General features: G+C 67.7%; 51 protein-coding genes, 1 tRNA gene and 1 pseudogene (1 of these 53 running past the window's edge). 30 read left to right on the forward strand and 23 right to left on the reverse strand.

Annotated elements, in window-relative coordinates; translation table 11 throughout:
- Positions 1–186: 186 nt before the first annotated feature.
- The 4 genes from ASD42_RS28965 to ASD42_RS28980 all read right to left on the reverse strand — a co-directional run bounded on the left by ASD42_RS28965 (position 187) and on the right by ASD42_RS28980 (position 3,392).
- Positions 187–1,107 (reverse strand): DUF5926 family protein, encoded by a 921-nt coding sequence (locus ASD42_RS28965; protein ID WP_056822462.1) that lies wholly within the window; start codon positions 1,105–1,107, stop codon positions 187–189.
- 76 nt (positions 1,108–1,183) lie between these two features.
- Positions 1,184–1,951 (reverse strand): glycerophosphodiester phosphodiesterase, encoded by a 768-nt coding sequence (locus tag ASD42_RS28970; protein ID WP_056822465.1) that lies wholly within the window; start codon positions 1,949–1,951, stop codon positions 1,184–1,186.
- The gene (locus tag ASD42_RS28975) at positions 1,948–3,000 is read right to left on the reverse strand and encodes a DUF4328 domain-containing protein (RefSeq protein ID WP_200950531.1); all 1,053 of its coding nucleotides are present in this window, start codon (positions 2,998–3,000) and stop codon (positions 1,948–1,950) included. Before ASD42_RS28975 ends, ASD42_RS28970 begins: the two co-directional genes overlap by 4 nt.
- Before the next feature lie 32 nt (positions 3,001–3,032).
- Positions 3,033–3,392, reverse strand: a complete 360-nt coding sequence (locus ASD42_RS28980; RefSeq protein ID WP_082843813.1) for a rhodanese-like domain-containing protein — start codon at positions 3,390–3,392, stop codon at positions 3,033–3,035.
- 336 nt (positions 3,393–3,728) lie between these two features.
- Here ASD42_RS28980 and ASD42_RS28985 point away from each other — a divergent pair, with 336 nt between their 5' ends.
- The 4 genes from ASD42_RS28985 to ASD42_RS29000 all read left to right on the forward strand — a co-directional run bounded on the left by ASD42_RS28985 (position 3,729) and on the right by ASD42_RS29000 (position 7,060).
- Entirely contained in the window at positions 3,729–4,340 is a 612-nt protein-coding gene (locus ASD42_RS28985) for a hypothetical protein (RefSeq protein WP_056822471.1), read from the forward strand.
- A gap of 234 nt (positions 4,341–4,574) precedes the next feature.
- A complete protein-coding gene (locus ASD42_RS28990; RefSeq protein ID WP_056822473.1) occupies positions 4,575–5,198 on the forward strand; it encodes a superoxide dismutase in 624 nt (207 codons plus the stop codon).
- Between the two features lie 273 nt (positions 5,199–5,471).
- Positions 5,472–5,999: a hypothetical protein gene (locus tag ASD42_RS28995; protein ID WP_056822475.1), complete on the forward strand. Its 528-nt coding sequence runs from the start codon at positions 5,472–5,474 to the stop codon at positions 5,997–5,999.
- Between the two features lie 359 nt (positions 6,000–6,358).
- Positions 6,359–7,060 (forward strand): TMEM165/GDT1 family protein, encoded by a 702-nt coding sequence (locus ASD42_RS29000; RefSeq protein ID WP_056822477.1) that lies wholly within the window; start codon positions 6,359–6,361, stop codon positions 7,058–7,060.
- A gap of 1 nt (position 7,061) precedes the next feature.
- Here ASD42_RS29000 and ASD42_RS29005 read toward each other — a convergent pair whose 3' ends face one another.
- Together ASD42_RS29005 and ASD42_RS29010 are read right to left on the reverse strand one after the other, a co-directional pair.
- Positions 7,062–7,703, reverse strand: a complete 642-nt coding sequence (locus ASD42_RS29005) for a TetR/AcrR family transcriptional regulator (protein ID WP_056822480.1) — start codon at positions 7,701–7,703, stop codon at positions 7,062–7,064.
- Positions 7,700–8,578, reverse strand: a complete 879-nt coding sequence (locus tag ASD42_RS29010; protein ID WP_056822483.1) for an SDR family NAD(P)-dependent oxidoreductase — start codon at positions 8,576–8,578, stop codon at positions 7,700–7,702. Before ASD42_RS29010 ends, ASD42_RS29005 begins: the two co-directional genes overlap by 4 nt.
- 252 nt (positions 8,579–8,830) lie before the next feature.
- On the opposite strand from ASD42_RS29010, the gene ASD42_RS29015 reads away from it, so the two are divergent.
- The gene (locus ASD42_RS29015; RefSeq protein WP_056822485.1) at positions 8,831–9,598 is read left to right on the forward strand and encodes an SDR family NAD(P)-dependent oxidoreductase; all 768 of its coding nucleotides are present in this window, start codon (positions 8,831–8,833) and stop codon (positions 9,596–9,598) included.
- Positions 9,599–9,670: 72 nt separating this feature from the next.
- Here the strand turns inward: ASD42_RS29015 and ASD42_RS29020 are convergent, their stop codons facing one another.
- The 4 genes from ASD42_RS29020 to ASD42_RS29035 all read right to left on the reverse strand — a co-directional run bounded on the left by ASD42_RS29020 (position 9,671) and on the right by ASD42_RS29035 (position 14,659).
- Entirely contained in the window at positions 9,671–10,024 is a 354-nt protein-coding gene (locus tag ASD42_RS29020) for a MerR family transcriptional regulator (RefSeq protein WP_235569872.1), read from the reverse strand.
- A gap of 408 nt (positions 10,025–10,432) precedes the next feature.
- Complete coding sequence (locus ASD42_RS29025; RefSeq protein WP_056822489.1) at positions 10,433–10,882, reverse strand: GNAT family N-acetyltransferase; 450 nt, start codon at positions 10,880–10,882, stop codon at positions 10,433–10,435.
- Between the two features lie 102 nt (positions 10,883–10,984).
- Positions 10,985–12,946 (reverse strand): molecular chaperone HtpG, encoded by a 1,962-nt coding sequence (htpG, locus tag ASD42_RS29030; RefSeq protein WP_255284791.1) that lies wholly within the window; start codon positions 12,944–12,946, stop codon positions 10,985–10,987.
- A 63-nt stretch (positions 12,947–13,009) separates the two neighbouring features.
- On the reverse strand, positions 13,010–14,659 hold the full coding sequence (locus ASD42_RS29035) for a TM0106 family RecB-like putative nuclease (protein ID WP_056822809.1): 1,650 nt from the start codon (positions 14,657–14,659) through the stop codon (positions 13,010–13,012).
- A 170-nt stretch (positions 14,660–14,829) separates the two neighbouring features.
- Between ASD42_RS29035 and ASD42_RS29040 the strand changes: the two genes are divergently transcribed.
- From ASD42_RS29040 to rraA, 7 genes are all read left to right on the forward strand, one after another.
- Positions 14,830–15,504: a DUF6474 family protein gene (locus ASD42_RS29040; protein WP_056822491.1), complete on the forward strand. Its 675-nt coding sequence runs from the start codon at positions 14,830–14,832 to the stop codon at positions 15,502–15,504.
- Between the two features lie 7 nt (positions 15,505–15,511).
- Positions 15,512–16,054 carry a hypothetical protein gene (locus ASD42_RS29045; protein ID WP_056822494.1) on the forward strand — a complete coding sequence of 181 codons (543 nt, stop codon included), beginning with the start codon at positions 15,512–15,514 and terminating at the stop codon, positions 16,052–16,054.
- A gap of 41 nt (positions 16,055–16,095) precedes the next feature.
- Positions 16,096–16,749, forward strand: a complete 654-nt coding sequence (locus ASD42_RS29050; protein ID WP_056822496.1) for a YcnI family copper-binding membrane protein — start codon at positions 16,096–16,098, stop codon at positions 16,747–16,749.
- The gene (locus tag ASD42_RS29055; protein ID WP_056822497.1) at positions 16,749–17,273 is read left to right on the forward strand and encodes a copper resistance CopC family protein; all 525 of its coding nucleotides are present in this window, start codon (positions 16,749–16,751) and stop codon (positions 17,271–17,273) included. Before ASD42_RS29050 ends, ASD42_RS29055 begins: the two co-directional genes overlap by 1 nt.
- Positions 17,274–17,279: 6 nt before the next feature.
- Positions 17,280–18,224, forward strand: coding sequence for a copper resistance D family protein (locus ASD42_RS29060; protein ID WP_056822499.1), 945 nt, complete (start codon positions 17,280–17,282; stop codon positions 18,222–18,224).
- A gap of 65 nt (positions 18,225–18,289) precedes the next feature.
- Entirely contained in the window at positions 18,290–18,745 is a 456-nt protein-coding gene (locus ASD42_RS29065; protein ID WP_056822502.1) for an SRPBCC family protein, read from the forward strand.
- A gap of 46 nt (positions 18,746–18,791) precedes the next feature.
- Entirely contained in the window at positions 18,792–19,280 is a 489-nt protein-coding gene (gene rraA, locus ASD42_RS29070; protein WP_056822505.1) for a ribonuclease E activity regulator RraA, read from the forward strand.
- A 22-nt stretch (positions 19,281–19,302) separates the two neighbouring features.
- Here rraA and ASD42_RS29075 read toward each other — a convergent pair whose 3' ends face one another.
- Positions 19,303–19,524: an RNA-binding S4 domain-containing protein gene (locus tag ASD42_RS29075; protein ID WP_056822507.1), complete on the reverse strand. Its 222-nt coding sequence runs from the start codon at positions 19,522–19,524 to the stop codon at positions 19,303–19,305.
- A gap of 151 nt (positions 19,525–19,675) precedes the next feature.
- On the opposite strand from ASD42_RS29075, the gene lysX reads away from it, so the two are divergent.
- The 3 genes and pseudogenes from lysX to ASD42_RS29090 all read left to right on the forward strand — a co-directional run bounded on the left by lysX (position 19,676) and on the right by ASD42_RS29090 (position 24,179).
- Positions 19,676–22,954 carry a bifunctional lysylphosphatidylglycerol synthetase/lysine--tRNA ligase LysX gene (gene lysX, locus ASD42_RS29080; protein ID WP_056822812.1) on the forward strand — a complete coding sequence of 1,093 codons (3,279 nt, stop codon included), beginning with the start codon at positions 19,676–19,678 and terminating at the stop codon, positions 22,952–22,954.
- 162 nt (positions 22,955–23,116) lie between these two features.
- Positions 23,117–23,434, forward strand: a complete 318-nt coding sequence (locus tag ASD42_RS29085; RefSeq protein WP_056822509.1) for a hypothetical protein — start codon at positions 23,117–23,119, stop codon at positions 23,432–23,434.
- 125 nt (positions 23,435–23,559) lie between these two features.
- A pseudogene (locus ASD42_RS29090) lies at positions 23,560–24,179 on the forward strand (histidine phosphatase family protein).
- Between the two features lie 379 nt (positions 24,180–24,558).
- Here the strand turns inward: ASD42_RS29090 and ASD42_RS29095 are convergent.
- The 8 genes from ASD42_RS29095 to gltB form a co-directional block, all read right to left on the reverse strand.
- Positions 24,559–25,458: a cutinase family protein gene (locus ASD42_RS29095; RefSeq protein WP_084466002.1), complete on the reverse strand. Its 900-nt coding sequence runs from the start codon at positions 25,456–25,458 to the stop codon at positions 24,559–24,561.
- A 221-nt stretch (positions 25,459–25,679) separates the two neighbouring features.
- A complete protein-coding gene (locus ASD42_RS29100) occupies positions 25,680–26,051 on the reverse strand; it encodes a hypothetical protein (protein WP_056822511.1) in 372 nt (123 codons plus the stop codon).
- A 10-nt stretch (positions 26,052–26,061) separates the two neighbouring features.
- Positions 26,062–26,565, reverse strand: a complete 504-nt coding sequence (locus tag ASD42_RS29105; protein WP_235569873.1) for a roadblock/LC7 domain-containing protein — start codon at positions 26,563–26,565, stop codon at positions 26,062–26,064.
- Entirely contained in the window at positions 26,562–27,491 is a 930-nt protein-coding gene (locus ASD42_RS29110; RefSeq protein ID WP_056822512.1) for a hypothetical protein, read from the reverse strand. Before ASD42_RS29110 ends, ASD42_RS29105 begins: the two co-directional genes overlap by 4 nt.
- The gene (locus tag ASD42_RS29115) at positions 27,488–27,835 is read right to left on the reverse strand and encodes a hypothetical protein (protein ID WP_056822820.1); all 348 of its coding nucleotides are present in this window, start codon (positions 27,833–27,835) and stop codon (positions 27,488–27,490) included. Before ASD42_RS29115 ends, ASD42_RS29110 begins: the two co-directional genes overlap by 4 nt.
- Before the next feature lie 341 nt (positions 27,836–28,176).
- Positions 28,177–28,803 (reverse strand): tetratricopeptide repeat protein, encoded by a 627-nt coding sequence (locus ASD42_RS29120; protein ID WP_056822515.1) that lies wholly within the window; start codon positions 28,801–28,803, stop codon positions 28,177–28,179.
- 191 nt (positions 28,804–28,994) lie between these two features.
- Positions 28,995–30,467 (reverse strand): glutamate synthase subunit beta, encoded by a 1,473-nt coding sequence (locus ASD42_RS29125; RefSeq protein ID WP_056822517.1) that lies wholly within the window; start codon positions 30,465–30,467, stop codon positions 28,995–28,997.
- A complete protein-coding gene (gltB, locus tag ASD42_RS29130) occupies positions 30,460–35,127 on the reverse strand; it encodes a glutamate synthase large subunit (protein ID WP_056822521.1) in 4,668 nt (1,555 codons plus the stop codon). The genes ASD42_RS29125 and gltB overlap by 8 nt, the downstream gene beginning before the upstream one ends.
- A gap of 929 nt (positions 35,128–36,056) precedes the next feature.
- Between gltB and ASD42_RS29135 the strand changes: the two genes are divergently transcribed.
- Positions 36,057–37,880 carry a DUF4407 domain-containing protein gene (locus ASD42_RS29135; protein WP_056822523.1) on the forward strand — a complete coding sequence of 608 codons (1,824 nt, stop codon included), beginning with the start codon at positions 36,057–36,059 and terminating at the stop codon, positions 37,878–37,880.
- 48 nt (positions 37,881–37,928) lie between these two features.
- On the opposite strand, the gene ASD42_RS29140 is transcribed toward ASD42_RS29135, so the two are convergent.
- Positions 37,929–39,440: an MFS transporter gene (locus tag ASD42_RS29140; RefSeq protein ID WP_056822526.1), complete on the reverse strand. Its 1,512-nt coding sequence runs from the start codon at positions 39,438–39,440 to the stop codon at positions 37,929–37,931.
- Between the two features lie 80 nt (positions 39,441–39,520).
- Here ASD42_RS29140 and ASD42_RS29145 point away from each other — a divergent pair, with 80 nt between their 5' ends.
- The 6 genes from ASD42_RS29145 to ASD42_RS29170 all read left to right on the forward strand — a co-directional run bounded on the left by ASD42_RS29145 (position 39,521) and on the right by ASD42_RS29170 (position 46,109).
- Positions 39,521–40,066: a TetR/AcrR family transcriptional regulator gene (locus ASD42_RS29145; RefSeq protein ID WP_056822528.1), complete on the forward strand. Its 546-nt coding sequence runs from the start codon at positions 39,521–39,523 to the stop codon at positions 40,064–40,066.
- Between the two features lie 186 nt (positions 40,067–40,252).
- Positions 40,253–41,866, forward strand: a complete 1,614-nt coding sequence (locus tag ASD42_RS29150) for an adenylate/guanylate cyclase domain-containing protein (protein WP_082843827.1) — start codon at positions 40,253–40,255, stop codon at positions 41,864–41,866.
- 53 nt (positions 41,867–41,919) lie between these two features.
- Complete coding sequence (locus ASD42_RS29155) at positions 41,920–42,804, forward strand: hypothetical protein (RefSeq protein ID WP_056822529.1); 885 nt, start codon at positions 41,920–41,922, stop codon at positions 42,802–42,804.
- A complete protein-coding gene (locus ASD42_RS29160; RefSeq protein WP_056822531.1) occupies positions 42,801–43,826 on the forward strand; it encodes a DUF4129 domain-containing protein in 1,026 nt (341 codons plus the stop codon). Before ASD42_RS29155 ends, ASD42_RS29160 begins: the two co-directional genes overlap by 4 nt.
- Complete coding sequence (locus ASD42_RS29165; RefSeq protein WP_056822533.1) at positions 43,823–44,818, forward strand: AAA family ATPase; 996 nt, start codon at positions 43,823–43,825, stop codon at positions 44,816–44,818. The genes ASD42_RS29160 and ASD42_RS29165 overlap by 4 nt, the downstream gene beginning before the upstream one ends.
- A 4-nt stretch (positions 44,819–44,822) precedes the next feature.
- Positions 44,823–46,109 (forward strand): DUF58 domain-containing protein, encoded by a 1,287-nt coding sequence (locus ASD42_RS29170; RefSeq protein WP_056822536.1) that lies wholly within the window; start codon positions 44,823–44,825, stop codon positions 46,107–46,109.
- Positions 46,110–46,257: 148 nt separating this feature from the next.
- Here ASD42_RS29170 and ASD42_RS29175 read toward each other — a convergent pair whose 3' ends face one another.
- The gene (locus ASD42_RS29175) at positions 46,258–47,004 is read right to left on the reverse strand and encodes an RDD family protein (protein ID WP_056822538.1); all 747 of its coding nucleotides are present in this window, start codon (positions 47,002–47,004) and stop codon (positions 46,258–46,260) included.
- 18 nt (positions 47,005–47,022) lie between these two features.
- On the opposite strand from ASD42_RS29175, the gene ASD42_RS29180 reads away from it, so the two are divergent.
- Positions 47,023–48,057, forward strand: a complete 1,035-nt coding sequence (locus ASD42_RS29180; RefSeq protein ID WP_056822540.1) for a stage II sporulation protein M — start codon at positions 47,023–47,025, stop codon at positions 48,055–48,057.
- A gap of 812 nt (positions 48,058–48,869) precedes the next feature.
- On the opposite strand, the gene ASD42_RS29185 is transcribed toward ASD42_RS29180, so the two are convergent.
- The gene (locus tag ASD42_RS29185; RefSeq protein WP_056822542.1) at positions 48,870–50,303 is read right to left on the reverse strand and encodes a hypothetical protein; all 1,434 of its coding nucleotides are present in this window, start codon (positions 50,301–50,303) and stop codon (positions 48,870–48,872) included.
- Positions 50,304–50,386: 83 nt separating this feature from the next.
- Here ASD42_RS29185 and ASD42_RS29190 point away from each other — a divergent pair, with 83 nt between their 5' ends.
- The 3 genes from ASD42_RS29190 to ASD42_RS29200 are packed head-to-tail and all read left to right on the forward strand — an operon-like array spanning position 50,387 to position 52,441.
- Positions 50,387–51,025, forward strand: a complete 639-nt coding sequence (locus ASD42_RS29190) for a class I SAM-dependent methyltransferase (protein WP_056822543.1) — start codon at positions 50,387–50,389, stop codon at positions 51,023–51,025.
- A gap of 43 nt (positions 51,026–51,068) precedes the next feature.
- On the forward strand, positions 51,069–51,908 hold the full coding sequence (locus ASD42_RS29195; protein WP_056822545.1) for an alpha/beta fold hydrolase: 840 nt from the start codon (positions 51,069–51,071) through the stop codon (positions 51,906–51,908).
- Entirely contained in the window at positions 51,905–52,441 is a 537-nt protein-coding gene (locus ASD42_RS29200; protein WP_056822547.1) for a TetR/AcrR family transcriptional regulator, read from the forward strand. Before ASD42_RS29195 ends, ASD42_RS29200 begins: the two co-directional genes overlap by 4 nt.
- 51 nt (positions 52,442–52,492) lie before the next feature.
- On the opposite strand, the gene ASD42_RS29205 is transcribed toward ASD42_RS29200, so the two are convergent.
- Positions 52,493–52,575 (reverse strand) — tRNA-Leu (locus tag ASD42_RS29205).
- Positions 52,576–52,794: 219 nt separating this feature from the next.
- Between ASD42_RS29205 and ASD42_RS29210 the strand changes: the two genes are divergently transcribed.
- The 4 genes from ASD42_RS29210 to ASD42_RS29225 form a co-directional block, all read left to right on the forward strand.
- The gene (locus ASD42_RS29210) at positions 52,795–54,222 is read left to right on the forward strand and encodes a DUF3662 and FHA domain-containing protein (protein WP_056822550.1); all 1,428 of its coding nucleotides are present in this window, start codon (positions 52,795–52,797) and stop codon (positions 54,220–54,222) included.
- 168 nt (positions 54,223–54,390) lie between these two features.
- Positions 54,391–54,867, forward strand: coding sequence for an FHA domain-containing protein FhaB/FipA (locus tag ASD42_RS29215; protein ID WP_056822553.1), 477 nt, complete (start codon positions 54,391–54,393; stop codon positions 54,865–54,867).
- Complete coding sequence (locus tag ASD42_RS29220; RefSeq protein ID WP_056822554.1) at positions 54,864–56,312, forward strand: PP2C family protein-serine/threonine phosphatase; 1,449 nt, start codon at positions 54,864–54,866, stop codon at positions 56,310–56,312. Before ASD42_RS29215 ends, ASD42_RS29220 begins: the two co-directional genes overlap by 4 nt.
- Positions 56,312–57,671, forward strand: the 5' portion of a protein-coding gene (locus ASD42_RS29225) for an FtsW/RodA/SpoVE family cell cycle protein (RefSeq protein WP_056822556.1). The gene runs 113 nt beyond the window's last position; 1,360 of the gene's 1,473 nt are visible here — the first part of the coding sequence; its start codon is at positions 56,312–56,314; its stop codon lies beyond the right edge, outside the window. The genes ASD42_RS29220 and ASD42_RS29225 overlap by 1 nt, the downstream gene beginning before the upstream one ends.

The raw sequence follows: 57,671 nt of genomic DNA on the forward strand, positions 1-57,671 counted from the left end.
TTTACCAGCCGGAGCCGGAGCCACCCGAGCCGGTGTTGGCCAGCACGGTGCCGATCAAGATCTGCGCGAGTCCAGCGATAGATCCGAGAAATTCCACGATGCCTCTTACTTTCCTCATCACCGATTGTCCGGTTCAGTCGTGAACCTAGCGGACCGAATCTGTGAAAGAGACATGTTTCATTAAGTTCAGCGCAGGGTGACCTGACGCGAACGCAGACCATCGCGCGAACGACGTTCTTCGCTGGTCATGGGCGCGTCGGACGCCAGCGCTTCGGCCAGGCGAGCACCGAATTCCCGCGCCGGAGTTTCCCATTCGGCCGGGTGCCGCTCGGGATCGAGGTCGAACACCGGCACCAGCAGGCCGTGCGTGCGGAACGAACCGGCGAAGCGCGAACCCTCACCGAGGTGCAAGCCACCGGTGGCGTGCACGCGAGCCAGGGCCAGCATCAGCGCGTCTTCGTCCTCGGGACGCACCCAGCGCACATGCGCCTTGTCGCCCGCGTCGACCCACCAGGCCGCGCCGACGGAATCCGGGCCGAGGTCGAGGCGCGCCGACGGCATGATGGCCTGCTTGGCCTGCTCGATCGTCGCCGCCACCTGTGGATCCGGGGTGACGCCCTCGGGCACCCACCAGTCGAAGTCCTGGTGCACGGTGAGCTCGAGGTCGGCGCCGGGATCGATGACATCGGCAAGGCGCGGACCACCGTCGACGGCGTCGGCGGAGTTCAGCGACTCACCGGGCTCGGCCGACTGGGTCCACAGGATCGCCGCCGCGATATCGGCCGACGGGTCTTCGCCGCGGAACTGCATCTGCGTGCCGACGAAGCCGACGGGCTCGTCACCGGCGCGCACCAGCGCGGCCACCGCGCCGGGCAGCACCGTCGCCAGGGTGACCTCACGCTGCGCGGCCACACCGGGCGCGAGCTTCAAGGTCGCGGTCGCCGACGGCACGAACTCCCGCAGCGCCACCAGATCACATTCGGCAGCAAGACCCTCGAACGGCCGTGTCACGGCCGCGGATGCCTGCTCCTGCGCCGCACGCCGCTGCGCGAGACGCTGAGCCCGATTACTGTCGGGCTTCGGACTGTTCCGCTTGCTTTTACCCACGCGTGGAGTTTATGGCCGAGCGGCGAGTTCGCTTACCGCGCCCCCTGCCCACGCCCGCCGGGTCCGGTGTGGGCGATCAGACTCCGGCCAGTAGCGCCTTCGTGCGGCCCGGGTGGTTGGTCGCGACCCAGCTGACGCCGAGGTCGGCGCACAACGTCACGTCTTCGGGCTCGTCCACGGTCCAGCAGTAGGTGGCCCGGCCCGCCGCGGCGGCCTTGTCGACGAGTTCGGGATGCTCGCGCAGCGTCTTCACCGAAGGGCCGACCGCGGTCGCGCCGACTGTGGTGGCCGCGCCCCCGCCGAGAAACCGCGACGATTCGCCGAGCAGCACCGTCGGCAACAGCGGTGCGGCACGGCGGATCCGCCAGACCGCGGTCGCCGCGAACGACATCACCACCGCGCGGGAGTGATCGGCCGACGCCGGCGTGGCGATGCCGAAACGCTGAAGTTCGGCGAGCACCTTGTTCTCCACCAGGGCGCCGTAGCGCACCGGGTGCTTGGTCTCGATGAACAGTTTTGTCGGACGGGTGCGCCAGTCGAGGACGAGGCCGATCAGATCGCTCAGCGCGAGCACGCCCTGCGGCTCTTCGCCGGTGCCGAAGTTCATGTCGCGCAACTCGTCCAGCGTCAGTTCACTGACCAGGCCGGTGGCATCGGCGGTGCGGTCGACGGTGCGGTCGTGCACGCAGACCAGGTGGCCGTCGCGGGTGAGCCGGACGTCGCATTCGACACCGTCGGCGCCCTCCTGCAGCGCTAGTTCGTACGCGGCGAGGGTGTGCTCGGGTCGTGCCGCCGACGCACCACGATGCGCCACCACGAAGGGTGGGCGATTGCTCTGGCTCACTTGGCCACGACCTCCTCCTGCGTATTCTCGCCTGTCCGGACGGAATCCGCGCGTTCGGCCTCATCGTGCCCGACGTCATCGCGCGCCGCGACGTCGCGCGCCGCGACAGCGCCCGGCTCGACCGGCGCGATGACGACCTCGGCGGGATCGGCCGCCATCACCCAGCGGTGCGCCGACCTGACCTCCCCACGCAGGTCACGGCCCTCCAGTGTGCGCACCATCCACAACGTCAGGACCGCGAACCCGGCCGCGCACAGGTCGGTGAAACCGGTGAAGGAGACACCGTCGGCCTCGGCCTGCAGGGTCGACGCGTCGCGCCACAGCGTCGCCGCGATCAACAGCAGCCCGCTGAATGCCCAAGCGGCCCACCAGATCCGCACCGCCCGCCACGAACGCGGATCGGGGTCGGCGCCGAGCAGTTCGGTGAGAAACACGCCGGGCCAGATCAGATTGACGCCCGGCACCAGACATCCCGCGATCAGCGACCATCGTTTGCGCGGGTCACGCTTGCCGTAGGCGGTGAACACGATCGTGCGTGCTTCGATCAGCCAGGCGACCAGCGACACGGCCGTCACCAACGCGCAGAGGGGCGCGATGACGCCGAACACCAGCACCGTCGCGTCGGAGATCGACAACAGCCAGCCGGGGATGAGCCGGGCACGGTTCTGCAACAGGATCAGGTAGCGGCCGTATTCGGCGAGGCCGGCGAGCAGGAACGCGAGCGCGGTCGTGACCAGCAGCCGATCGCGGTGGACGGCGAGGCCGCGCAGGGGGCGCTCGGACGGGCGGGCCGCGGACGGCGGCGGATCGAGCAGGCCCCAGCGCGGGGTCTCGGTGTAGCGCGGGGTCGGCCCGAGCGGGGCCGAGGTGGTCGCGCCCGCCTTGCGGGTGCGGTGATCGGGTCGGCGCGCGACCCAGCGGTAGTTGCGCTGAGTGGCCGGTGCGTCGACCCTGCCGGGCGAGAGCAGCACCCCTCGGCAGCGCGGGCACCAGTGCATCGGCGCGCCCTGCACGGCCCACCGCGCACCACAGCGTGCACATGGTTGCACCACCGAACTCACCCGCGCACCCCGCTTCCGGACTAGTAGATCTTGGCTTCGTGGTCGCCGTCGGCGACCACCGGGCGGCTGGTCTGCTGCCAGGCCACCATGCCCCCCGCGACATTGACCGCTTCGTACCCGATGTGGGCGAGATATCGGACGACCTCGATGGACCGGCCACCCTGTCTGCACACGACGTAGAGCTCGGCGTCGATATCGAGCTCGTCGAGGCGGGCAGGCACGTCGGCCATCGGGATGTGGACCGCGCCCGGCGCGTGGCCGAGGTTCCATTCGTCGGGTTCGCGCACGTCGAGCAGCTGCGCGCCCGGCGCCGGGTCCGCGTCATCGAACGCGGCGGGTACCGCACCCACCGGCACCGTGGGGACATCGGAGCTCGTCACGCCTCGATCCTGCCATGCCGCACGGATCGCCGGGCGAGGCTGTGCGAGGACGGTGCGATCCGCGAGCCCCAGCTATCGATCAGCACACATCCAACGGGAACCGGCTGCCGACGACGCCGACAGCCGGGTGAAACCAGCCGGGAACAACCGATCCGGGACTCCCCTCCATGTCATCCCGGAGCGGTCGTTCGCCGCTGACGTCGGGATTCGTGGACTGTGTCTTGTCCCGACATCTACTTGGACGCAAGCGGGACCGATTCGGTTCCATAAAAACGAGAACACTAGAGAAAATCTTAAATCCTGGGATCTGGGCGGCCGGATCGGTAGCCTGGGCGCATGAACGTGAGCAGGGGGCTACTCGACAGTTTCGACATCAACGGCTTGAATACCGCTTTGTCCGAATCCACGTGTCTAGGGGTAGAAGTGGATGCCGCGGCGGGCAGGCTGCAACTCGCTCTGGAGGTGCTGACGCTACCCACGGATGGACCCGCGCCGATCGACACGAAAGTCCTGCTCACCTTCACCGGAGTCACCCGCGTCGCGGCCTCCCTGCGCATCCAGCGCTGGGACGATGTCGACGCCCGTGTGCTTCCCCTGACCCTCGATCAGCTCGACGAGGCCATCGAGAGCTTCGGCGGCGGCGGGCTGCACGGGTGGGAGTTCATCGATCTCGACGACAGCGGGTGGACGCTGTGGAGCGAGTTGCTCAGCTTCGACACGGTGCTCGATCAGCGCATCGCCGCGCATGTCATCGAGTTCTCCCAGGAGGAGGGCATCGACCCGCGCGAACTCGACGTCCGCGTGTGGTTCGACAAGATCTCGGTCACCGACACCGCGGGCCGCGAGATTCCGATGAACGAGTTCATCGACGGCGGCCGGCGCTGGTGGGACGCGCACGCCACCGGCGATGCCAGGACGACGAAGGCCGACATCGCGCCGCCGCTGTAGTTTTGGAGCGCTGGCGCGCTCGGGCGGGGCCCTTCGGGCCCCTGATATTCCCTCCCTCCGGGCACTCCTTCGTCGCACCCTCCACTCAGTCCAGATCAGGGCGGGCCCCGCTGGTAGAGACATACGGGGAATCGGGGGCACGGTTCGCGGGTTGCACGGGGCGGGTGTACGAATGATGGTTGGTGTTGTCGTCCGAACTGGGCGCACACAGCCCGACACACGGAAAGGGACATCGTGGCCGTCTACACGCTGCCGGAACTGGATTACGACTTCGGCGCACTGGAGCCTCACATCTCCGGTGAGATCAACGAGATCCACTACACCAAGCACCACGCTGCCTACGTCGCAGGCGCCAACAAGGCGCTCGAGCAGCTCGAGGAAGCTCGCGAATCCGGCGACCTGGCTGCCATCCTGCTGCTGGAGAAGAACCTGGCCTTCCACCTGGGTGGCCACTACAACCACTCCGTTTGGTGGAAGAACCTTTCCCCCAACGGCGGCGACCAGCCGGAAGGCGACCTGGCCGCGGCCATCGCCGACCAGTTCGGTTCGTTCGACAAGTTCCGCGCGCAGTTCACCGCTGCCGCCAACGGCCTGCAGGGCTCCGGCTGGGCCGTCCTGGGTTACGACACCCTCGGCCAGAAGCTGCTGACCTTCCAGCTGTACGACCAGCAGGCCAACGTGCCCACCGGCATCATCCCGCTGCTGCAGGTCGACATGTGGGAGCACGCCTTCTACCTGCAGTACAAGAACGTCAAGGCCGACTACGTGACTGCGTTCTGGAACGTCGTCAACTGGGCTGACGTGCAGGACCGCTTCGCCCGGGCCGTCGGCCAGGGCAAGGGCCTCATCTTCGGCTGATCCGCCTCTCCGCGTATTTTGCCGGTCGTAGGTAACTCCACGGGTTCTTGACCGGACTCGCGGTCGTGTGCCCCAGGCTTCTGGGCGTGCCCGGCGAGTTACCCATGTTCTTGCGAAATCAGGCGTTGCGCGAAAGACCTCCCAGTTATTCACTGGGGGGTCTTTTGCGTAGATTGCCCGTTCTGGCACTCACTGGTACTTGTGTGCCAGATGGGTTAGGGGCTATTCCTGTCATATACGGGCACAGTCGCCCCCGTTAGTCGGGAGGCCATCATGAACACACAGGGTCCGATCGGGATCACGCCGTTTCAGGCGCGCGGTCGACTACGGGGATTCGTGGTTTCGGGGCGGTGGCCGGATACCACCAAGGAATGGGCGCAGGTACTGGTGCTGGCCGTGCGGGTCGCATCGATGCCGGGCCTGCTGGTGACCACCACGGTGTTCGGGGTCCGCGAGGAGCTGCCCGACGATCCAGAACCCGGCACGGTGGGACTGGTGATGGCGGAAGGGCCGGTGCTCGGCGACGAGGCGATCGAACCCGGCCGGTTCGCCGCGCACGTGCCGCCCGCGCTGCTGATGCTGCATCCGCCCTCGGAGACCCGTCCGTCGCTGCCCGAATGCGCGGGCGCGGCCTCGGGCTGCGTGCTGCTGCCCGGCGTGCCGCATCTCGGTTTGGAGCATCGCGCGGCGTGGGCGGAGGCCGAACTCGACGGCACGATCACCTCACTGGTGAGCCGGGTCGGCATGGATCTGATCAGCGATCCCGACACCGCCGTGCTCGCAATGCTGCTGGCGTCCTGAGTCTTTCGGCCGTGACGGTCGGGCGAATGCCTGGCAACGGGTCTGCGTTGTACTGAAATCAGGGAAACCGAACTATCGCCGCCGTACACCCAAACTTATTGTGCCCATTGAGATTTGGATTACCAGCGCTTGGCATACCGGGAGCAATCGGGCTAGAGTGATGAACAGCGAAGGGGAGTAGCCCGCAATCGCCCAGTCGACATACTGATCGCCGCCGAATTCGGCGCGGTCCGGCTGCGCGAACCGGTGACCACCGGTGGGCGAGACCTTCGGCCACGAACCGATCCGTCGACCGGTGTGGCTGAAGGCGCACCCGTCTTTCAGCCACAGGCCGGAGTATTTTCCTGGGAGCTGACTTCATGATCGCCACGATCCTGCTGAGCTTCGGCGTGCTCTTCCTCGCCGAACTCGGCGACAAATCGCAACTCATGGCGCTCACCTTCTCGCTGCGCTACCGCTGGTGGGTGGTGCTGGCGGGCATCAGCGTCGCCAGCGTGGCAGTGAACCTCATCGCCGCGGGCGTCGGCCATTTCCTCGGCACCGCGCTCCCCGCGGATGCCATCGCCGTCATCACCGCGCTCACCTTGCTCGCGGTCGGCCTCTGGACGCTGCGCGATGCGCTCACCGGCGACGACGACTCCGAAGAAGCCCCCGCGCCATCGAGCACCCGCAATGCCTTTCTCGTGGTGATCTCCGCCTTCACCCTCGCCGAACTCGGCGACCGCACCATGTTCGCCGCCGCCGCACTCGCCTCCAACAACAACTGGCTGGCCGTCTGGATCGGCTCGGTCGCAGGCATGGTCGCCGCGGGCGCGCTGGCGATCCTGGTCGGCAAGATCGCGGGCAAGCACCTGCCCGAGCGCGGCATCGCCATCGCATCGGGCCTGCTGTTCCTGTTCTTCGCCGCGAAGACCGTGCTCGACGCGTTCGTGCCCGGTCTCGGCGGTTGGGCGTCGGCCGGGCTGGCACTGCTCGCCCCCGCGCTGGCCGGTCTCGGCGTCGGGGTATGGCGCGCCGCGCGGCGGACGGCGCCCGACCCGACACAGATGGCGGCGCGCTGACTCAGTGGGCGAAGGCGTTGCCGTAGAGCGTGCCGGAGCGTTCGGCCAACGCGATCAGCTGGTCTTTGATGCCGCGCAGGCTTTCCGGGTCGTCGGCGGCGATCCGGCCGGTGACCATCGCGCCGATGGCGGCGGCCAGGGTCGCGCAGGCGAACTGCTGGTCTTCGGATTCGGCGCCGAGCATGGTGGCCACCACCTCGACGAAACGATGCTGCAAGTCCATGCGCGCCTCGATGGCCGACGGGCCGACCGCGTAGACCTCCACCAGGAACAGACGGGCCGAGGCCGGGTCGTCGATCATGTGGTCGAAGTAGGTGGTGAGGATGCGGTCCATCCTGGTGAGCGCGTCGGTGTCGACGCAGTCGGCGATCACCGCCTGCAGCTTCGCGGCCAGGGAGTTCGACACCCGATCGAAGGCCGCGTTGAAGCAGTCCTCTTTCGAGCGGAACAGCTCGTAGAACGTTTCCCGTGAAACCCCTGCCCGCTTGAGTACGGCCGCGACCGGCGTGCCGACATAGCCGCCCACGGTCATCGCCTCGCCCATCGCCACGAGAATGCGCTCACGCTGAGAGGCGACGACTTCTTCGCGCGAGAGGTGGTGGCGTCCACGCGGAAGTTGTTGCCGCAGGGTCGAATCGTTCATGATTGCCGTTCCATTCTGCGGGGTCGGGCTGGCTGTTCGGTGGTGAAGGGGACCTCTTCGGTGCGGGCGATGTCGATGGCGCGGGCCAGGCGATCGCCTTGCACCCGCTGCACGACCAGTTGGGCCAGCAGCCGAAACGGCCGGACCAACGCTACCCACCAGGGCGAGACAACGGTCTTCCTTCGTCGCGCGATGGCTCGTTCCATCGCTTCCACCGCGGGGCCGACCGGCGAGCTGCCGGTCAGGCTGGTCTCCCCCAGCACGGTGTGCGCGGCGACTGTCCCGAATCCGCGCACCGTCATGTCGGTGTCGATCCCGGCGAAATAGCTCACCCCCACCTTCGCCCCGGTGGACCGCAGTTCCGCGCGCAGCGTGGCGCCGAGCGAGGCCACCGCCGCTGCCGAGGCGCTGTAGGCCCCGCCGAGCGGCAACTGCACGGCGGTGGAGATCGACGACATCAACAGCACATACCCGCCCGGATGCGAAAGATGCGCACCCGCCGCCGACACCGTGTAGGCGACCCCGAGCACATTCACCGCGAGGGTCTCCTCGAGCACCGACGGATCCCCGCCGATCATCGCCATCTGCTTGGCGACCCCCGCGTTGGCCACCAGCACATCGAGCCCGCCGAGTTCGGCGACCAACGCCTCGACCACCCGCTCGACCTGTCCCCGATCGGCCACATCGCAATACCGCCACGGCACACCACCGCATTCGGCGGCCACTTCGGCCAGCAGTTCCGGTTCGAGCCCGAGCAGAGCCACATGGGCGCCGTGAGCGGCCAATCTTCGAGCCAGCGCGGCGCCGATCCCGCGTGCGGCCCCGGTGATCAGGACCTTGCGTCCGGCCACGGAAGGACCGGCGAACGATCTCATGACGGCACGCTACCACTGGTAAACACCGGTGTTCACGACGATTTCCCCACCGCCCGATATGGGTGTTCCAGACCACACCCGTCACGCGCTAAGGTGCCCTTATTGGCAACCGGCACAATAAGCCGTAGGCCATAGAGTTCCAGGCGCACCCCTCCTCGTAGGGGGTGCGACGAAGGAGCGCGTTCTCAGCGCGCGGAGTCAAGCGCCGAGAACAGCGGCACCAGCCGCAAATAAACACAGAGAGGACCATCAGTGGAGATTTCGGGTTCCGCCGCCATTGTCACCGGAGGCGCGTCCGGCCTCGGTGCCGCCACCGCCAAGCGTCTCGCCGACGCGGGCGCCACCGTCTTCGGCCTGGATGTCCCCCAGTCCATCGAGCGCGCGGGCGACAACGTCCCCGCGGGCGTCACCCTGATCGCGGCCGACGTGACCAGCGGTGACGAGGTCGCCGCCGCGATCGCCCAGATCACCGAGGGCCCGGCGCCGCTGCGCATCGTGGTCAACTGCGCCGGCGTCGGCTGGGCGGGTCGCATCCTGTCCAAGAACGGCCCGCACGACCTGGAGCTGTTCCGCACCGTCATCACCGTGAACCTGCTCGGCACGTTCAATGTGATGCGCTTGGCCGCCGACGCGATCGCCAAGACCGAACCGGTCGACGAGTACGGCCAGCGCGGCGTGGTCATCAACACCGCCTCGGTCGCGGCCTTCGAAGGCCAGGTCGGCCAGATCGCGTACTCCGCTTCCAAGGGCGGCGTCCACGGCATGACCGTCCCCGCAGCTCGCGACCTCGCCCAGTTCGGCATCCGCGTCAACACCATCGCCCCCGGCATCATCGACACCCCGATGCTCGCCGGCGTCACCCCTGAGTACCGCGCGGGCCTCGAAGCCGGCGTCCCGTTCCCCTCGCGCCTGGGCCGCCCGGACGAGTACGCCCAGCTCGTCGAGTACATCGCGAGCCACGACTACCTCAACGGCGAGACCATCCGCATGGATGGCGCGCTGCGCATGGCACCGCGCTAGAAATCTCCTGTTCGGCGGCGCCTAGCCTGTACCGGCCAGGCGCCGTTCGTTTTTCGGGTGAGTTCGCCCCGGTCAATTGTCGGGGCGGTCGTCGAGTTCGCGCTGAAGGTCGGTGTTGATCCGCTGTGCCTCGGCGAGCTGATCCTCGAGGATCACGATCCGGCACGACGACTCGAGCGCGTTGCCCGCATCGACGAGTTCGCGCACGCGCGCGGCGATGCGCAGTTGGTAGCGCGAGTAGCGGCGGTGCCCGCCGGCCGAGCGCTGCGGGGTCAGTAGCCGCGCGGCGTCGAGGCCGCGCAGGAACGCCTGGGTGACGCCGAGTATCTCCGCGGCGCGTCCCATGCTGTAGGCGGGGTAGGTGTCGTCATCGAGCTTGTCCGCCGCGCTGGGACCGTCGGCGGGATTGATGTTCGGGTGCTGCACGAGGCCTCTCGGGTTCAACGCCGGAAGGCCCCGGCGCTGTGCGCCGGGGCCATGATTTACGACTGGGGGAATGTTCTGAGACACCGCATCCGACAACTCCCGGGATGCGGGACATGTAAATGGCTTATCAGTGGCCACCACCTCCTGAATCGTCGGTTCTACCTGCGGTTTTCACTTACTACTTCACTTGCCTTGCTTCTTCGCCCACTCCGGCGGTCCGGCCTGCTGCACCGGATTCTCTTCTCCGCCGGAAGGGACGGTCGAACTTGTCGTTCCGGGCAGTTCACCTGCCCGGCCATCTGATTTCTTAACAGGAACGAGAGCGACTATATACCCCCGAACCCGAGAATGTCTACACCCGACACGACAGATTTACTCCACCTGCGGTGATGGAAGGATGACCTGCGGTTACACGGGGCGGGTGAAGGTGACCAGGGCGCGGCCAGGGCCGTTGTAGTCGGGGACGGGACCCGCGACGGTGAAGCCGAGGCTGCGGTGGAAGTCGATGCTGGTGTAGTTGGCGGGCGACGTTATCGCGGTGACGATGGTGCGATTGTCGGAGCGAGCGATGGTGAAGAAGGCTTCGTAGAGGGTTCTGCCCAGGCCGGCCTTGCGGGCGTCGGGACGGACCGCGACGAAGTGGATGTAGGCCGTGTACGGGTCGGACGGTGAGCCGAAACCCACCAGGAAGCCGGAGATTCCGTTGTCGTCGGAGGCGATGAGACTGGTGCGATGGAAGTGGTCGAGGAACATGCGAGGAAGGTTGTGGACCGCTGCTCTGCCCCACCAGTTGTCGACTACGCCGATGACGGTGTCGTAGTCATCAGGTCTCGCTCGACGAATTTCGTGCCCCACCATCACTCCATGGTGCCCCGACGTGACTTGTCAGCACCAGAATTGCGGTGAACAAGACTGCCCGCCACCGAAACCGGTAGCGGGCAGTCCACAGTGCGGGTGATCTCAGACCGTGCGGGTGAGCCGTTCGGTGAGCAACTGGGCGAAGCGGGCGGGGTCCTTGAGTTCGCCGCCCTCGGCGAGAACTGCTGTGCCGTAGAGGAGTTCGGCGGTCTCGGCGAGCTCGGGAACCTTGCCTTCGTCGGCGTCGGACTTGCGCGCGTCGTAGGCGTCGCGCAGGCCGGTGACCAGCGGATGGGTGGGGTTGAGCTCGAGAATCCGCTTGGACTCCGGCAGCGCCTGACCCGAGGCCCTGTACATGCGCTCGAGCATGGGGGTGAAGTCGTAGACGTCACCGACCAGGCAGGCGGGCGAGGTGGTGAGGCGGTTGGTGAGGCGGACCTCCTTGGCGACATCGGTCAAAGTGCCACCGAGCCAAGCGAGTAGGTCGCCGAAGTCCTTGTCCTGCTGTTCGCGCAGGGCTTCGGTTTCCTTCTTCTCGTCCTCGGTTTCCAGGTCTACCTCGCCCTTGGCGATGGACTGGAAACTCTTGCCCTGGAATTCGGGCACCGAGCCGACCCACATCTCGTCGACCGGATCGGTGAGGATCAGCACCTCGCGCCCCTTGGCCGTGAAGGCCTCCAGGTGTGGCGAATTCTCCACCTGCGCACGGCTTTCGCCGGTCATGTAGTAGATCGAGTCCTGGCCGTCCTTCATCCGCTCCACGTACTGCGCGAGCGTGGTGAGCTCGGACTCGGAGGCAGTGGAGGCGAAAGAGGAGACGGTGAGCAAGGTTTCGCGGTTGTCGGTATCGGAGAGCAAGCCCTCCTTGATGACGCGGCCGAACTGCGACCAGAACGTCTGGTACCTGGTCTGATCCTCGGCGCCCTGCAGGTCCTTGACCGTGGACAGCACCTTCTTCACCAGGCGCTTGCGGATCATCTGGATCTGGCGGTCCTGCTGCAGGATCTCACGAGAGACGTTGAGCGAGAGGTCCTGCGCGTCGACGACTCCCTTGACGAAGCGCAGGTACTCCGGCATCAGTTCTTCGCAGTTGTCCATGATGAACACGCGACGCACGTAGAGCTGCACACCGCGCTTGTGCTCACGGGTGAACAGGTCGAACGGCGCGATCGAGGGAATGAACAGCAGCGCTTGGTATTCGAAGGTGCCCTCGGCCTTCATCGGGATGATCTCGAGCGGCTCGTCCCAGGCGTGCGAGACGTGGTGGTAGAACTCCTTGTACTCCTCCTCGCTCACCTCGCTCCGGGGGCGCGTCCACAAAGCCTTCTGCGAGTTGAGGATCTGGTCCTCGACGATGGTCTTGTCGACCTTGTCCTCGCCCTCCCCCTCGGTCACCGTGCGCTCGACCTGCATGCGGATCGGCCAGGCGATGAAGTCGGAGTACTTGCGGACGATCTCGCGCAGCTTCCATTCCTGCGTGTAATCGAAGAGGTGATCGTCTTCGTCGGCGGGCTTGAGCTCGAGGGTCACCGAGGTGCCCTGCGGTACGTCGGCGACGGTGTCGATGGAGTAGGTGGAGCTGCCCGCGGCGGCTTCCCAGCGGGTGCCTTCGGTCTCGCCCGCCTTGCGGGTGGTGAGGACGACCTTGTCGGCGACCATGAAGGTGGAATAGAAGCCGATGCCGAACTGGCCGATCAGCTCCTCGGCGGCGGCGTCGGACTTGGCCTCGGTGAGCTTGCGGCGCAGGTCGGCGGTGCCGGATTTGGCGAGGGTGCCGATCAGGTCGATCACTTCGGCGCGGGACATGCCGATGCCGTTGTCGCGCACCGTCAGGACACGCTCGTCCTGGTCGACCTCCAGCTCGATGTGCAGGTCTGAGGTGTCGGCGCCCAGGTCTTTGTCCTGGTAGGCGGCAAGTTTGAGCTTGTCCAGTGCGTCGGAAGCGTTCGAGATCAGCTCCCGCAGGAAGGTGTCTTTGTTGGAGTAGACCGAGTGGATCATCAGCTCGAGGAGCTGGTGGGTTTCGGCCTGGAACTCGAGGGTTTCGACGTGCTGCTCAGTCACGCCCCCGATGGTATTACGGCGCCTGTCGCGGTTCTCCCGAGGACCCTGTGTGGTGACGCCGCGCTAGCTCACCGGTCGCACCGCGCCGAAATCGGCCAGTGAGGGAACCTCGGCGACCGCCCGCTTCGACATCCAATCGCGCAGTACCTGGGTGGCGCGCACATCGTCTTCGTTGTAGACGAACAGGCGGGTGCGCTGCGACATGTCGATGACGTCGTCGTACCCGACGGCACGGCGGTACCAGCCCATCGAGGCCTCCCCGCCTGCCTCCGGATCACGCCATCCGAACCCGGCGACGGGCGCGATCTTCTTGAGCCCCTTACCGTTCGGGCAGATGAACTGCTCGGTGACGGCCTGGAACATGTCGACCCATTCCTTCGAGTCGACGAACGCGCGCACTTCCTCGTGGGTCGGGATGCCGGGGCGCCCGGCGAATCGGCGGGCCGATTCGTAGAGCCACTTGTCCTCGGCGGTGCGCGAATAGCAGTAGGCGGCAAAGGTTTTGCCCGCGGCATGGGCTTCGGCGCGCCGCTCCATCAACCAGGTCCAGAATTCGCCGAACGAGCGGCCCTCGTCCTCGGTGGGCAGCGGATCCCAGGTGAAGAACGGGCGGTAGACATCGTCGAGCAGGGTGCCCCACAGATAGGCGCCGTCTTCCTGGTAGCTCTCCAGGTCGACGTCGATCTCCACATCGGCGCGACGCACGCTCACCTTCTCGAACCGGCGCACCAGCGGGGCGCCGTCGATCCAGGCGCGGGCGGTGACGACGGTTTCGGCGAACGGCCCGTGCTGCCAGTCGTCGGGTTCCTCACCCTCCCAGGCGGCGAGTTCGTCGACCGTCTCGATCCCGTGCAGGCGCAGAACATCCGCGCGCGACCCCGGTGCGACCAGGCTCACATCGCGCATCTGCGCCAGCGTCGCCTCACAGCTGGGTTGGCCCTCAGGACCGCGCACCCACCAGGGGCACTGCCTGCACTCGGGCACTTTCGACGGCTGGGTCGGCAGTTCTCCGCGCACCACGGCGATGCGGTCGGCGTAGCGTTGGTCGTAATCGGCCAGCACGTTCGTCAGGTCATGGACCAGGATCCGGTCGGCGACCAGGCCGATCGCACCGCCGATCAGGGCGGGACTGGCCATGCCGTAGCGCTGCAACATCCGGTACAGGTGGGCGAGGCGCTGCTGGTCGCGCGGCTGCGGGCGCAGTTTCACGTGTTTGTCGCGGCGGGGCTGCCACTGGAACAGATCCGAGGTCAGCGGGTGGAAATCGGCGGGGTCGGGCCTGCGCGGGTCGGTGACCTTGTGGTTGACCACGATGATCGGGATATAGCCGCCGCGATCGTCGTCGCGCAGCAGGATCTCGACACCGCCACGTCGACCGGTATCGGCTTCCTGCGGCAGCAGTCCGCCCCAGATGCGCGGGGCGCCTGCCTCGATGGCCGCCATAGTCGCGGCGGCTTTGGCGCCACCACGCAATTCCGGGTCGATCACCACCCAGTCGGCAGGGGCGGACGCGACCAGTTCGTCGCGGATCCTGGTGCGATGAGCGGTGGCGGCGTCGCGCCGCTGCTGCACTCCCGGATCCTCGCGGACCTCGGCGAGCACGCCCGGATTCTCGGCATCGAGGCGCAGCCGGTGCCTGCATCCGATCAGTGAACGCGCGTCAAGGAAGGCGGTGCGGAAATCCGCAGCGGAAGCGGGGACCGGGCTACGCACCGGCCCGCCGTCGAAGTCGTCCTCGGCTGCACGCACGCAAGCAGTATGGGCCTTACCCCCGACACAATGCCCAATCGCTACCCTGATCCCACTACGCTACGGAGAACGGCAGGCCGCTTGGAGGCGGTGCTGCCTCATGACTTGGCGAGCATGACGGAGGGCCTGATCCCATGGGGTTGTTCAGCAAGCGGAAGCGGCGGCCGAGCCGACGCGCTGAGGCGAAAGCACTCAAGCACAAAGCCGCGGTGGAGGCGAAGCTGAGCGCCAAGAACGAGCGCAAGGCGGCCAAGGCGGGCGAGCGCGTGAACCGTCGCGCGGCCAAGGCACAGGCACGCACGGCCGACAAGGTGGCCAAGGCACAGATCGCGACCCTGCATGCCGAGGAAAAGGCCGCGCAGAAGGCCGCCGCGAGGGCCGATCGTGAGCTGTTCAGCGCGAGTCAGGTCCGCAAGTACATCGGGGTGGCCCGAGTCCTCATCCCCGTGCTCGCCCCGCTGGCTTATCGCGGCGCCACGATGGTGCGCGGTCAGCTCGACGCCCGCAAGGCGCAGCAGCTCGGTATCGGCATGGACCAGCTCAGCGAGTTCAGCGGGCACGGTGCGCGCCTGCAGGCCCGCATCACCAACACCGAGGACGCCCTCGCGAAGATCGCCGCCGACAAGGCGGGCGATGCCGACACCGAGAAGTTCGTCGAAGCGGCGCGCTCGCGCCTGGCCGACCTGAACGTGGCGGTGCGCACGGCCGAGCAGATGCCCGCCGCGCGCCGCAAGGCTGTCCACGCGTCGATCTCGGCCGAGCTGGCCGTGTTGGAGAACGACGTGCTCGCCCGCCTCGGCGTTCGCTGAGCCTGCCGTGACCACGCCGCAGCTCACCTCCCGCTTGCGCGGTGGTGGCTGCGGCGTACTCGTGGGCGGGCTGGCTGTGGCCGCGCACGGGATCGGCGGCGGCGGGGTGCCGAAGTCGGCGGAACTCGCACTGCTGCTGCTGGTTTCACTGACGGCCGGGATTTTCGCCGCGGGTGTCACCGCCGAATGCGCTGGGCCGCGGACGCATTCGTACCGTCGGCCCGCGACGTTGCGCACGGCCGCCGCGTTGATCGGTGGTCAGTGGGCCGGGCACTTCGCGCTGTCGGCGACGCTCGACCATCACGGGCTGCTCCACCTGCCGAGTCTGCCGATGATCGCCGCGCACCTCGTCGCGGCGGGTGCTTGTGCCGCACTGATACTCGTCGCCGAGCGGCTGTATCTCGTTGCGTCGAGCGTGATTCGAGCCGTACTCAGCAGTCCCGCTGCGCTCGCGCACCGCGCTGTCCGCTGGTTCGCCGCTGTCGCCGTCGCGCGCGGTGCTCGTCCGAAGGGTGCGCGATGTCCGCGCGCACCGCCGTTGTTCGCCTGATTCACCACGACATCAGAATTCTTCGGACGACAAGGCATCCCATGCACAACTTCATCACCCGTAGCACCGGTACCGCCGCCCTCGCGGCGGGTTTGGTGCTCGCCGCCTGCGGTTCGGCGGCCGCTCACGTGACTGTCGACGCGCCGGGCGCCGCCCAGGGCAAGTACACCGTCGCCACCTTCAAGGTGCCGACCGAATCCGAGACCGCGTCCACCACCGCACTGCGCGTCACCGTGCCGAACCTGAAAAGTGTTCGCACCGAGCCGATGCCGGGTTGGACATCGAAGATCGAGCGCAACGACAAGGGCGAGAGCGTCGCCGTCGTGTGGTCGGCTGATCCGGGTAACCCCGGCGTCGGGCCCGGCCAGTTCCAGCGGTTCGTGCTCTCACTCGGCCCGCTGCCCACCCAGGACACCGTGAACTTCCCCGCGCAGCAGACCTACGGCGACGGCAAGGTCGTGGCCTGGGATCAGCCGAGCACCGGAGGCGCCGAGCCGGAACACCCCGCGCCCGCGCTCACCCTGTCCGCGAACGGCGGTGCCGAGGGCGGCGATCACCAGGTCGCCTCGGGCGAATCCACCGAGACACAGACCGATTCGGTCGCCCGCTGGATGGGCGGAATCGGTCTCGCCCTCGGCCTGTTCGCCGCGGCTCTCGGCCTCGGCCTCGTCTTCCGCTCGCGGCGGTCGTCGTGATGCGGAAGATGCTCGTCGGCTTACTCGCGGTCCTGTTCGCCTGCGCCTTCGCGGCGGCGGGCACGGCGAGTGCGCATTCCGGCGCGGTGAGCAGCGTTCCCGAGAACGGTTCGACCGTGGAGGTCGGACCGGCGCGGGCCAGCATCACCTTCAATGAGGAACTGCAGCAGAACTTTCCGTCACTGACCGTGGTCGGCCCGGACGGCAGGCTGTGGTCCAAGGGCAAGGCGCTGGTCGAAGGACGCAGCGTCAGCGTGGAACTGGGTGAGCTGGGGCCGGTCGGTGAGTACACGATCGCGTTCCGGGTCACCTCGGCCGACGGTCATCCCGTGAGCGGGACGAGGACTTTCACGCTGAGCAAGGCGGGCACCGGCACGCCGGGCGCCCGCCCGGGCGAGGACAAGGCCGACGACGGCGGCGACGGCGGTGTGCCCGTGTGGGTGTTCATCGCCGGCGGGGTGGTGCTGTTCGGCGCCGGCCTCGCGGTGGCGTTGCTCGGCGGCCGGTCCGGCCGCAAGAAGTAATCGACGATGACGACCGGTCGCCGGGAATCCGGTGCCGCGCTGCGGCAGTGGCGGGTCCTGGCGCCGGTCGTTGTCGCCGCGCTGGCCGGGGTGGTGCTGGCCTGGATCCTGCGCCGGTCCGGCGGCTTCGCGTGGGTGGCGTTCGCGCGTGTGCTCGCCGACTGCGCGGGCGCGGTCGTGCTCGGCCTCGCCGCGCTGCCCCGGCTCAACGACCGGCTGACGGTCGCGTGGCGACCGCTGGCCGCCCTCGCCGGTGTCTGGTTCGCCGCCGAGTTCACCGTGCTGGTGTGCGAGGCCGCCGAGATCGTCGGCGTCGCGGTGACCCAGCTCGGCGCGAGCGATTTCATCACGTTCCTCGGCAGGCTCAGCGGCGGCCAGATCGGCATCGCGATCCTGTTCTGCACCGGCGCGATCGCCTGCTACGCGGCGCTGGCCTTCCGTCGGCCCGACACCGCGTCGGCCGATCTGGTGCTCGTGTTCGCGGCGGTCGCGCTGTCGCTGCGTCCGATCACCGGGCACATGTCCCAGCAGATGTTCGGTTCGGTCCTCGCCGCGATCCACGCGCTGGCCGCCGCCTGCTGGCTCGGCCTGCTGCTGGCCATGGTCCTGGTCCTGCGCACGCGCGGCGAGTGGGCCGCGACCCTGCCCCGCTACTCCGCACTCGCCGCGCCCTTGGTCGGCGTCGTCGCGCTCACCGGCCTGGTCAACGGTGTGGTGCGACTCGGCGGCATCACTCCCCTGCTGACAACCGGCTACGGACGAATCCTGCTGGCGAAGCTCGCCATCCTGTGCGTCCTCGTCGCACTGGGCTGGTGGTGGCGGCGAACCTGGGTCCGCAAGGCCGCCGACCACCGCGTCACCGCCGAGACCTCCCTCCGCAACGCGGCCGCCGAGGTACTGATGATGGCGCTGGCATTCGGCCTCGCGGCGACGCTGGCGGTCACCGCGTAGTCGCCTCGGTCACGTTCGGCCTCGATGCCATTTGACGCCGATACGCACCAATTAGAGTGACCCGTATGACCGAAGTGAGGATTGCCGAAGATTGCGCCGCGCCCGCCGAAGCAGCGTTCGCGTTCATGAACGACTACCGCAATCTGCCGAAGTTCTGGTACGGCATCGAATCCTTCACACCCCTGACCGCGCAGACCGACGGCCTCGGCGCGACGTTCGACGGGAAGATGAAGCTCGGCCCCGCGTCGCTGACCTCGCGCGTCGAGGTCGTCGGCTGGGAAGAGGGCCGGTTGATCGCCACCAAGTCGATCAAGGGCATCGAGATCGTCGCGACCTTCAAATTCATCCCCAAGGGTGATATCGCGTGCACAGTGGACGCGGACATCGATTTCTCGGTCGGCGGCGGCATCACGGGCAAGGTGCTCGGCAAGACGATCGAGCCGTTTGTGAAGATCGCGGTTCAGCACACCACCGACGCACTCATCCGCGAGATCGAGAAATCACACAGCGAGCAGGTCTGAGAGCCTACGAATGGCGCGGCCCGGCGGGCCTGACACAATCTGACCTATGACCGAATCAGCGAATGTTGTGGCCACCGCCGATCTGGCCGATGAGATCGGCCCCGAGATCCGGAGCTGCGATACGCAGTTCATCCAGTTCGGCGGCCGCGCCGAATTCGCGGGCCGGATCACCACGATCCGCTGCTTCCAGGACAACCTGCTGGTCAAGCAGACCCTGAGCGAGCCGGGCGAGGGCAAGGTGCTCGTCGTCGACGGCGGCGCGAGCGTGCACACCGCGCTGGTGGGCGACATCATCGCCGGGCGTGGCGTGGACAACGGTTGGGCCGGCGTGATCGTCAACGGCGCCGTGCGCGACTCCGCGATCCTGCGCACCCTCGACATCGGGGTGAAGGCGCTGGGCACCAACCCGCGCAAGAGCACCCAGACCGGCAGCGGCGAGCAGGACGTGCCCGTCGAATTCGGCGGCATCACCTTCGTGCCCGGCGAGATGCTCTACAGCGACTCCGACGGCGTCGTGGTTCGCGCCGAAGACTGAGGGCGACGCGGGTGTTCGAGGGTCAGCCCTCGGACACCCGTACCTTGTTGCCCGCGAGGACGACGACATCGCCGATCTGCAGTTGCCTGCCGCGACGTAGCTCCACTTCGTCGTTGACGCGCACCAAACCCTGCGCGATCACCGTCTTGGCCTCGGAACCCGAATCGATCAGGTTGGCCAGTTTCAGGAATTGCCCGAGCCGGATGACAACGTCATCGATCGGCACATCAACTGGTTCCGACATGCGCTAATACTTACCCGGTCACGCGAAACCGGTCAGCACCGGCCCCGCGGTTGCCCGCGGTGTGGAACACGCCGCAGCCACCGCCACACCGATCCGGCCCGAATGGACGCACACTGGATCGGTGACTCCCACGCAGGCCGAGCAACACCCCATCGTCGAGGACCGCACGCCGGTGCCGCATCGCGCGCACGGCCGCCTTTCCGAGGTACCGCACATCGCCGGATTGACCCTCGGTGTGTTCGCGGTGCTGCTGACCCTGTGGAGCCTCTCGCCCAGCCTGCGGATCCTCACGCAGGTGCCACGCCACTATGTCGACACCTATTACTTCGACGCCCCCGACACCAGTCTGGTGTGGGCGTTGGTGGTCGGCTTACTCGCCGGGGCGACCGCGGCCCGCAAGCGGATCGCCTGGTGGCTGCTGGTGGTGTATCTGCTGCTGTACGCGGTGGCGAACATCCTGGACTTCTTCGCCGACGACGATGTGGACGCGCTGGTCGCCTTCATCGTGCACGTGGTGGTGATCGCGATCCTGCTGGCCGCGCGTAAGGAGTTCTACACCCGGGTTCGGCCGGGAGCGCTGTGGAAAGCGCTCGGCGTGCTGGTGGCCGGGTTGGCGCTCGGCTGCCTGCTCGGCTGGGGGCTGGTGGAGCTGTTCCCCGGTTCGCTGCCCGAGGGCGTGCAGCGTCCGCTGTGGGCGGTGTATCGGGTCACCGCCGCCGTGCTGGTGAACAACGAGCACTTCGACGGGCATCCGCACGCCTGGGTGAACTTCCTGCTCGGCCTGTTCGGCGCGATCGCGCTGCTGGCCGCGGTGATCGTGCTGTTGCGCTCACAACGTGCCGACAACGCGATGACCGGCCTGGACGAGTCGGCCATCCGCGGACTGCTGGCCGCCGGCGATGTCGAGGACTCGCTCGGCTACTTCGCGACCCGCCGCGACAAGGCCGTGGTGTTCGCGCCGAATGGCAAGGCCGCGATCACCTATCGCGTCGAGTTGGGTGTGTGCCTGGCCAGTGGCGATCCGATCGGCCCGAAACAGGGCTGGCCGCAGGCGATTCAGGCTTGGTTGGAGCAGGCCGACCGGTTCGGCTGGCAACCCGCAGTGATGGGCGCGAGCGAACTCGGCGCCACCGCGTACCGCAAGGCCGGACTGTCGGCGCTGCGTCTGGGCGACGAGGCGATCCTCGACACCCGCACGTTCTCGCTCGCGGGCCCGGAGATGAAACAGGTCAGGCAGGCCGCGAACCGGTTGCGCAAGAACGGCCTCGAAGTGCGGGTGCGCAGGCACCGCGACATTCCGGCCGAGGAGTTCGCCGAGATCGTCGCCCGCGCGGACGCCTGGCGCGACACCGAGACCGAGCGCGGCTTCTCGATGGCACTGGGTCGCCTCGGTGACCCACTCGACGGTGACTGTCTGCTGGTCGAAGCCGTCGATCACGACGACCACGTGCACGGCATGCTCTCGCTCGTCCCCTGGGGCCGCACCGGCGCATCACTGGAACTGATGCGCCGCGACCCGCAGAGCCCCAACGGCGTGATGGAGCTGATGATCTCCCAGCTCGCCCTGAACTCCGATCAGTACGGCATCACCAAGGTGTCGCTGAACTTCGCGGTGTTCCGTTCGGTGTTCGAGGAGGGCGGCCGGATCGGCGCCGGTCCGATCCTGCGGGCTTGGCGCGGTGTGCTGCTGTTCTTCTCGCGCTGGTGGCAGCTCGAGGCGCTGTACCGGTCGAATGTGAAGTATCACCCGCGCTGGGTGCCGCGGTTCTTTCTGTTCGAGGAACGCAGGCAGCTGCCGCGGGTGGCCACGGCGAGCGGGCTGGCCGAAGGTTTCCTGCCGCGCCTCGGCAAGGCGCCCGACGCGGGCGTGCACACCGGCACGAAGGCGGCGGTCCCCGCGACCGTCACCGGCCTCCACCCCGACGGCAGCGCGCCGGAGACACCGGAGAGCGCCGACGACGAGCAGGGTCCGCGCAGGCCGGAGCAGGTACGGGTGCGCCTGGACAAACTCGACCGGCTCACCGCGTCCGGCGTCGACGCCTACCCGCCCGCCTACCCGCCGACCCACGACATCGCCGCGGCGAGGCGCTGCCCCAAGGGCACCACGGTGCGCATCGCGGGCAGGCTCTTGCGGATTCGCGACTACGGCGGCGTGATCTTCGCGTTGGTGCGGGATTGGACCGGCGAGATCCAGCTGCTGATCGACCGCGAGCGGGTCGGCGCCGATCGCAGCAACGAGTTCACCGAATTCTTCGACCTGGGCGATCTCATCGAGGTGAGCGGGCAGATCGGCGCCAGCCGCAACGGTGAGCTCTCGCTGCTCGCGCAGGACTGGCGGATGAACGGCAAGTGCCTGCATCCGCTGCCCGACAAGTGGCGTGGGCTGGCGGATCAGGAGGCCAAGGTCCGGCAGCGGTATGTGGACATGGCGATCGACCCCGAGGCCCGCGAGGTGATGGCCAAGCGCAGCGCGGTGCTGCACTCACTGCGCGATTCCCTCTATGTCTGGGGCTTTCTCGAGGTGGAGACGCCGATCCTGCAACAGGTGCACGGCGGGGCCAACGCGACCCCGTTCCGCACCCACATCAACGCCTACGACCTCGATCTCTACCTGCGCATCGCCCCCGAGCTGTACCTCAAACGGCTGTGCGTCGGCGGCATGGAGAAGGTGTTCGAGATCGGCCGGACGTTCCGCAACGAAGGCGTGGACTTCAGCCACAACCCCGAGTTCACGATCCTGGAAGCCTATGAGGCGCACAGCGATTACCAGCAGATGATGCACCTGTGCCGTCGGCTGATCCAGCACGCGGCGATGGCCGCCAACGGGGCCGAGGTGGCGTTGCGCCCGAACGACGACGGCGGATTCGACACCGTCGATATCTCCGGCGAGTGGCGGGTCAAGACCGTGCACGGCGCGGTCTCCGAGGCGATCGGCACCGAGGTGACCCCGCGCACCGAGCTGGCCCGGCTGCGCGAACTGTGCGACGAGGCGGGCGTGGCCTACCAACACGGCTGGGACGCGGGCCAAGTGGTGCTGGAAATGTATGAGCACCTGGTGGAATCGCAGACCACCGACCCCACCTTCTATCTGGACTTCCCCACCTCGGTCTCCCCGCTCACCCGCTCGCACCGCAGCATCGACGGCGTGGCCGAGCGCTGGGACCTGGTGGCCTGGGGGGTCGAATTGGGTACCGCCTACAGCGAACTCACCGATCCGGTGGAGCAGCGGCGCAGACTCACCGAGCAGTCGATGCTGGCCGCGGGCGGCGATCCGGAGGCGATGGAACTCGACGAGGACTTCCTGGCCGCACTCGAACACGCGATGCCGCCCACCGGCGGGCTCGGCATGGGGGTGGACCGGGTGGTCATGTTGATCACCGGACGCAGCATCCGCGAGACGCTGCCGTTCCCCTTGGTGAAACCGCGGTGAGAACGGGCACAGGTGTATACGGATCGCGACGCGTTCGCGATCAACAACTGCTCCGTCCGGCCCGCGTGCGACTTTCGTAGTGAAAGTCGCAGCGAGGCGGCTAGTCTCGGAGTTCCGGCACCGGGAGGATGTCGGACCACCAACACATCGGGATGGGATCACATGTATCTGGACTTGCTGACCACGGCCGCACTCGTCGATCCGCACATGTTCACCAGCAGCTTCGACACCCTGGCCAGTTCGGACGCTGTCAACACCGCGATGGAACTCGCGGCGAAGAAGAAAAAGAAGAACAGCAGTTTCCTGATCATCGGCGGCATCTGCTGCCTGGTGATCGTGGTGCTCATCGTCGGTGGCATCTACCTGCTCAAGAACAAGAAGAAGGACGACCAGCCGCCGCACAACGGTGGTCAGCCGCCGTTCAACGGCCCGCAGGGTGGTCAGCCGCCGTACGGCCAGCCGCCCTACGGCCAGTCCTGACCCGGAGGACTCGCGGCGATCTCCTCGGTCGACGAGGCGACCCCGCGAGTCCTCGACGAGCATCCGTTCGCCGAGACCAAGAGCCGTAGTCCCCCGGGATACCTCGATACGGCAGAGTGTTTAGCGTGCAGCTGATACTCGTGCGTCATGCCCAACCCGAACGCGTGGTCGGCGACACCGCCGCCGCCGACCCCGGCCTCACCGACATCGGCAAACTCCAAGCCGACCGTGTCCCGCCGCGCTCGCCCCCCACGACATCGTTCGCGTAGTCAGCAGCCCGCAGCGCCGCGCCCGCGACACCGCGCTCCCCACCGCGACCGCCCGCGACCTCCCCGTCGAGGTCATCGACGACCTGGCCGAGTACGACCGCGACCTGCCCGCCTACATCCCCATCGAAGACGCGAAAACCGAATTCGCCGAGGCCTACGCCCGCATCAAAGCGGGCCACCTCCCCGACCAGATCGACGGCCCCGCCTTCACCGCGCGAGTACTGGCCGCCGTCGAAAACCTCGTCTCCACAGCAGCGCCCGAGGACACCGTCGTAGCCTTCGCTCACGGCGGCGTGATCAACGCCCTCCTGGCCGACATCCTGGCCCTCCCCCGCCCCCTGACCTTCCCGATCGACTACTGCTCGATCACCCGAATCCTCTACTCCCGCACCGGCACCCGCACAGCCGCCACGATCAACGAAAACGGCCACGTCTGGAACCTACTGCCGAGGGCCCTGTCCCGAACCACCCCTTGACTCCGCCACAACCACAGACCGCCATGCCCGAACTCCCCAGCCACACCGCCCACCCCAAGTCCGCCATGACCGCCCTCCTCAGCCACACCGCCCACCCCAAGTCCGCCATGACCGCCCTCCCAGCCCACCACCCGCGACCCCTAGGGAGCGGCGGCCACGCAGTGGCCGGTTCGCGGCCGGGTCGCCGGTTAGCCGCCGTTGCGTAGGCGACAAAGGAGCAAGCAACGGCGGCTAACCGGCGGCCCCTTGGGGCCGCGAACACGCGCGCGCCAGCGCGCCAACAAACACAGCGTCAAACCTGCCTGGGACTACTGAACCCCATGTCCCAACAGAAAGAGCCCGGCACCACCGAAGCGATACCGGGCCCTCACCGAACTACTCAGGCCTGCTGAGCGATCCAGTTGTGCATCCAGGTGATAGCGGTCTGCCCGCCACCCACCGAGTAACTGCCGTACAGAGTATGAGCCTGCGAGCGGTAGAACTGCTCGAGATCCTTGGCCCGCTTCTGGTTGGCCGCGTCCGTCAGCTGCGCCCCCAGCGTCGGGATGCCACCGAGCGACATCAGGTCGGTCACGATCGCCCCGGCCTCGAGCTGGTAGCGCCACAGGTTGGCCGGATTCGCATCCGAACTCTGCGCGAGGAACCCGGCGAACCGCGTCACGAAGTCGTCGCTGGCGGTCGCGCAGTACAGGTCGTCGACCGCGCAGATCGTGCGCGTGCGATCGCTCAGCCAACCGAACCCACCCGGCCGGGCGCCACCGGCACCGGCACCCTGGGCGAACGGGCCGACCTGCACATCGGTCGGCGAACGGCGCGGATCGGAGATGAGGCCGACAGCGGCGACCCGGTCCTGTGGGATCGGGCTGATGCCGGTGCCGATCTCGGCGGCCAGATCGCCTGCGGCGTCGGCACCCTGGCTGTAGCCGACGATCGCGGCCTTGGTGTTGCCGCAGGCGGCCAGCTTCTCGCTGATCAGCCCGCGGGCGGCGTCGACCGCCTGCTTCTTGGAGTTGCCGTAGACATCGCCCTCCCAGGGGAAGGCAGTGGCGGCGTAGGTGACGTAGTCGACGTCGGTGTTTCTCGGTAGGCCGTTGGTGACGCCGGCGAGCATGCCGGGGCCGGGGGTCTTCTCGTGGCCGGTTTCCCAGGTACCGGGAATGGCGACCACATACAGACTCGGGCAGGCGGGCGCCGCGCTCGCGCTCGTGCTGCCGACAACAATTCCGGACATCATCGCCGCGGATGCTCCCAGAGCCGCGACAACCTTCTTCACCTGCATACCGCTCCAGTTCACCCTTGCTCCATCGATGTGAGAGCAACCCCGATTAAGGACGTTTGGCCCCAGATCTCGCCGCGAATCAGAATAGGCGTACGAGCCATCCCGTGCCACACGACCTCTCGATCTTATGACAGTTTGCACCGACGGACCCACGGCTACGCAACCGCAGTGACGGGATGTCGGCGGCACGTCACCGCCGACTCACCCCCTGTTCGCGGAACTCACACCTCCAGGTCTTCTTCGATGCCCTTGAGCTTGTGCCGCGCCAGCGCCAGATTGGCCCGGCTACGATCGAGGGCGAGATAGAGAAAAAGCCCTTTGGACTTGCGCCCTGTCATCGGGCGGATCAGGTGGTACTGCGTGCCGAGGGTGATCAGGATGTCCTCGATGTCCTCGTTGAGACCGAGCTGCTCGATGGTGCGCATCTTCGCCCGCACCACCTCGGTATTGCCCGCCGCGGCGACCTGTAGGTCGAGCGACTTGGTGCTGCTGAGCATTCCGAGCGCCATCCCGCTGCTGTAGTCGACGATCGCGGCGCCGATCGCGCCTTCGATCACCATCATGTCCTTCAGAGCCAGATCCATGTTCGACATATCGTGCCTTTCATTCGTCGATCTTCGCCAGGTCGTTCCCGGGCGAGTGCGCCGCCGCCAGATGGCCGGCGATGGCGCGAGCTACTGGTCGCGACTCCAGGTGGAGCCGACCGACATTCACTTCTGGTCCGGCGAGCACGGTCAACGAGGTGTAGCCGGCGGCGTAGATCACCACCTGCCCCTCGGTGCCGTGCACGACGACTTCGCTGAACCCGCCGCCGTGCGCGACGTTCGCCAGCCGATACGACAGCGACAACTGCGCGGCCGACAGCGCGGCCATGCTCGCGGGTTCCAGATGGACGGGTAGGTCGTGTTCGATGAGCAGCCCGTCGCTCGAGGCCACCAGCGACCCGGTGAGCTGCGGTAGCCGCTCGCGCAACACCTTCAATTCGGCCAGCACGGCCGGATAGTGTTGGGGCGCTGTGTGTTCGGGCGCCCTGGGTTCAGGCGCGGTCATCGCCGGTTTGGTCAACCTACCCCTCCATTCACCGAGCAGCTTCTTCCGCACGGTCACGCAAGCTCCTCCAACGCCGCCCTGAGCCGGATGAGTGTTTCGCGGTCGACCTGTCGCCAGCGTTCGGGTTCCGCTCGGCCCTGGTCTCCGCGGTGTCGGGCGGTCGCGGTCGCTTCCTCGTCGATCGCGTGCCTGCCCGCTCGTGCACCCGTCTCCTGCTGGAAACGGGTCGGTCCCGCGCTGCCGGGAATACGTCTGGGCAGCGTGGGCACGGATGTTGTCGACGGTGTCGAGCTTCGGTGGTCGGCCGGTTCCGGGGCGAGGGCGAGATGACGTCCGCGCTGCGGTTGTTCGGTCTGGATGGGCTCCGGGGTCTCGATCAAGCCCGCTGTGGTGAGGTCGCGAACCGCGACGAGGCAGCCGTAGGTGGTGCGGCCGAGATCGCGCGCGATGTCGGCGATGCTGCGGCGGGTGTCGGCCGCGGCGAGGACTTCGGCCTGACTTCCGGTGATCACCACCTGGTTTCGCTTGACCCGGCGGGCCGGGACCACCGGAACCGTGGTGACCAGGTCGGGCGACCACGGACCGTAGTCGTTGTCGTTGCGGCGTTCGCATTCGTGAACAAGCGCGCGCGGGGCGATGTGGCAGACCGGGGCCAGCCAGTGTTCGGGTGTCGGGCGGAATTCCGGCTCGCCCGCCGAGGCCAGCAAAAAGTAGGCAGCGTCGAAGACCGACAGCAGCGCGAGGGTTTCCAGTTGCGGTTGTTCCAGCAGCGGGCCGGGATCGCCCGCGCCCGCGCGGCGCCAATCCTCCGCCGTTGCCACCCCGGCTTCGACCACCAATCGGTCGAGTCCGATGGTGCGCCCACAGCCCACCGAGGCGATAGCGCCACGGACCAAGTGGAATTCGCCGTCCCCGGCCCGCAATACTCCGGTAGACCCTTCTTCGCCGAGCCGATGCAATTCATCGGCGAGCGCGACACTCATCGGCTCCCGCCCGTCAAATCTTCCAGTGCCGATCTGAGTTGATAGCGCGCCATCCCGAGATTTCCTGTATCGCTGTCGAATACGACATGCATGAACAACCTGCCGTCGAAGTCACCGTCTACCAGGTGTAGGAGATGGAACCCCCTGGTCCGGCACACCACGATCTCGGTGAGGTCGTCATCGGAGCTCCCCAGTGCCGGACACCCGAGCGCGGCTCGTACCACATCGGTGGTCCCCGCCGCGTCCTCGTGCTCGTCGACGCCCTGGTGTTCGCCGGCGGCGGCGACAGCCAACCCGCTCGCCCCGTCCACCAGCGTCGCACTGCGCGCTCCGGGAATATCCATGATGCGTTTCAGACACCCATCAAGCGAATTCACCGAGCCCCCGACCGTCATCGACTATTGATCGAGACGAGACGTTATACCCCGCCGCTATTCTTCGCATCTTGTACGCCGGAAAATTGCTGCCGCACAATATGTTTGCTGATGGTTGCTGGAAAACCGCTCGGTATCAATACTTTTCAGTAACTTCGGCGATCATTCGCTGCCCATCGCCATAACCGGTGATCACTCGCCTTTTCCACCCTCCAGCGATCATCGGGCGAACTTACGAATCAGCGTCTTCGCAGACCTCGCCTGACTCGGCGCACACCACTGCCACACCGATGTGCTCGAGAATTGCGCGATCAGCCCGCCGCGCGGCGGTACCAGGTTTCCGCTTCGCGGTGGGCGCCTTGGGATTCCAGGAGCGCCGCGAGGTTGGCCATGGCACGGGGGTGGCCGAGGTCGGCCGCGCGCCGGAAGCAGCGGCGGGCCTCGGTGGTGGCGCCGCGGTGACGCAGCAGGATGCCGAGGTTGTTGACGGCGTCGATGTCGCCGTGGTCGGCGGCCTCGCCGTACCAGGCTTCGGCGTCGTCGAGGCGGTGCTGGTCCTCGAAGAGCCGGGCGAGGTTGTACATGGCGTCGACGTGTCCCGCCATGGCGGCGTGGTGGTACCAGGTCTCGGCATCGCGGCGGTCACCACACTGGTAGAGCATGGTGGCCAGATTGAACATCGCGTTGCAGTTGCCCGCGGCCGCCGCACGGCGGTACCAGGATTCGGCCTCGTCGAGTTCACCGAACTGATCGAGCAGGACGGCGAGGTTGTTCATCGAACGCGTGTGCCCCGCGGCGGCGGCGCGCCGGAACCAGTGCTCGGCAGCTTCGAAATCGCTGTGGTCGTGGTAGAAGTGGGCAAGATTGTGCATAGCGGTACCGTCACCACGCTCCGCGGCGCGACGCAGGTTCGCCAATGCTTCCGGCGGCAACGGCACAGCTCCCCCTCGGATCTTCCCGTACACCTCGACACGGAAAGTCTATGTGCTGCAGGGAAGATCAGCCATGTCGTTTGCGTAGCCATCGAAACCATTGAGTAACTTCATCGTTCAGCCCCCTACGCATCCCCTCGGCAACACGAAAGCGCCCGCGGACTCGGAAGTCCGCGGGCGCCTGGGTGGTTACGCGATCAGCGCTGGGCGACAGCTGTCGGGGGGATCGGCGCGGGCAGCGCGGTTTCGCCCTCGAGGAACTTGTCGACGGCCGACGCGGCGGCGCGGCCCTCGGCGATGGCCCAGACGATGAGCGACTGGCCACGGCCCATATCGCCGGCGACGAAGACGCCGGGGATGTTGGTGGCCCAGCTCTTGTCGCGCTGGACGTTGCCGCGACCGTCGTAGCCGACGCCGAGATCGGTGAGCAGACCCGGCTTCTGCGGGCCGACGAAGCCCATGGCCAGCAGGACCAGGTCGGCTTCGAGGGTGAAGTCGGTGCCTTCGACCTTTTCGAAGCGGCCGTTGGCCATCTTGACCTCGTGGGCGTCGAGGCCGGTGACCTTGCCGTCCTTGCCGACGAAGCGCTCGGTGTTCACCGAGAACAGACGTTCGCCGCCCTCTTCGTGTGCCGAGGCGACCCGGTACATGAGGGGGTAGGTCGGCCACGGGGTCGAGCCCGCGCGCTCCTCGGGAGGACGCGGCATGATCTCGAACTGGTGGACCGACTCGGCGCCGTGGCGGTGTGAGGTGCCGAGGCAGTCGGCGCCGGTGTCGCCACCGCCGATGATGATGACCTTCTTGCCCTTGGCGTGGATCGGCGGCAGGCCGTCCGCGTCGGCGATGTCGTCACCGAGCTGCACCCGGTTGGACAGCGGCAGGAACTCCATCGCCTGGTGGATACCGTCGAGCTCGCGGCCCGGGATCGGCAGGTCGCGGGCGATGGTGGCGCCACCGGCCAGCACGATCGCGTCGAAACGCTCACGCAACTGCTCGGCGGTGATGTCGACACCCACGTTGACGCCCGCCTTGAAGATGGTGCCTTCGGCTTCCATCTGGGCCAGACGACGGTCGATGACCGACTTCTCCATCTTGAATTCCGGGATGCCGTAGCGCATCAGGCCGCCGATGCGGTCGTCACGCTCGAACACGGTCACGGTGTGACCGGCGCGAGTGAGCTGCTGGGCGGCGGCCAGACCGGCCGGGCCGGAGCCGACGACGGCGATCTTCTTGCCGGTGAGACGGGTCGGGTACACCGGGGTGACCCAGCCCTCGTCGAAGGCGTTCTCGATGAGCTCGACCTCGACCTGCTTGATCGTGACCGGCTCCTGGTTGATGCCGAGCACACAGGACGCCTCACACGGAGCCGGGCACAGGCGGCCGGTGAACTCCGGGAAGTTGTTGGTGGCGTGCAGGCGGTCGATGCCTTCGCGCCACGCGCCCTTGTAGACCAGGTCGTTCCATTCGGGAATCAGGTTCCCGAGCGGACAGCCCTGGTGGCAGAAGGGAATTCCGCAATCCATGCAGCGGCTGGCCTGGTTCTTCAAGGTGTCCTGGGAGAACTTCTTCTCCTCGTAGACCTCTTTCCAGTCGAGCAGACGCAGCTCGACCGGACGACGGGCCGGGGTTTCCCTCGAGGTGTGCTTCAAAAATCCCTGTGGGTCAGCCACGAGCCGCCTCCATGATCGCGGTGTCGACATCCTTACCGGCCTTTTCGGCCTCGGAGATGGCGAGTAGAACCTTCTTGTATTCGCGGGGCATGACCTTCACGAAGTGGTTCACCTGCTGGGACCAGTCGCTCAGGATGCGTTCGGCCACAGCCGATCCCGTTTCGTCGCGGTGGGTCGCGATGATGTCGCGCAGCCAGGTGAAGTCGTCACCGGCGAGCTGCTCGATCGCGTCGACCTGATCCGGGTTGACCCGCCCGGGCAGCTTGCCCTCGGGGTCGTAGATGTAGGCCACGCCGCCGGACATACCGGCGCCGAGGTTGCGGCCGGTGTCACCGAGGATGACCACGCGGCCACCGGTCATGTACTCGAGCGCGTGGTCGCCCACACCCTCGACGACCGCGGTGGCGCCGGAGTTACGAACGCCGAAGCGCTCGCCCGCGACACCGTTGATCAGGATGCGACCACTGGTGGCGCCGAACATGATCACGTTGCCCGCGATGATGTTGTCCTCGGCGACAAAGGCTTCCGGTGCGGAAGCCGACGGACGGACCACGATGTGGCCACCCGACAGACCCTTGCCGACGTAGTCGTTGGCGTCACCGAACACCCGCAGCGTGATGCCGGCCGGGACGAACGCGCCGAAGCTGTTGCCCGCCGAACCGGTGAAGGTGATGTCGATGGTGTCGTCGGGCAGGCCCGCGCCACCGTAGAGCTTGGTCACCTCGTGGCCGAGCATGGTGCCGACCGTGCGGTTCACGTTGGTGATCTTGGTTTCGATCTTGACCGCCTGGCCACGCTCGAGCGCGGGGGCGCTCTGCGCGATCAGCTCGTTGTCGAGAGCCTTGTCCAGACCGTGGTCCTGGGTGGTGGTGCACCGGGTGTTCTGGTTCATGAACGCCGTTTCCGGCATGTCCAGGATCGGCGACAGGTCCAGCTTGGCGGCCTTGTAGTGCTGCTTGGCCTTGGCGGTGTCGAGCAGGTCGACCCGGCCGACGGCCTCGTCGAGGGTGCGGAAGCCCAGCTCGGCGAGCAGCTCACGCACCTCCTCGGCGATGAACATCATGAAGTTCTCGACGAATTCCGGCTTGCCGGTGAAGCGCTCGCGCAGCACCGGGTTCTGGGTGGCGATGCCGACCGGACAGGTGTCGAGGTGACACACGCGCATCATGACGCAACCCGAGACGACCAGGGGCGCGGTCGCGAAACCGAACTCCTCGGCGCCGAGCAGGGCGGCGATCATCACGTCGCGGCCGGTCTTCATCTGACCGTCGACCTGGACGACGATGCGGTCGCGCAGGCCGTTGAGCAGCAGGGTCTGCTGGGTCTCGGCCAGGCCGAGCTCCCAGGGACCACCGGCGTGCTTGAGCGAGGTGAGCGGCGAAGCGCCGGTGCCGCCGTCGTGGCCCGAGATGAGCACGACGTCGGCGTGCGCCTTGGACACACCGGTGGCGACGGTGCCGACGCCCGGCTCCGCGACAAGTTTCACGTGAATCCGCGCCTGCGGGTTCGCGTTCTTCAGGTCGTGGATCAGCTGGGCCAGATCCTCGATCGAGTAGATGTCGTGGTGCGGCGGCGGCGAGATCAGGCCGACGCCCGGCGTGGAGTGACGCACCTCGGCGACCCACGGGTACACCTTGTGCGCGGGCAGCTGGCCGCCCTCGCCCGGCTTGGCGCCCTGGGCCATCTTGATCTGGATGTCGGTGGCGTTGGTCAGGTAGTGCGCGGTGACGCCGAAGCGACCCGACGCGACCTGCTTGATCGCCGAACGACGCCAGTCGCCGCTCTCCTCGACCTCGAAGCGAGCGGGGCTCTCGCCGCCCTCACCGGAGTTCGAGCGGGCGCCGATGCGATTCATCGCGATGGCGAGGGTCTCGTGCGCCTCGGCGGAGATGGAGCCGTAGCTCATCGCACCGGTCGAGAAACGCTTCACGATCTCGCTCGCGGGCTCGACCTCGTCGATGGAGATCGACGCGCGCTGGTTCGACTTGAACTTGAACAGACCACGCAGCGCCGCCAAGCGCTCGGACTGATCGTCGACCAGCTTGGTGTACTCCTTGAAGATCGAGTACTGGCCGGTGCGGGTCGCGTGCTGCAGCTTGAACACCGTGTCCGGGTTGAACAGGTGGTACTCGCCCTCACGACGCCACTGGTACTCGCCGCCGACCTCGAGCTCGCGGTGCGCGCGCTCGTTGCGGTTCTCCAGGAACGCGACGCGGTGGCGGATGGCCACCTCTTCGGCGATCTCGTCGAGACCGATGCCGCCCAGCGGCGAGCGCAGGCCGGTGAAGTACTCGTCGACCAGGTCCTGGGCCAGGCCGATGACCTGGTACAGCTGGGCGCCGTTGTAGGAGGCGAGGGTGGAGATGCCCATCTTCGACATCACCTTGAGCACGCCGTTGCTGGCCGCGGTGCAGTAGTTCGCGACGGCCTTGCGGAAGTCGGCGGACAGATCGCCGGTGCTGCCCGGAATCTGCAGCGAACCGCGCTCGAGCATGTCCTCGATGGTCTCGAAGGCCATGTACGGGTTGATCGCGGCGGCGCCGAAACCGATCAGCAGGGCCATGTGGTGCACCTCGCGGGCGTCACCGGCCTCCACGACCAGGCCGACCATGGTGCGGGTCCGCTCGCGCACCAGGTGGTGGTGCACCGACGAGGTGAGCAGCAGCGACGGGATCGGCGCCAGCTTCTCGTTGGACTCACGGTCGGACAGCACGATGATGCGCGCGCCGCCGTCGATGGCGGCCGAGACCTGGGTGTTGATGGCCTCGAGCGACTTGCGCAGACCCTCGCCGCCCGCGGCGACCGGGTACAGACCGCGCACGACCACCGAGCGCAGGCCCGGCTGGCTGCCGTCGTCGTTGATGTGGACGAGCTTGGCCAGCTCGTCGTTGTCGAGAATGGGCTGTTCGAGCGCGATCATGCGACAGGAGTCGGGGCCCGGGTGCAGCAAGTCGGCCTCGGGGCCGAGGTTGCGCTTGAGGCTGGTGACGACCTTCTCGCGGATAGCGTCGAGCGGCGGGTTGGTGACCTGTGCGAACAGCTGCGAGAAGTAGTCGAACAGCAGACGCGAACGGTTCGACAGCACCGCGATCGGGGTGTCGGTACCCATCGAGCCGAGTGCCTCGCCGCCGGTCTTGGCCATCGGCGTGATCAGCAGGTTCAGGTCCTCGGTGGTGTAGCCGAAGATCTGCTGACGGATCAGCACGCGGTCGTGCGACATGTGCACGTGCGGGCGATCGGGCAGATCGGCCAGCCGGCTCACGCCGGCGTCGAGCCACTCCTGGTACGGCTGCGCCGCGGCCAGCTCGGACTTGACCTCCGAGTCGGTGACGATGCGCCCCTTCTCGGTGTCGACCAGGAACATCTTGCCCGGCTGCAGGCGGATCTTCTGGACCACGGTCGCGGGATCGATGTCGAGCACGCCGACCTCGGAGGCCAGCACGACGAGACCGTCTTCGGTGACCCAGATACGACCGGGGCGCAGACCGTTGCGGTCGAGCACGGCGCCGATCTTGGTGCCGTCGGAGAAGCACACCGCGGCCGGGCCGTCCCACGGCTCCATCAGCATCGAGTGGTACTCGTAGAACGCGCGCCGCTCGGGGTCGAGGTTCTCGTTACGCTCCCACGCCTCGGGGATCATCATCATGATGGCGTGGTGCAGCTCGCGACCGCCCAGGTGCAGCAGTTCGAGCACCTCGTCGAAGCGCGCGGTGTCGGAAGCGCCGGGAGTACAGACCGGGAAGATCTTCTGCAGGCGGTCCTTGCCCGCTTCGTCCTTGCCGAACACGTCGCTGCGCAGCAGCGCCTCGCGGGCGCGCATCCAGTTCTCGTTGCCGGTGACGGTGTTGATCTCACCGTTGTGGGCGACCCGGCGGAACGGGTGCGCCAGCGGCCACGAGGGGAAGGTGTTGGTGGAGAAGCGCGAGTGCACGATGCCGATGGCCGACTCGACGCGCTCGTCCTGCAGGTCCAGGTAGAACGCACGCAGCTGGGGCGTGGTGAACATGCCCTTGTAGATGAAGGTCTGGCCGGACAGGCTCGGGAAGTACACCGATTCCTTGCCGACGGTGCCCTCACCGGGGCCTGCCTTACCGAGCTCGTGCTCGATCCGCTTGCGGATCACATACGCGCGACGCTCCAGGTCCATGCCGGAGAGCTGCTCGGCGGAGTTCTTCGGCGAGCCGATGAAGATCTGCCGGAAGGTCGGCATGGCATCACGGGCCAGCGCGCCGAGCGAGGACTCGTCGATCGGCACCTCGCGCCAGCCGAGTACGGCGAGGCCCTCTTCGGTGACGATCTTCTCGACGCCGTAGGCGGCACGCGCGGCTTCGCGACGGGCCTGCGGCAGGAAGGCGATACCGGAGGCGTAGGAGCCCTCCGGCGGCAACTCGAAGGGGGCGGCACTTTCGGCGATGATCGCGCGGAAGAACTTATCCGGGAGCTGGATCAGGACGCCCGCGCCGTCGCCGGAGTTCGGCTCGGCACCCGCAGCACCGCGGTGCTCCAGGTTCAGGAGGGCCGTAATGGCCTTGTCGACGATGTCTCGACTGCGTCGTCCATGCATGTCGGCGACGAACGCGACGCCGCAGGCGTCGTGTTCGAATGCCGGATCGTAGAGCCCGGTGACTCCGGGTGACCTGTGGCCAGGAAGTTGCGTCATGCCTCTGCCTTCAAGAAAGTCGGCTGTCGATGTCGGCCACCCAGCAAGCTGAGCGTGGGCCCTTCGTCGTTTCGCCTCCGTCAAGACTGCGTCCGTACGATCCGAAACCAGCGACGGTGGTGGTTTGCGGCGTTGACGTAGTTGGGGTGCTCAGAGGTAACGGGATGCTTACTTCTCCCTTACCTCTGCGCGGGGTTTCACCCGCTACTCTTGGCCCGGTTTCACCGGGCCTCGAACAGGTGGTTGGCCGAACATGGGTGTGTTCGGCGTAAGAGCAAACGATAAGTCAGACCGCAGACCCAACCAACTAAGGTTGTGCTAAGTAACCCGTCTAGCTGGGGTTTGTAACGGCTGCTCGCATCGTCGCGCGCGTCGTCCAGTGTAAAGCAGACTGGGGACCGGATCGATCCCGGACAACCCGTTCCTACCTGCGTGAACACCGTGGACGAGCAGGCTCGAATCAGCCGCCGACCCGGGGCCGAAAGCTGAACTCACCTGCACCGCAGCAGATTTCCCTACAGATGCCCTGGTCAAACCTCCCACCTCCGCTAACCGGGGGTGGGGACTGTGAGATATTCCCGACACGGGCCCCCACAAGCGCGCCAGTCAGCCGACCGTACGGTCTGTATTGCGAAATGTGCGCCACAGCACACCCCTGGCTAACTTCTGGCAGTGTCGTTCGACACAAATCGGGCGCGGACGGCGGTAGAGCCCGGCTCGCCGCGTACGACACGCCGAGGTGGGCACGGAAATATCTCGGTCGACGCGATGGCTGGACTCGCTCGACTGTGAGGCTGACCACAAGCAGCACCTCGGCACTCGGTGTGTCGGTGTCCGGCCTGTCACGCTGACACAACGAATCCATGCCAGTTTTGCCATGCCTACCAGTTTCGCCATGCCCAGTGGAGCGCACGACCCGGGGAGAATTCATGACCGGCTTACTCACCTGGCTCGGCGGAGGCCTCGCCTCGCCTCGGCGCCGGGACCCTGAAACGGGTGCTGACCTGGCTTTCAGCCACGAACAAGGCCGTTATCTCGTCACCGGTGCCGCAGTGTCGTCGTTCGCGCTGATCGCCGGTCTCGTCGCGTTGTGCGCGCTGCTCGCCGCCGATGTCGGCGTGGTCGGCGCGGTGCTGTTCGCGCTGGTCGTCGCGGGCGCGGCGGGCGCGCTCGGGCGGGCGCTGGCGACCACGCGTCCAGGGGCCGACGATGACCGGTTCGGCGTCGCGGCCCGGATCGGGGTCGGGGTGCTGGCGGGGGTGTTCGTCGCCGAACTCGCCGCCACCGTGCTGCTCGGCGGGACCGTCGACCGGGAACTGGATGTGCGCGCCCAGGCCGGCGCCGAGAACGCGCCCGCCGTGGTCGCCGCCCGCACCACCTTCGACCTGGCCACCGCCGACCGCGCCGCGCTCGACCTGAGCATCGCCAAGTCGCAGGCCGATATCGACCGTGCGCTGGTGATCGCCCGATGCGAGTACAACCCCACTCCGGAATGCCCGCGGACCAGGATCACCGGGGTGCCCGGTCGCGGTCCGGAAACCCAGACCGCCAATGACATGCTCGACGACGCCCGCAAACAGCTCGCCACGGCGCAGGGCCGCGTCGAGAGCCTCGACCAGCGGGTTCGCACCGAGTCCGCCACCCTCGCCGCCGCGCGGACCAGCGCGATCGCCGAGGGCGACCGTGGTCTCGGCGCCCGCTGGCTGGCCATGAACAGCTACACCGCTTCGCACGCGGGGGCCGCTGCCCTGCGCCTTCTCATCCTGCTCGCGGGGATCGCGGTGGCTCTGCTGCCGCTGCTGTTGCGCTGGTGGCGCGGGGAAACCTCGCTGGACCGCCGGGTCGACGCCGCGGACGTGGCCGACCGGGCCCAGCGCGAAGCCGACGCCGCCATCGCGGTGAAACGCGCCGAGGTTCGCACCGAGACGGCCGCATTGCGCGCCGAACACGAGCTCACCGCCGCGCAACTGGCCATCGAAGCCGATACCGTGATCGATCGAGAACGTCACCGCACCAGGATCATCGCCGCGATCGGCGGTTTCGAGCTCGGGTTCTCCGAGCCGCATCGAAAGGACGACTCCGTGTCTCTGGAGCCGAACGTGCCATCGCAGCTGCCCGCCGGTTATGTCCAGCACGCGCTGCCCACCGGTCCCGCCGGGACGCTTGTCCCCGCGCACCAGGCCCCTACTCAGCAGGCCCCCACGCCCGCGCCGACCGGCGGTGGCGGCCTCGAACTGCCGATCATCGGTACAGTGCCGTTCACCGACACCGCGGCCCGCTGGATTCGCCCGCTGGTGCCTTCGTTCGTCGCCAACGCGTTCGACTCGGCCACCCACCCGATGCGGACCGCGAGACAGGCGTTCGAAGAGGTCGAAGAGGTGACGTTCACGCTGCGCCGCTCGCGCAAGGTCACCGTCGACACCCAGGATTCCTCGGCGCAGCAGCAGGTTCCCGCCGGATACCAGCTGCAGGGACAGCCCGCGCAGGGTTTCCTGCCGCCCGGCGCATACCCGCAGCAGCAGTACCAGCAGCCGTATCAGCCCTATGCCCAGCAGATCGCCTCGAACGTGGTCGACGCGCCGTCGAGCCGCTTCCACCCGGACCCGCGTCAGTACCAATCGGCGCCGACCTACACCGCCCTGCCCGCCGGACAGGGCAACGGTCTGCCCGAGGCGCAGGGCCACGACGAACTCCCCGGCGGCGGAGCGGGCGAACTCCCCGGTGGCCGTCGTCAGCTGCCGCCCGCACGCTGATCGCACGAGTCGGGACAGCAGGCCGTGCCCGCTGTCCCGAACTCCTGCTCAGCCGCGCGTGGTCTTCGTCCGGACCGCGCTGTAGGCCGCGAACAACAACACCGCGACGATGCCGACCACCGTCAGATGGATGCCGCTGACGAACGCCTGATTCGCCGAGGACAGGAACTCCTGCGCCACCGCGGCGGGCAGCTCGGCGGCCACCTCGACCGCGCCACTGAGCGAACCCGATGCGGTGGCCACCGCGTCGTCGGGCAGCAGGGACAGGTCGAGGCCACGGCGGAAGATCGCCATCACGGTGCTCCCGAGCAGGGCAACGCCGAGTGCGAGTCCGGTCTCGTAGGCGGTCTCCGAGATCGCCGCGGCCGCACCGGCACGTTCGGCCGGAGCCGATCCGACGACCAGGTCGGAGGCCACCGTCATGGCCACGCCGGCGCCCAGACCGATTCCGACGAAACCGAGCACGAACGCTTCGGCGCCGCTCACCACGTCGACCGCGAGAAAAGCCGCCGTGCCGAGCGCCGTGACAACCAGCGCACCGGCCAGCACGACCGTCGCACGCCAGCGCCGCACGAGTAGGGCAGCCGCCAGCGAGCCGAGCACGCTCGCCGCGAGTCCGGGCAGCATCAGCAGACCCGCTTGCAGGGGCGTGCGGCCGAGAACCAGCTGTAGATACTGCGAGCCGAAGAACAGCACGCCTGCCAGGGCGAACACCGCGAGCAGGTTGGTGAACACCGCGACCCGGAACCTCGGCAACTCGAACAGCCGCAGGTCGAGCATCGGATCGGTCAGGCGACGCTGCCTGCGCACGAACAGCACGGCCGAGATCACACCGACCAGGCCGACCAGCAGCGCACTCACCGTGGGACCGTGCGCGGCGGTTTCCTTCACCGCGTAGACCACCGGGACCAGCGCCAGCATGGACAGCAGCGCGCTGAGAGCGTCGAACCGGCCCGGATTCGGGTCACGTGATTCGGGGATGAGCAGCGGCGCGAGTGCCAGCAGCACCAGCATCACCGGCAGGTTCACCAGGAACACCGAGCCCCACCAGAAGTGTTCGAGCAGCCAGCCGCCGACCAGCGGACCCGCCGCGGCACCGCCACCGGCCATCGCGCTCCACACGCCGATCGCCATCGTGCGCTGACGCGCGTCCTGGAACATCGAGCGGATCAGCCCCAGGGTGGCGGGCATCAGCGTGGCACCGGCCACACCCTGCAACACCCGCGCCGCGATCAGCATTTCGGGCGAAACCGCCCATGCGGCCAGCGCCGAGGCGACGCCGAAGCCGACGGCGCCGATCAGCAGCAGTCTGCGCCTGCCGATCCGGTCGCCGAGGTTGCCCATCACGACCAGCAGGCCGGCGAGCACGAACGAGTACACGTCGATGATCCAGAGCAGCTGTGGGGTGCTCGGGGCCAGGTCGGCGCTGATCGCGGGCACGGCCAGGTCGAGCACGGTCGCGTCGACGGCGAGCAGCAGCAGGGCAAGGGCGAGTACGCCGAGGCCCGCCCACTCACGCGGGGTGGCGCGCGGCGGGGCGAGTGCGGTGGGGGTGTTCATCGGTCTCTCGACTTTCAGGTTGGTAAACCGTCCAGCCGGTACAGTAACAGGAAAACCGTCCAGACGGTACAGTGAGTGCTGTGAGCCCCGGCACCCGCGATCGCATCCTCGACGCCCTGGAAACCCTGCTGCTCGAACGCGGCACGGCCCAGATGACCCTCGACAACGTCGCCGCGGCGGCGGGGGTATCCAAGGGCGGACTGCTCTACCACTTCAAGAGCAAGGACGCGCTGCTCGTCGGGCTGGTGCATCGACTCGGCGAGCGTGCCCGCACCCAACTCGACGAAGCCAGAGCGAGCGGGAGCTCGATCGCCGAGTGGTACCTCCAGACCCCCGATCCCACCGCGCAGGCCGATGCCGTCGAACTCGCCCTGTACCGCTCGCTGCTGGCGACCATGCGCACCATCGACGCCTCGGCGGGCAGCGAACCCGACGAAGTGCAGCGCGCACTCGACGCGGTGATGGCGGCCTGGTCGGACAACCTCGAGACCGAGGTCGACGACCCCGTCCGCGCCGACACCATCCGCCTCGTCGGCGACGGGGTCTACCTGCGTGCCCTGCTCGGCCTGCCGCAGATCGAGCCCGCGCGCTACCGCGCCGTCGTCGACCGGCTGCTGCAACGCTGACAACCCACGAGCGCGCACACTGAGTGGACGCTTGTACACCGAATTCCGCTGTAAACAACGACACGACCGCTGGGCCGGTGGAGGCTCACAAAAGCCGTCGCCACCAGTTTGTATAGCAACCTGACCCGAACAGTGACCTACGCAACTCTGTGGTCACTGGTCGTTTCGCCGGTTTACAGTTCGAGTGTGATCAACCGCGATGGATCGACACGCGCGGCGGGATCGGCGCCGTGGGGCTCTCCGCTGCTCGGACCAGCCGACGAGAAGTCGACGGCCCGGCGCGTTCGAGTGCAGTTGTTGCTCACCATTCCGCTGCTCATCGCCAATCTGATCGGTATCACGATGGTGGTGGTGCTGGCGGGCTTCGTGCTGCCGGGACCGACCGTGTTCACCCAGGAACTGCTGTTGGTGAACAGCGTCTTCACGCCGGTGTGCGCCGCCCTCGCGCTGGCGGTCGGCACCGCGTGGGGCACCGTGGCCGGTGTGCGATCGATGGGCTGGGCCACCGATCCCGAGCATGTGCCGACGCCGGCCGAACAGCAGGTCACCGTGTCGGCGCCGCGCTGGATGGTGCTGCAGCAGGCCCTCCTGTGGACGCTGACCTTGACCGCACTCACCATTGTCTACGGAGTGCTCGAACCGGCGCTGATCCCCAAGGTCGTCCTCGCGATCGGCGCCGCGGCGATCGTGGTGTGCGCCAACAGCTATCTGATCATCGAATTCGCGCTGCGTCCGGTGACCGCGCGCGTGCTGGCCGCCGACCCGCACCGCCGCCGCGGCATCGGCGTGTTCGGCCGGACCATGCTGTCGTGGTTCGTCGGCGTCGGGGTACCGGTGACGCTGACGATGACGGTGGCGATCTGGGCCTTGGCCGATCCCGCGGTGAGCAAGGCCAGGCTCGCGGTGTGCATGCTCTGCTTCGGCGGCTCGGCACTGGTGTTCGGGTTGATCCTGATGGCCCAGGTCGTCGCGGCGACGGTTGCCCCGATCAAGGGTGTGCGCCAGGCGCTGCGCCGCGTGGAGAACGGTGACCTCGACGCCGAGATCGCCCTCTACGACGGCACCGAACTGGGCGAGTTGCAGAGCGGCTTCAACACGATGGTGCACGGCCTGCGCGAGCGGGCGATGATCGAGGACCTGTTCGGCAAGCACGTCGGCCACGATGTCGCGATGGCGGCGATCGCCTCCCAGCCGGTGCTCGGCGGCACAGAAACCGAGGCCGCTGCCCTGTTCATCGACATCATCGGCTCGACCACGATGGCGGCCACCCTGCCCGCGCCCGAGATCGTCGGCATCCTCAACCGGTTCTTCGACATCGTCGTCGACGAGGTGGAACGCCACGGTGGGCTGCTCAACAAGTTCGAGGGCGACGCCGCGCTGGCCGTGTTCGGCACTCCGGCTCCGCTCGACGACCTGGCTGGCTCGGCACTGTCTTGCGGACGGGCGATCCAGCGTCGATTGCATGGTGCGTCCGATCTCGACGCGGGGATCGGCGTCGCGGCGGGACGGGTGGTCGCGGGCAATGTCGGTACGCACAACCGGTACGAGTTCACGGTGATCGGCGATGCGGTCAACGAGGCCGCTCGGCTGTGTGAACTGTCCAAGCAGTACGACGAACGTCTACTCACGTCGGCGACCACGCTCGCCGCCGCCGCCGACTCCGAATCCGCGCAGTGGATTCTCGGTGAGACGGTCACCCTGCGTGGGCGTTTGAAGCCCACGCAGGTCGCGCTGCCGAGGCTGTCCGAGCGGGCCGACGAGGGCGCCTCTGCCGGGCGTGGATCCGCTGACGTTCGGTAGGGCGCAGTACGCATGACCGGGTGGTTCGGGTGGGATTGACTACACTCGGGCCCGTGCGTCCCGCCGTCGAAACGGTTGGCGCCGTCGGGGCGGGAGTCGATCCGGCACGGGCGCCTGCGCCGGGGCCGCCAACACCGCCGACGGTGCCGATCCGCCCCTTGCGTTTCCGCGAATTGCTCGATGAGCCGTTCGCCCTGATCCAGGCCCATCTGCGGACCTTCGCGGTGCTCGGCGGCAGTGCGCTGGTGCTGGCAGTGCTCGGCGTGCTCGGGCTCACCGGGCTGGTTTCCCACCTCACCGACGGTTCCGACGCGGGTACCGCGTGGGCCGCGATCCTGGCCACCGCGGCAGGTGTGTGGCTGGTGCGCCTGGTCCTGCGCGGCGCGACCGTCGCGATCGGGCTCGCCGATTTCCAGGGGGTGCGTTACGGCGTGCTCGACGGGTTGCGGGCCGCGGGCCGACGGGCGATGCCGCTGGTGGTGGCGCAGATCATGTTCACGCTCACCGGAATCGGGGTGCTGCTGCTCGGCAGCATTCTGGTGATCACCTTTCCGCTCGCGCTGATCTGGCTCTCGCATGTGCGGGCGCGGCGGTTCGTCGCCGAACCGGTGATCGTTGCCGAACACGCGGGTTTCGGTGGGGGTGTGGCCCGTTCGAAGGAGCTCATGCACGGTGGCGTCTGGTCGACGGCGGGTCTGTGGCTCACCCAGCGGTGCATCTTCGCCGTACTCGCGGTGCCCGCGTTCGGTATTCCGTTCTTCCTCTCCGACTTCTCCGGCACCCACCGCTGGGCCGTCATCACTCTGCTCGTCGGCGGATTCCTGCTGGTGGTGACGGTGAGCGAGATCGTCGAGGCAACCAGCCGCGTCCTTTGCTACATCAGCAGGCGCTGCGTCCGGGAAGGTCTGGACATTCGAATCCCCGGTGATCGCCGGTGACCGACTCCCCCGGTGGCGTCCCACCGCGGCCCCGCCTCGGCGCCGCCGCCGAACACCGCGCCGCCGCCGAGAATGCCGCGGGCCGACGCGATTACGACCGCGCCCTGCGCGAACGCTTCCGCGCCGTCCTGCGCGGACTCGAACAGGACGGCAGCCTGCCGGTGCGCCGCTCGCGCACAGCGCAGGAGACCGCCGACGACGCGACCACCGCACTCCCGCTGGAGCAATCCACCGAATTGCATCCGGCGGCACGCAGCTTCGACGAAGTCGTCTACGGCGGGCGCGCGGCCACCGAGGACGAGTACCGCCGCCTCGAATACGCCGACCGGTACTCCCAATCCGCGCCACCGCCGGTACTCGACCCGCTGGAGATCGAGGTCGTCGAACGAGAACCCAAGCAGCGCAGGAAACTTCCGCCGCTGCCCGGGATCTTGCGCAGCCCCCGCTTCTGGGCAACGCTGGCCGCCGGACTCGCCATCGCGCTGCTGATCTACGCCACCATGCAGTCGTGCGGCGCCCCCAACGCGCCCGACACACCGGACCTGCCCGACCCACCGGATCCGCCCGACACACCGCCCGACGACAGCGACCTCGATTTCGGCAGCGGCAAGGACTCGATCTTCACCCGGCTGCCCGGCTGGCTGGCGTTCGGCGGTGTGCAGTTCCTGCTCGCCTTCGTGGCGCTGATCTGGTGGCGGGCGCGCCGACGTGGCGCGCTGGTCGGCGAGCCGCGCCCGGTCGAGGTCGCCGCGAACGAGCTGCTCGCGGGGCAGGCGGGGCTGTACCGGCGCTCCGGCGACGTGGCCCATGTGGCGCACATCCTGCGCGCCGCGACGCTGCGCCGGATCAAGCCTCGGCTGGGCGGCGAGCTCACCGACGATCAACTCGTCGCAGGCGTGTCGAGTCGACTCGGCGTCCCCGCTCAACAGATCGGCACTGTCCTGTTCGGTGACGTGCCGGACGAGACGACTCTCAATTATGTTGCCGCACACCTCGAATGGATCGAGACGGAGCTCGGATGACAAATATTTCCAAGGACGCTGTCGCGCTGGAAGCGCCGAGCGCACAGGAAGCCGCGGCGGCGCTGGCCGCGCTGCGCACCGAGATCGGCAAGGCGGTGGTCGGCAACGACCAGGCCGTGCTGTACCTGGTGCTCGCCCTGTTGTGCCGCGGGCATGTGCTGCTGGAAGGTGTTCCTGGCGTAGCGAAGACGCTGCTGGTGCGCGCGTTGGCCACCTCGCTGGCGCTCGACCACGCGCGCGTGCAGTTCACTCCGGACCTGATGCCGGGCGACGTCACCGGATCCCAGATCTACGATCCGCATTCGGCCGAGTTCACCTTCCGCAAGGGCCCGGTCTTCACCAACCTGCTGCTGGCCGACGAAATCAACCGCACCCCACCGAAAACCCAGTCCTCGCTGCTGGAATCGATGGAGGAGCGCCAGGTTTCGGTGGACGGTCAGCCGCGTGCGCTGCCCGATCCGTTCGTGGTGGTCGCCACGCAGAACCCGATCGAGCAGGAGGGCACCTATCCGCTGCCGGAGGCGCAGCTCGACCGGTTCCTGTTCAAGGTCGACATCCGTCTGCCCGACCGCGACGACGAATTCCGCATCCTGCAACGCCACGCGAGCGGCTTCGATCCGCGTGATCTCGGCGCCGCCGGGCTGCGGCCGGTCGCCGGGCCCGCGCACATCGCGGCCGCGCGCGCCGCGGTGGGCGAGGTGGCGGTGAGCCCGGAGGTGCTGGCCTACATCGTGGATCTGTGCCGTGCCACCCGCTCCTCCCCCGCTGTCGCGCACGGTGCGTCCACCCGCGGCGCGACCGCGCTGCTGGCCGCCGCCCGTGCCTTCGCCTGGCTCAACGGGCGCACGTATGTGACGCCCGACGACGTGAAAACGGTGGCGATGGCGGTACTTCGGCATCGCCTGCAGTTGCGGCCGGAGGCCGAGCTGGACGGGGTGAGCACCGAGGGCGTGCTCTCGTCGTTGCTGGTCTCGGTGCCGGTTCCGGTCTAGCGACGTGGTGGTCACAGGCCGATTCGCGCTGCTCGCCACCGTCGCGGCGGCGGTGGTGATGTTCGTGGTGCCGACAGGGGTCGGGGTGCTCGGCGCGTGCGCGGTGCTGCTGGCGCTGCTGCTGACCGATGTCACGCTCACCGCGCGGGCGGATTCGCTGTCGCTGACCCGTGATCCGTTGACGGTGGTGCGGCTCGGTCGCGACACCGAGGTGGAACTGGTGGTCACCAATACCGGCCCGGCCACCGTGCGCGGCATGCTGTGGGACGCCTGGCCCGACAGTGCCCGCGCCGACATCGACGGCAGGCACCTGGATCTGACCCCGCACACCCGAATCCGATTGCGTACCAGCCTGACTCCGATCTATCGCGGTGATCGGGTCGCGGGTCCGGTGACGCTTCGACTGCTCGGACCACTGGGGCTGGCCGGACGGCAGAGCCGCGTCGAGGTGCCTGCCAGGGTGCGCGCGCTGCCCGCGTTTCGCAGTGAGCGGCTGCTGCGTTCGAAAGTGAAGCGGCTGCATCATCTCGAGGGGCGCAATGTCGCCAATACGCGCGGGCAGGGCACCGAGTTCGATTCGTTCCGCGAGTACGTGGCGGGCGACGACGTGCGCAGCATCGACTGGCGGGCCACCGCACGTGCCAACGACGTGCTGGTGCGGACCTGGCGGCCCGAACGCAACCGCCACATGCTGATGGTTCTGGATACCGGGCGGGCCAGTGCGGGTCGGGTCGGCGAGGGAACCCGACTCGACAGTGCGATCGAAGCGGCGTTGCTGCTCGGTGGGCTGGCCGCGGCCGCCGGCGACACCGTGGACCTGATGGCCTACGACCGGCGAGTGCGCGCGGAAGTGAGTGGAGTCGGCGGCAATCAGCTGCCTCTCAAACTTATGCACACCCTCGCGGGGGTTACTCCACAGCTGGTGGACACCGACACCGACGGGCTGGTCCGCACCGTGATCTCGCGGGTTCGCAGGCGGGCGTTGATCGTGTGGTTCACCAGTCTCGACGGGCCGACCGTCACCGAGCACCTGTTGCCCGCACTGCCGACGCTCACGCGACGTCATCGGGTGCTGATCGTGTCTGTCACCGATCCTGACATCGCCGCTGCTGCCCGTGATCGTTCGGCGGTCTACACGGCGGCCGCCGCCGAAACCGTGCTGGCCGAACGCGCTCTCGTGCAGGAATCACTGCGCCGGCGCGGGGTGGCCGTGGTGGCCGCGGCCCCCGATGAACTGCCAGAGGCGCTGGCCGACGAATACCTCGAACTGAAGCAGTCCGGCTCGCTGTGATCTGTGGACGTCGCGAATTGTGCACAACCGCACGTGGTTGTGGATAACCGCAGTTTCCACCGGTACTCACAGTTCATCCACCGACTCGCCAACAGATTCATCCACAGGCTGGTCTGTGCACAGGTGGGTTCGTGCACAGGCTGGTGATCTACACCCGTGAAAGCTGCTGTCGCCGAGCGAGAATCGCGCCGAGCACGTGATACGGCGGGTAGCCGACGGGCACCGGGCAGCGCAGCGCCGCGCACATGGCCTCGACGAGCTGAGTGCCCAGATAGTGCTGTGTGGGCGGCGTGAGCGTCGGCAGCCGGGTCAGATACCGTCGCGCCGCCCCGGCCAGTTCGTCGGAGATCCCGCTCGGGTCCAGCTGCGCCGACCAGCCGGTCAACCACGGCGGCGCGACGGCCAGCGACGGCATCGGCATGGTCTGGCGGGTGTGCACAACTACCGTTCCGGCGAGCACGTCGCCCACCCGCTTGCTATCGCGCGAACACAGCGACGCGACAACGGCCACCGCGCCGAACGCACCGAGCAGCCAGAAATCAACGATCGCGCCCGCGAGGCCACGGGTGAGCGCGTGCCGGAAGTCGATCGGCCCCGCGTCGGCCCGCACGACGCGCAACCCGAAAGCCAGTTTGCCCAGCGAACGCCCGCGCGAGACGGTTTCGCTGCACACCGGATAGGCGATCAGCACGGTCACCAACGTGATGACCGCCGTCACCGAGAACCAGGCCGAATCGGCGTCGGTGGCCAGCAGCACCAGCATCAAGACGTATTGCAGCGTCGCGGCGAGCGCGAGCTGGAGCATCAGGTCGAGCAGAAAGGCGCCCGCACGGCTGGGAATGCGCGCGATCGGGAGTTCGAGCGCCACCGCTTCGCCGGTGGTGAATTCAGCCATGTGGCTAGCATTCCCGATATGGACACCGATGCCTACAGCTGGGCGAATCAACGGTCGTGGTATCGGCTCGATCAGCTGGTCCGCCAGCGGAAGTTGTCCGGCGCTGAGGCCGACGAGTTGGTCCGGCTCTACCGGTCGACCTCACAGCAGTTGGCGAGATTGCAGGGGCACCATCCGGATCCGGAGCTCGTGGACCGGCTCAGTGCGCTGCTGGCGCGGGCCCGCGGGCGAGTACTCGCGGCACGGTCGCAGCCGTGGCGCGAGGTGGGCCGGTTCTTCACCCGGCACTTTCCCTCGGCTGTGTACAGAGCCTGGCCGTGGTGGCTGGGGACAACTGCGATCTTCCTGGCCGTCGCGGGTGTGATCGGCGTGCTTGTGAATCGTTCGGCCGCGGCCCGCGACGCGCTGGGGATACCCGACGGTGACCTGTCAGATGTCACCGGACCTGGGGGTTCGTTCGAGTCGTACTACTCCGAGCACCCCAACGAGGCCTTCGCCGCGAAGGTCTGGACCCACAATTCGCTGGTGTCGGCGATCGCGTTGTTCACAGGTGTACTGATCCTCCCCGCTGTGTACGCACTGTTCATGAATGCGCTGAATCTGGGGATAACCGGCGGATTGATGGCCGAGGCGGGGCGGCTGGATTCGTTCTTCGGCTTCATCCTGCCGCACGGCACGCTCGAGCTCACCGCGCTGTTCGTCGCGGGCGGGGTGGGATTGAAGCTCGGGTGGACGCTGGTCGATCCGGGACCGCGCAGCAGAGCGGCCGCGATGGCGAGGCAGGGGCGGGCGACCGCGACGGTGGCACTCGGGCTGGTGTGCGTGCTGCTGGTGTGTGGGCTGCTGGAGGGTTTCGTGACGCCGAGCCCGCTGCCCGTACCCGTGCGGATCGCGCTGGGGTTCACGGCCGAGGCGCTGTTCCTCTACTACGTCTTCGGGATCGGCAGGCGAGTGGCCGAGGAACAGGATGCCGAGGCAGCGGTACCGGTCGTGTCGACGGATCCGGCTGATCGGTGGCTGATGGCGCAGCCACAAGCTCTGGACCGGGCGTGAGCACGCATCTGCACGTACATCTGTGAGGCCGACAACTCCGAGCACACCGCCCGGAGACAGCACCGGACAATCGGCAGCTACAGAAGGTCAAGAGATGGTTTCGAACTCCCCCATTTGAGTTCCGCTGGCCGCAGCGAGTCGGGCTCGAACTGCGGCCAGCGTTACCGTCAACTGTACACAATCGTTATCCCCACGCAACCCCCAACGCGCAGGTCCGGGGTACGAACTGCGAACATGCAAAGCCCTGTGGACGCACCGATTTTCACACCCCCAGCAAACTCCTGGCACCGCATTCATCGAGCAGTCGACAGCACCGAGAATTCACCTCGGGCAAACCTTCGATAACGAGTCGCGCATCCTCGGCGAAGTCCGCGCGCGAATGTCGAGCAAGGTTGCCCCGGATCACACCGAGTCCTGGACATAGCTGTCACCTGGGGTTTCGGCAACGGAATTACGGTTGCCGCCTACTTGAAACGGTAAAAGAGACTTGAAGTTTGTTAACTGCGTTGCAAACGAGATGCGCGCTCAGCAATCACGCTGAAACACCGAATTCATCGCCTCAAACTGGACGGACGACTGGTTGCGAACGGGCCGCCGAACGGACAGATATCGGCAGAAGAACATCCGGAATACAAGGTTGCACGGGCAGTGTGACCTTCGCCTCACCTGCGGGAATCAGGAGTATCCGACCCGCCCGCGGGCAAAGGAACCCGACTTTCGGCTGGGCGGGCGTTTCGAGGTCGGCACGCGGCGCCAGTAGTCAGGGGCCCGCCGAAACAGGCGTGAGGTCGGATCCAGGGTGCGAGACGCACTCAACCGATTCGGACGACCCCGGTGACGGTTCCCTGCCAGAGCGCGCCGCCGCGGGTGATGAGCGCGGCCATCTGCAGCGGGTCCTCCGCGACCGTGCCCGGCAGCGGAGTCGAGGTGCGAACAGCGCCGGTTGCCGGGTCGATAACGACATAGTCGAATCCGTCGAGGGGGGTTGTCGCGTCTGGTCCGATGCGGCGCAGGGTGTGGATGCCGCCGTCGGCGAGAGACAGTCGCGGAACGGCAGCGCTGCGTACCCCGCTGTCCCACACCGGGACACATCCGTCGGCAGTGAGGTCGACCCGGCTCAGGCCGCCCCGGAACGGCGCGCTCACCGGAACGGCCGGGCCCGCGCCCTCGGGAACGGTGGGATACGGATAGCCGTAGGTACTCGCGACGAAGATCGACGAACCGACCCCGATCGGCGAATTCTCGCTGCCGCCGACGGGGACCGGGACCGAGCAGACCTGCTCACCCGAGCCGGAGCGCGCCACGATCAGCCGCACCCCGTTGTCGGCATTGTCGACGATGGCGAGATATTCGTCGCCGCGCACCGGTCCGAAGTACGTCGGCGTCGAGCCGGTACCCCAGCTGAGCTGACCCGGTTTCCGCGCGGTGCCACGGTCGTAGGCAGACCGCCAAAGAATCTCCGGTTCATCGTTTTTCGCGCGCAGCTCGTACAGCGCGTGTGTACTCGCCACGGCCACAACACCATTGGGCGCGGACGAAATGCTGTTGGCCACCAGTTCCCCGGACGGCAGCGCCATCGTCGCGACACGCCCCTCTCGTCCGACGAACCCGACGACCCCGTGGCCGGTCGCGAACCAGACATCGCCCGTCCAATCGGGAACCAGTCCGGTCACGTTGTCGCCCTGCGGAATCGAGCCACTCAGATCCGCCTGCACGGTGGCGACCAACCGCCACGCACCGTCCTCACCCCGAACATGCGCGACCCGCAACAGCCGTCGCCCACCGTCGACGACCACCAGTCGATCCTCGTTGTCGAGAAAGGCGTATACCCCGCCGAGCAAGCTCCCCTTGGCCAACGGCAACGAGGCAAGCGCCCCACCGACCGAGCCCGACGCACCCGCGTCGAACAGGAACACCGTCGGCGTCTGCCCCGCGATGGCGGTGCAGAGCCCCACCACCAGCCCATCCGCGCCTTCGAGCAGTGTCGGGCAAGCCGCGCCGAGCGGATACACCGTGACGTCGGCCCCGGGAGCAGGCCCGGCCAATGGCGTCACATCCGAGGACCCCGCGTCCCCGTGCATGGTCGCCGTCCCGAGCGGACCGAGGAAGGGGTTGGCCGCGAGCGGACCGGTGACCGGCGCCGGGTCCGCCGACGCAGGACCCGACCAGGCGCACGCCGAGGCGAGGACCAGGACAGCGGCGCGGGCAAGGAAGCGGCGGCGGGTTGCAGACGGCACGGTCTGTATCGAACCCGAATTCCGCGCTCAGGAGAAGTATTCCGCTCACCCTGCGGCACCGACGGCGAGAAAACGCCGCCTACGATGACGAAATGACCGGGGTCAAAGATCGCCTGCTCACGACAATCGCCGGGCAGCTAGGCAATCCGCACGGTGTGCTCGGTAAGGGCGTGGCGTTCGTACTCAATCGGGGGAACAAGCGCGCCATCGCGGCGGCTGTGGATGCCGCGTCGCCGACAGCCGGCGCGACGGTCGCCGATATCGGCTTCGGCGGTGGGGTGGGACTGGAGTTGTCGCTGGCCCGCGTCGGGGCCGAAGGCATGGTGCACGGCATCGAGCCGTCCGCCGATATGCTCGTCCGCGCCCGTGGCCGTTTCGCCATGGAGCTCGCGGAGGGCCGCCTCGCGCTCGCCGACGGCGCCCTCACCGCGCTCCCACTGCCCGACGCGAGCCTCGACGCGGCCATCACCGTCAACACCATCTACTTCCTCGACGACCTCCCGGCCGCCTGCGTCGAACTCGCCCGCGTCCTTCGCTCCGGCGGCACCGCGGTGATCGGCATCGGCGATCCCGACGCCATGGCCAAAATGCCGTTCACCCCTTATGGATTCACCTTGCGTCCGGTCGCCGATGTGGTGGCGGTGCTCAGCTCCGCCGGACTGACCGTGGAGCAGCGCACCTTGGCGAATCCGCCGATTCCGCACCATCTGCTGATCGCTCGCAAGGTGTGATCAGACTCTTGACCGACCGGTCGGTCATGGCTACCGTCGGGACATGAGCACACCGATCACCGTCGTCACGCCGTATGGCGACGTGGTCGTGCACCTGAGCGGGCGCTCGCCCGGCGATGCGCCGGGACTGCTCCTGCTGCACGCGAATCCGGGCGACCACCGCGACTTCGATCAGATCGTCCCCACGCTGGGCACGACGTGGGCTGTGGCGGCGATCGACTGGCCGGGCTACGGCGCGTCGACGGTCATCGATCCGGACGCGATCACCGTCGACGCGCTCGCTGACGTAGCCGTGCGAGTGTCGAAGTCGTTGGCGCAGCTCGGTTTCGGTTCGCTGACGGTGATCGGCAACAGCGTCGGCGGATACGCGGCAGTCCGCCTGGCCGAGCGCGCACCGGACCTGGTGCGCGGGCTGGTGCTGGTGCAGTCGGCCGGGTTCGCACCACTGAATGTGGTGACCAGAGCCATGTTCCGATTGATCGCGCGGCCCTCGGTGGCCCGGCGGTTCGTGGTCGTGAACGCACGGCTGTATCTGGGATCGCCGCGAAACGAGGGTGTTCGGCCCCTCTTCGAGCGGGCCCGCGAGATACCCGGCGATCCGATCCGGCTCGCTGTGTACCGCAGTCTCTGGCGGAGCCTGGACGACCCGCGCGTCGACCTGGCCGCCGCCCCGCTGCTCCCCGAGGTTCCCGTCCAGGTGGTCTGGGGCCGCAACGACCCGAGTAACCCCTGGCTGGTGAACCGGCGCGGCATCGCCCGCGCCCTGCCCGCGGCACCGGTCGCGCTGCTGCCCACCCGGCACGAACCGTTCGCCGAGGCCCCCGAGCTGTTCCTCGAAACCGTGCGCGAGTTTCTCGCGGGCCGTGCTGGAATGCGGCAATGAGATCCGCCGAGCCCGGCCGCAGGGCGCTGTTGAACGCGGGCAGGCAGCTGCTGGCCACCGAGAACCTGAGCAAGCTCTCGGTCAACGCCGTCACAGCCGCCGCCGAGATGGCCAAAGGCAGCTTCTACCAGCACTGGCCCAGCAGGGAGTCCTACATGCTCGCCCTGCACCGCGCCTTCCACGACGAGCTCGACGCCCGGGTCGGCACGGCGACCGCCGATCTACCCCCAGGCGAGGAACGCCTCGCGGCCGGCATCACCGCCTACCTCGACGGCTGCCTGGCCGCTCCCGCGACAAAGGGCCTATTAGTACAGGCGAGAACAGACGCGGGCCTTGCCACCGAAGTGAGCGCCCGCAATTCCGCCGCCGCCACCCTGCTCACCACCGACCTCACGGCGATGGGCTGGACCGACCCGGAGCCCGTCGCCGTGCTGTTGGTAGCGGCAACAGCCGAAACCGCCTTACTCGAGTTGGACGCACAGTCCCCGCGACCGGATCTTCGCGCCGCCCTGCTCCGCATCGCCCGCCCCTGACCCCGGAAACGACAGAAGGCCCGATCCAGAAGGATCGAGCCTTTAGTCTTGTGGGCGAAGGGGGACTTGAACCCCCACGTCCTTACGGACACTGGCACCTGAAGCCAGCGCGTCTGCCATTCCGCCACTCGCCCGAGCGACTGGAAAAATCTAACATGCCCCGCGGGCGAAAATAAAATCGATTCCCTGACCTGCGGCGATGCCGTGGAATCCAGCCGGGGAACCGGGGGGCGCCGCCGGGAGTTACCCAGGTAGAGGATCGTGGATATCATGCAAGGAACGTGGTCGGGTCCGGACACGCCGTAACCAGCGTGTCGAGGAGGGCGGACACGCGCACCGAAGGGAGGGCTGTGATGGGCATCGTGTCGAGATTCGAACGTCGCTTGCAGGGCGCTGTCGGTGACGTGTTCGCGAGGGTGTTCGGCGGCAGTGTGGTTCCCCAAGAGGTGGAGGCCGCGCTGCAGCGCGAAGCCGCAGATCAGATCCAGGATCTGGACGGCGGACATCGACTCGCGCCGAACAGTTACGTGATCACGATCAACGAAACCGATCACGGCAAGCTCGACGCCGATCACGACCTGACAACCAAAGCGTTCGCCAAACATCTGCAGGATTACATCCGGGAGCAGGGCTGGCAGACCTACGGCGAAGTACACGTGGCGTTCGAGGCATCACCTACGCTGCACACCGGAATGTTCAGAGCGAGCGGCCGCGTCGACCCCGACGCCGGTCGCGGGACGGCCCCACCTCGCACCGGACCGCCACAACGACCCGCACACCCGCAACCAGGAGCTGGCCCCATGACGCATAACTCAGGCTACGAGCCAAGCCGAGAGCCCGCGGAGTCCGATCCACGCAACCGCGGGTACGCACCGCCGCCCGCCGGCGCGCCAGGGGCTCCCTACCCGGCAGACGACTACGGCCGCGGTGGCGGCTACGGCGCGCCCGAGGCGCAGCCCGGATATGGCGACGCGTACGGCCAGCAGGGTGGCGACTACCAGAACGGCTACGACCCCGCCGCGCCCGCTCAGCAGGGCTACGGCCAGCAGGGTGGCTACGGCGCCGCGCCCGCGTACGGCGAGCCCGGTTACGACCAGCAGGGCGGCTACGGCCAGCAGGCGTACAGCCAGCAGGGTGGCTACGGCGCGCCGGGCGCCCAGCCCGGTTACGCCGAGCCCGGCTACGACCAGCAGGGTGGCTACGGCCAGCAGGGCTACGCCGAACCGCAGCAGCAGGGCTACGGCCAGCAGGCCGGTTACGGCCAGCAGGGCTATGCCGACCCGGGCTACGACCAGCAGGGTGGCTACGGCCAGCAGGGCTACGCCGAACCCCAGCAGCAGGGCTACGGCCAGCAGGGTTACGGCGCGCAGCCCGGCTATGCCGAGCCCGCCTACGGCCAGGAGGAGCAGGGCGGCTACGCCCAGCCCGCCGCCGGCTACGGCCAGCAGGGCTACGGCCAGCAGCAGGGCGCGGGCTACGCCGCCGCCCAGTCGAGCTACTCGGCCACGCTCCAGCTCGACGACGGCAGCGGCCGCACCTACGCGCTGCGCGAGGGTTCCAACATCATCGGCCGCGGCCAGGATGCCCACTTCCGGCTGCCCGACACGGGCGTGTCGCGTCGGCATATCGAGGTGCGCTGGGACGGCCAGACGGCCATGCTCTCGGACCTGGGTTCCACCAACGGAACGCTCGTCAACGGTTCCCCCGTGCAGGATTGGCAGCTCGCCGATGGCGACGTGATCCGGGCCGGACATTCCGAGATCCTGATCAGGATCGTCTGATCCCGTAAGCTGCGCGGTGCACGTCACGAGTCGACGCTGTCGGCTCTATGATGCTGCCATTACACGCACGGTCCCGACCTCGGGGCCCGCAAGCCAGCACGCTGGTGGGGGTGGTTCGGCCCGCACCTGCCGTACCGACGTACCCGGGCAAACAGGAGGTGGAACGCCGTGCAGGGATTGATCCTGCAATTGACCCGCGCGGGGTTCCTGCTGCTGCTCTGGTTGTTCGTCTGGGCCGTTCTGCGGACCTTGCGCAGCGATATCTACGCGGCATCCGGCATACGGATACAGCCGAGGGCAACCCGCGCTAATCGCGGATCCATCGGTCTGCCCTCCTTCAGCCGAAGCCAGAAGGGCGCCAAGTATCTAGTGGTGACTCATGGTTCACTCGCCGGCACTCGAATCACCCTCGGCACGCAACCGGTTCTCATCGGACGCGCCGACGATTCGACGCTGGTACTCACCGACGACTACGCCTCGACCAGGCACGCGCGACTGTCTCAGCGTGGTGACGACTGGTACGTGGAAGACCTCGGTTCCACCAACGGCACGTATCTCGACCGCGCGAAAGTCACCACCGCCGTCCGTGTTCCGCTCGGCACTCCGGTGCGAGTCGGCAAAACAGTGATCGAGCTGCGATCGTGACACTTGTTCTGCGCTACACCGCGCGAAGCGACCGCGGACTCGTCCGGGGCAACAACGAAGATTCGGTCTACGCTGGCGCACGCCTGTTAGCGCTGGCCGACGGCATGGGTGGGCACGCCGCCGGAGAAGTGGCCTCGCAGTTGATGATCGCCGCGCTGGCGCATCTCGACGACGACGAGCCGGGCGAGGACATCCTCGGCAAGCTCGACCACGCCACGCATTCCGGCAACGCCGCCATCGCCGACCACGTCGAGGCCGAACCCGAACTCGACGGCATGGGCACCACGCTCACCGCGATCCTGTTCGCGGGCCGCAAACTCGGCCTGGTCCATATCGGCGACTCGCGGGCCTACCTGCTGCGCGACGGCGAACTCGCCCAGATCACCCGCGACGACACGTTCGTGCAGTCACTGGTCGACGAGGGCCGGATCACCGCCGAGCAGGCGCACACCCACCCGCAGCGTTCGCTGATCATGCGCGCCCTCACCGGCAACGAGATCGAGCCGACGCTGATCATGCGCGAAGCCCGCGCCGGTGACCGCTATCTGCTGTGCTCCGACGGACTTTCGGACGTGGTGAGCGACGAGACCATCGGCAACACCATGCGCGAGGGCAACACCGACGAGTGCGCCGACCGGCTCATCGAGCTGGCGCTGCGCAGCGGTGGTCCGGACAATGTGACCGTCGTCGTCGCCGATGTGATCGACCTCGACTACGGCCAGAGCCACCCGATTCTCGCGGGCGCCGCCTCCACCGAGGAGGAGGAAGACTCCCCGCCGCCGAATACCGCGGCAGGGCGAGCCGCCGCCATGCGTCCGCCCCGCGCGCAACCGCGCCGGGCCGCCGCCGCGCCGCCGCCGGAAACGAAGTCGCACAAGCTGCGCTGGCTGCTGTTGTCGCTGGCGTTGATCGCCGCGGTGGCCATCGGACTCGTGGTGGGCTACAAGATGATTCGCAGCAACTACTACGTGGGCGCCGACAACGACAAGGTGGTCGTGATGCGCGGCCTGCCCGGTTCGATCCTCGGCTACTCGATCCACGACGTGGAGCTGACGGGCTGTGTGAACAGCAAGAGCGAGCTCACTCTCGTCGAGGTGGGCAAGCCTGCGCCGAGCGGTTGCAAGACGCTGACGGTCAGCGACCTGAAGCAGACCGGGCGCGACCAGGTGCAGAAGGGCCTGCCGCCGGATTCGCTGGACAAGGCGCGCGGCAGCATGAAGGTGCTGGCGCAGAACGAGCTCCTTCCGCCGTGCCCGAAGAAGGAAACGGTCCCCCAGCCCGGCGTGCTGCCGCCCGAGCAGACCCCGGTGATCCCCGGTGGCGCACCGACTCCCGGCCCTGACCAGCCCGCGACACCGACCACGACCACCCCGGCGCCGACCACCACAACTGTTCCTCCGACAACCCCGCAGATCTCAGGGGAGAACTGCCGGGTGACGGACTGATGTCCGCACCGCCACCGCCGTCGGCTGGGGCGTTCCCCAGTCCCCCTGGTGGATTCGCGCCGGCGCCGCCGCCGTCGACGCGACGCAACCAGGAGTTGCTGTTGCTGGCGGGCGCGGCGGGCATCACGACGGTGTCGTTGTTCATCGTCGAGGCGAGCCAGGAACAGTCGATCACCACCGACATCGCCAAGTACGGGGTGGCGTTCCTCGCGCTGTTCGGGATCGCGCATCTCGCGGTGCGCCGGTTCGCGCCGTTCGCGGACCCGCTCCTACTACCGATTGTGGCGCTGCTCAACGGATTGGGGCTGGTGCTGATCCACCGGCTCGATCTCGCCGAAGCGCAGAAGGCGGCGTACGACGCGACAGCGGTACCCTCCCCCGACGCCAACCAGCAGATCATGTGGACCGGCCTCGGCATCGTGGTGTTCATCAGCCTGCTCATCGTCTTGCGGGACTACCGCACGCTGGCGCGCTATACCTACACACTAGGCCTGGTCGGCCTGGTCGCGCTGGCGATTCCGGCACTGTTGCCGAGCCGGTTCTCCGAAGTCAACGGCGCCAAGATCTGGATCCGGCTGCCCGGATTCAGCATGCAGCCGGGCGAATTCGCGAAGATCCTGCTGATCATCTTCTTCGCTGGCGTTCTGGTGGCCAAGCGTGATCTGTTCACCGCGGCGGGCAAGCACTTCCTCGGCATGGAGTGGCCGCGGCCACGCGATATGGGCCCGATCCTGATCGTGTGGATCGTCTGCATCGGCGTGCTCGTGCTCGAAAAAGACCTCGGCACTTCGCTGCTCATCTTCGGCACGGTGCTGGTGATGATCTACATCGCCACCGAACGGGTGGGCTGGCTGATCATCGGCGGCGGGCTGCTCGCGCTCGGATTCGTGTTCGCCTACGAGCTGTTCGGGCATGTGCGCGTGCGCGTGGACACCTGGCTGCACCCGTTCGACGACTACCACAACACCGGCTACCAGATCTCGCAGTCGATGTTCGGCTTCGCCACCGGCGGCCTCGCGGGCACCGGCCTCGGCAGCGGGCGACCCCAGCAGGTGCCCTTCGCCAAGACCGACTTCATCGTCACCACCATCGGCGAGGAACTGGGCCTGATCGGGCTCACCGCGGTGCTGATGCTGTTCCTGATCTTCATCGTCCGCGGGCTGCGCACCGCGCTGGCCGTGCGTGACAGCTTCGGCAAGCTGCTCGCGGCGGGCCTGTCGTTCACCATCGCGATCCAGATCTTCGTGGTCGTCGGCGGTGTCACCAAACTGATTCCACTCACCGGTCTGACCACGCCGTTCATCTCCTACGGCGGTTCGTCGCTGCTGGCGAACTACGCGCTGCTCGGGCTGTTGATGA

The organism is Nocardia sp. Root136 (assembly GCF_001427185.1).
In the GTDB taxonomy this organism is placed as follows: Bacteria; Actinomycetota; Actinomycetes; order Mycobacteriales; family Mycobacteriaceae; genus Nocardia; species Nocardia salmonicida.

What these genes read in the sequence shown, in the direction of transcription:
- ASD42_RS28985 (WP_056822471.1), top strand. Translation starts at nt 3,729, where the DNA reads ATGAACGTGAGCAGGGGGCTACTCGACAGTTTCGACATCAACGGCTTG.
- ASD42_RS28995 (WP_056822475.1), top strand. Translation starts at nt 5,472, where the DNA reads ATGAACACACAGGGTCCGATCGGGATCACGCCGTTTCAGGCGCGCGGT.
- ASD42_RS29000 (WP_056822477.1), top strand. Translation starts at nt 6,359, where the DNA reads ATGATCGCCACGATCCTGCTGAGCTTCGGCGTGCTCTTCCTCGCCGAA.
- ASD42_RS29005 (WP_056822480.1), bottom strand. Translation starts at nt 7,703, where the DNA reads ATGAACGATTCGACCCTGCGGCAACAACTTCCGCGTGGACGCCACCAC.
- ASD42_RS29010 (WP_056822483.1), bottom strand. Translation starts at nt 8,578, where the DNA reads ATGAGATCGTTCGCCGGTCCTTCCGTGGCCGGACGCAAGGTCCTGATC.
- ASD42_RS29025 (WP_056822489.1), bottom strand. Translation starts at nt 10,882, where the DNA reads ATGGTGGGGCACGAAATTCGTCGAGCGAGACCTGATGACTACGACACC.
- ASD42_RS29040 (WP_056822491.1), top strand. Translation starts at nt 14,830, where the DNA reads ATGGGGTTGTTCAGCAAGCGGAAGCGGCGGCCGAGCCGACGCGCTGAG.
- ASD42_RS29050 (WP_056822496.1), top strand. Translation starts at nt 16,096, where the DNA reads ATGCACAACTTCATCACCCGTAGCACCGGTACCGCCGCCCTCGCGGCG.
- ASD42_RS29055 (WP_056822497.1), top strand. Translation starts at nt 16,749, where the DNA reads ATGCGGAAGATGCTCGTCGGCTTACTCGCGGTCCTGTTCGCCTGCGCC.
- ASD42_RS29060 (WP_056822499.1), top strand. Translation starts at nt 17,280, where the DNA reads ATGACGACCGGTCGCCGGGAATCCGGTGCCGCGCTGCGGCAGTGGCGG.
- ASD42_RS29065 (WP_056822502.1), top strand. Translation starts at nt 18,290, where the DNA reads ATGACCGAAGTGAGGATTGCCGAAGATTGCGCCGCGCCCGCCGAAGCA.
- rraA (WP_056822505.1), top strand. Translation starts at nt 18,792, where the DNA reads ATGACCGAATCAGCGAATGTTGTGGCCACCGCCGATCTGGCCGATGAG.
- ASD42_RS29075 (WP_056822507.1), bottom strand. Translation starts at nt 19,524, where the DNA reads ATGTCGGAACCAGTTGATGTGCCGATCGATGACGTTGTCATCCGGCTC.
- ASD42_RS29085 (WP_056822509.1), top strand. Translation starts at nt 23,117, where the DNA reads ATGTATCTGGACTTGCTGACCACGGCCGCACTCGTCGATCCGCACATG.
- ASD42_RS29095 (WP_084466002.1), bottom strand. Translation starts at nt 25,458, where the DNA reads ATGCAGGTGAAGAAGGTTGTCGCGGCTCTGGGAGCATCCGCGGCGATG.
- ASD42_RS29100 (WP_056822511.1), bottom strand. Translation starts at nt 26,051, where the DNA reads ATGTCGAACATGGATCTGGCTCTGAAGGACATGATGGTGATCGAAGGC.
- ASD42_RS29110 (WP_056822512.1), bottom strand. Translation starts at nt 27,491, where the DNA reads ATGAGTGTCGCGCTCGCCGATGAATTGCATCGGCTCGGCGAAGAAGGG.
- ASD42_RS29115 (WP_056822820.1), bottom strand. Translation starts at nt 27,835, where the DNA reads ATGGATATTCCCGGAGCGCGCAGTGCGACGCTGGTGGACGGGGCGAGC.
- gltB (WP_056822521.1), bottom strand. Translation starts at nt 35,127, where the DNA reads ATGACGCAACTTCCTGGCCACAGGTCACCCGGAGTCACCGGGCTCTAC.
- ASD42_RS29135 (WP_056822523.1), top strand. Translation starts at nt 36,057, where the DNA reads ATGACCGGCTTACTCACCTGGCTCGGCGGAGGCCTCGCCTCGCCTCGG.
- ASD42_RS29140 (WP_056822526.1), bottom strand. Translation starts at nt 39,440, where the DNA reads ATGAACACCCCCACCGCACTCGCCCCGCCGCGCGCCACCCCGCGTGAG.
- ASD42_RS29165 (WP_056822533.1), top strand. Translation starts at nt 43,823, where the DNA reads ATGACAAATATTTCCAAGGACGCTGTCGCGCTGGAAGCGCCGAGCGCA.
- ASD42_RS29175 (WP_056822538.1), bottom strand. Translation starts at nt 47,004, where the DNA reads ATGGCTGAATTCACCACCGGCGAAGCGGTGGCGCTCGAACTCCCGATC.
- ASD42_RS29180 (WP_056822540.1), top strand. Translation starts at nt 47,023, where the DNA reads ATGGACACCGATGCCTACAGCTGGGCGAATCAACGGTCGTGGTATCGG.
- ASD42_RS29190 (WP_056822543.1), top strand. Translation starts at nt 50,387, where the DNA reads ATGACCGGGGTCAAAGATCGCCTGCTCACGACAATCGCCGGGCAGCTA.
- ASD42_RS29195 (WP_056822545.1), top strand. Translation starts at nt 51,069, where the DNA reads ATGAGCACACCGATCACCGTCGTCACGCCGTATGGCGACGTGGTCGTG.
- ASD42_RS29200 (WP_056822547.1), top strand. Translation starts at nt 51,905, where the DNA reads ATGAGATCCGCCGAGCCCGGCCGCAGGGCGCTGTTGAACGCGGGCAGG.
- ASD42_RS29210 (WP_056822550.1), top strand. Translation starts at nt 52,795, where the DNA reads ATGGGCATCGTGTCGAGATTCGAACGTCGCTTGCAGGGCGCTGTCGGT.